This is a genomic window from Micromonospora sp. NPDC049282, assembly GCF_043197045.1.
Taxonomy (GTDB): domain Bacteria; phylum Actinomycetota; class Actinomycetes; order Mycobacteriales; family Micromonosporaceae; genus Micromonospora.
The window spans coordinates 230,687-287,930 of the sequence record NZ_JBICSL010000007.1 but is presented as its reverse complement, the minus strand read 5'-3'; the positions used below and the strand labels follow the sequence as shown (position 1 = coordinate 287,930).

Here is a 57,244-nt window from a genome sequence, read left to right as displayed (position 1 = left end):
AGAGTTCGATGTCGCAGGTACCGGCTGCCGCCGAGACGCAGGTCTGGATCCGCACGCCGTCACCCGGCACAGCCGTGGTGACGTCGCCGTTGCGCAGGTCGCGCACCGCGCCCTGGCGCAGCGGCACGACGCAGCCGTAACAGATCCCCATCCGGCAGCCCGAGGGCATGAGCACCCCCGCGTTCTCCCCCGCGTCGAGCAGTGTGGTGGCACCGTCAGCCTGAACTGTTACCCCGGCGACGGTGAAATTCACCTTCCCGCCCTCGCCCGGTGTGATCACCGTGGGGCGGAACCGCTCGGTGTGCAACAACTCGGCGGCCCCCCGCGCCGCCCAGTGCGTCTCGGCCGCGTCCAGCAGGCCGACCGGGCCGCAGGCCCAGGTGTGCCGCTGCGCGTGGTCGGGTACGAGTTCGTCCAGCTCGGTCACGTCGAGCAGGCCGGAGGTGGCGGTGTGCCGCTCGACCAGGCGTACCGCGCCGCGTTCGGCCAGCGCCCGCAGCTCCGCGCCGAAGATGACGTCGTCGCGGGTCGGCGCCGAGTGCACCAGCACCACGTCGGCTTCTTCGGTGAGCCCGGCGCGGAGCATCCCCATGACCGGGGTGATGCCGCTGCCGGCGGTCAGGAAGAGGACCCGCTCCGGCGTGGCCGCGGGGAGCACGAAGTCACCCTGCGCCTGGTCGAGCTGGACGATCGTGCCGGGCCGGATCCGGCGGACCAGGTGGTTGCTGACCTTGCCGTCCGGGATCGCCTTCACGGTGACGGCGATCCGGCCGTCCGCCGCGCCCGGCGCCGAGGTGACCGAGTACGCGCGCCACTGGCGCACCCCGTCGACGTCCACGCCGAGGCGCACGTACTGCCCCGGCAGGTGGCCCCGCCAGCCGCGACCCGGCTGGATCACCAGCGTCGCCGCGTCCCGGGTCTCCGGGCGGACGGCGACGATCCGGCCACGCAGCGGCGCGCCCGCGCGCAACGGCGCGACCATGTCGAGGTAGTCGCCCGGCAACAGTGGGGTGGTGACCGTGCCGGCCAGCCGCAGCAGCCTGTCCCGGAAGGAGACCTTCTGGGAGCGGCGGGGGGCAGTTGTGGTCATATGACCAGCGTGACCGCGCAATCGCATAACATCTTGACCGGCAAAGGTGAAACGGTCACAGGTTTTTGTTCGAAGGGAACAACGATGACGCAGGAGAGCGGGACCGGGCAGCGGGCCGCCCATCTCGATCTCGACGTCGAGGTGGCGGCGACGCTGCGGGGCCGGCTGCCGATGGTCGCCGAGCGGACGGTCACCGCGATCACCGCCGAGGTGCCGGACTACTCCGGCGCGCTCACCGGCGCCATGCGCGAGAAGATCGAGAACGCGGTACGCATCGCGCTGGGCACGTTCCTCCAGCTCATCGAGGGTACCCAGGCGTTCGACCCGAGCACTCCCCTGGCCCCCGCGCTGGAGGCCGCGTACGCGCTGGGCAGCGGCGAGGCCCGCTCCGGACGGAGCATGGACGCGCTGCTCGCCGCGTACCGGGTGGGCGCCCGGGTGGCCTGGCGGGAGGTCTCCACCACCACCGTGCGCAGCGGGCTGGCCGCCGAGACGGTGGCCGAGTTCGCCGAGCTGATGTTCGCGTACATCGACGAGCTGTCCGCGGCCAGCGTGGCCGGGCACGCAGACGAGCTGGCCAGTGCCGGCCGGGTGCGCCGCCGGGACGTGGAACGGCTCACCCGGCAGTTGCTCGCCGGCGAGCCGGAGGAGTCGCTGCGACGCAGCGCGGAGCGGGCCGACTGGCCGCCGCCGCAGACGCTGACCGTGGTGCTGCTGCCCCGCCGGCACCTGCGCGGGGTGCTCGCCCTGCTCGGCCCGCAGACGCTGGAGAGCGGGGAGGACCTGCCCGGCATGCGTCCGGCCGAGGAGCTGGCGGTGCTGCTGGTACCGGACGCGCACGGCGGCCGGCGCCGGCAACTGGTCCGGCTGCTGCACGGGCACCGGGCGGTGCTCGGCCCGGCCCGCCCCTGGCACCGGGTCGCCGCGTCCTACCAACGCGCCACCCGGGCCCTCGCGCTCGGCCTCGGCGAGCCGGACGCCGGGCCGGTCGACACCGAGCGTCACCTGGCAGCGCTGTTGCTCAGCATGGACCCGGAGGCGCTGGCCGACCTGCGTGCCCAGGCGCTGGCCCCGCTCGCCGCGCTGCCCCCGGCCACCGCGCACCGGCTCGCCGAGACGCTGCGGTCGTGGCTGCTGCACCAGGGACGCCGCGACGAGGTGGCGGCGGACCTGTTCGTGCACCCGCAGACCGTCCGCTACCGGATGGGCAAGCTTCGGGAGCTGTTCGGCGACCGGCTGCACGAGCCGGCCACCGTCCTCGACCTCACCATCGCCCTCGCCGTCCCACCCGAGCAAGGAGGGGCCCCCGCCCAACGCCTCCGGTAGAGCAGCGGCCCCCGCTTGACACCCGGGGCGCAGGGCTCGGCGGCACGGGTCCTCCGGCCCTGTCCGGTCGCGCCGGCGCGGGGCAGGCTCGGGAGGGGACGAGGAACGAGGAGGCGCCGCCATGGACCGCTCATCGACCCGCACGGAGCAGACCCAGACGGTACGGGTGCTGGAGACGGCGGCCCGACAGTCCCTGCACGCCCCCTCGGTGTTCAACACCCAGCCCTGGCGCTGGCGAGTCGACGCGGACACGCTGGAGCTGCGCGCCGACCCGGCCCGGCAGCTCGCCCACACCGACCCGGACGGCCGGCTGCTGATCCTGAGCTGCGGCGCGGCGCTGCACCACGCCCGGGTGTCGCTCGCCGCCACCGGCTGGGCGGTCACCGTCGAGCGGCTGCCCGACCCGGCCGACCCGACGCTGCTGGCCCGGCTGCGCGCCACCGGCCCGACCGCGTTGGACGTACCGGCGCTCCAGCTCGTCGACGCGATCCCGCGCCGTCGCACCGACCGACGCGCGTACGGCGACCGGCCGGTGCCCGAGCCGGTGCTGACCCGGCTCACCGACGCCGTCGAGGCGCAGGGCGCGCACCTGCACGTGGTCCGCCCGGACCAGATGCCGATGCTGGCCGTGTCCACCGGTCGCGCCGCCGACGCGGAGCTGGCCGACCCGGCGTACCGGGAGGAGCTGCGTCGGTGGACCAACCGCCCGGCGGGCAGCGGCGACGGCGTGCCCACGACCACCGCGGTCCGGCCCGCGCCACGGCGCGTCCCGCTGCGCGACCACGCCCCCGGCGGGGCGGCCGGGCTGACCGCCGGCGCGGACTTCGACCGCGGCGCGGCGTACCTGATCCTGTTCGGTGACCGCGACGAGCCGGCGGCCTGGCTGCGCGGCGGCGAGGCGCTGTCGGCGCTGCTGCTCACCGCGACCGCCGAGGGGTTGGCCGGCGCGCCGCTCAGCGACGCGATCGAGCTGGCCTGGCCGCGGCGGATGATGCGCGACCTGCTCTCCGGCATCGGCGACCCCTACCTGGTGGTGCGGGTCGGCTGGGGGCCGGACGCGGATCTGCCGCCGGCTCCGCGCCGCGCGCCCGCCGAGGTCATCGAGGTGGTCGCGCCGCAGTGAGCACAAGGACGATCGTGGCGACGGGCGTCGCACGCCCGCGCCCTGGCGCTAACCTCGGCGGGTGTTCGAGCTGAATCCGGCCGACGCGTTCGTGGTCTTCGGCGACCAGGACTCCGGCTGCGTCTCCTACGGCGTCGAGGCGGCGGGCCGGCGCTGGTTCGTCAAGCGGGGCCGGACGCCGCGGGCGCGGGCCTCGCTGACCCGGGCCCTCGGGCTGCACGCCGCCGTCCGGCACCCGGCAATCGTCCGACCGGAGCTGGTGCGCGACGGCACCGACGGGCCGACGCTGGTGTACCCGTGGTGCGATGGCACCGTTGTACGACGGCTGTTTCCTCTACGACTTCGACGCGCGCCGGATGCGGCTGATCGACCTGGACGAGTACCGGCCGGGACCGTTCACCCTGGACTCCGAGCGGTTGCCGGGGTCCCGCCGCTACCTCTCGCCGGAGGAACTGACCCGCGGCTCGGTGATTGACGAGCGCACCACCGTCCACGCGTTGGGCCGCACGCTGCGCCACCTGCTCGACGCGCCGTCCGGCTGGCGGGGCGACGCCCGCGCCGCGGCGGTCGTGGACCGGGCCACCCGAGCCGACCCGGGCGCGCGATACGCGTCCGTGCCCGATCTGGTCGAGGCCTGGCGGAACGCCTGACCGCCGATCGGCTGACCCTCGCTCGCGTGCGGGCCTTCGCAGGCCGGCGACGACGCCGGATCGATCACGCTCGGTGAAGGCTGACACGCCGCCAGGGCGGTCACTTCGAGTAGCGGCGATCCGCGGGCCCGGAGTGGCGACCACTTGACGTCAAGCCGCTCTGAGCAGGGAGTATGCGGTCAGCATCGCTGCTTCGGGGCGAGCCGGTCACCGCCTTTGCTCTGCAGCCTTCCGCGCAGCAGTAGCCATACGTCACCAATGCGTCGATGGCTGCAGAGCAAAGGCGGCGGGGTGCGGGATCGCGGGCCCGCCATCTCGCTCACCTTCGGTGACGATTAGACGCGGTCACGCGAGGGGTGGCGAGAACCCAGGCGGCACGAGCGGGTCGGCGGCCCGAGCAGCCCGCGCAGCCCGAGCGGCCGCGAGGACGCGAGGACGCGAGGACGCGACGGCAGACAGGGTACGGGCCGGGCTAGCCGCCGGCCAGGACCTCGCGGAGCCGGGCGGCGAACTCCGCCGGCTTGCCGGCGTAGCCGGAGTGCTCGCCGAGGAAGCCGCCGTGGTGGCTGGGGAACACCACCGCCTCCTGCCCGAGCAGCGCCGCCGTGCCCAGCGCGGTGCGCGCGGTGTAGGTGCCGGCGGACTCCTCGCCGACCGCGACCACGATGCGGGTCGGCGCGGCGGCGAGCCGGGCCGCGTCGGGGCGGTAGTCGGTGACCGCCCACGAGTTCCTCGACAGCAGCGGATCGTCGCGGGTGCCGTCGTCGTCGGCGGGCAGGCCGAAGGCCGCCGGGTCGGCGGCGGGCCGGTCGAAGTAGTCGTCGGTGAACTCGCCCTGCCAGGACGTCATGGCGATGAAGTCGGCCATCCCCGCGCCCGGGCCCTTCGCCTGGTAGGCCTCGTGGAAGCGGGCCCGGGCCCGCTCGGCGCCCGCCGCGTCGGGGAGCACCGCGTTGATCGGCGGCTCGTGCGCCACCAGCGTGACGACGTCGCCCGGGTGGGTGGCGACGAGCTCCAGCCCGGTCACCGCGCCGCCGCTGCTGCCGAGGATCTCGACCGGGCCGGCGCCGAGGGCCTCGATCAGCAGGTGCAGGTCGGCGGCCTGCTGCTGCGGCGCGTGGTCGGACCGGCCGTCGGTGCGCTCGCTGCGGCCCAGGCCGCGGGGGTCGTAGGTGACCACGGTGCGGTCGGCGAAGTGCTCGACGAGCGCCGAGAAGCCCTCCGCCGTCATCGGCTGACCGATCATCAGCAGCACCGGGCGGCCGTCCGACGGCGGGAGCGGCCCGCGCACGTCGTAGACCAGATCGGCGCCGGGCACGGCGAGCGTGTGGGTCCGTGTCGTCGTCATGGCCGCGACCCTACGACCCCGGTACGACGCCCGGCCGCCGATCCCGGGCCGGCGCGCCGGTGCCGGCAAAGCCGGTAGCCGGCCCGTCGGGATGCACCAGACTGGTCGGGTGAGCAGCCTGCCGCAGGTCCGACGGTCAGACCGGGGGGATGCCGGAACGGCCGATGGCGGACATGTCACCGCCGCCGATCTCGCTGGTCGCGGTCGGCGACGGCGCGGTGGCCTCGGTGTGGTCCTCGATGCACGCGTCAGCCAGCCCGTGCATCAGCTCCCCGATGGCGGCCAGTGCCGTCCCCTTGTCCGGGCAGGGTCGGCCGGTGGCGAGCACCTGCCCGTCGCCGCCCAGCACGGTGAAACCCACCCGGCCGTCGGTCTCGCTCTCGATGACGAACTTCACCGCGCTCCTTTCGCCGATCAGACGCCGTGGGACTGCAACCACAGCTCCAGCAGACCCAGTTGCCACAGTTTGTTGCTGCCGGCGGCCGCCTGCGCCCGGTCCGGCTCGGCGAGCAGCTCGTCGACGTACGCGCGGCGGAACAGGCCGCGCCGGCGTGCCTCGGGCGCGCCCAGGGCCTCCACCACCAACTCTCGCACCGGACCGTCGACGTTGCGCAGCGCCGGCACCGGGAAGTAGCCCTTGGGCCGGTCGATCACCTCGGCCGGCAGCACCTCCCGGGCCACGTCCTTGAGCACGCCCTTGCCGCCCTGGGCCAGCTTGTGCTCCGGCGGGCACGCCGCGGCCAGCATCACCAGGTCCTGGTCGAGGAACGGGGTCCGCACCTCCAGCCCCCAGGCCATGCTCATGCTGTCCACCCGCTTGACCGGGTCGTCCGGCAGCATCAGGTGCGTGTCCAGGCGCAGCACCGCGTCCACCGCGCTCTGCGCGCCCGGCGCGGCCAGCTCCGCGGCGACCAGCTCGCCGCTGACGTCACGGTCGCAGGCGTACGCCGGGTCGACCATCCGGTTCAGCCCGGCGTGGTCCCGGTCGAAGAACGCGGCGGTGAACTCGGCGGCCGCGTCCGGCCGGGCCGCCTCGGCGAGCCGATGGTGGTAGCCGTAGCCGGCGAAGACCTCGTCCGCGCCCTGACCGGACTGGGCCACCTTGACGTGCCGGGCGACCTGCTCGGAGAGCAGGTGGAACGCCACCACGTCGTGGCTGCCCATCGGCTCGGTCATGGCCGCCACGGTGGCGCGTACCGCCGGGCCGAGGTCGCCGTCGGCGAGGCGGATGCGGTGGTGGTCGGTGTCGAACGCGCGGGCGACCAGGTCGGAGTAGTGGAACTCGTCGCCGGTCTCGTCGCCGCGGCTGTCGAAGCCGATGCTGAACGTCTGCAGGTGGTGCTGCCCGGCCCCGTCGAGCAGCGCCACGATCATGCTGGAGTCGAGGCCGCCGGAGAGCAGCACCCCGACCGGCACGTCGGCGACCAGGCGCCGGCGTACCGCGGTGCGCAGCGCGTCGCCGATCGCGGTCTGCCAGTCGCGGGCGTCCATGCCGTCGTGGGCCGGGTCGCGCCGGTACCCGGGTCGCCAGTAGACGTGCTCGCGGGACCGTCCGTCGGCCTCCACCACCCGGACGGTGGCCGGGGGGAGCTTGCGCACCCCGCGCAGGATGGTGCGCGGCGCCGGCACGATCGAGTGCCAGGAGAGGTAGTGGTGCAGCGCCGCCGGGTCGATGCCGGTGTCCACGCCGCCGGCCGCGAGCAACGCCGGGAGGGTGGAGGCGAACCGCAGCCGACCGGGCGACTCGGCGAGGTAGAGCGGCTTGATGCCCAACCGGTCCCGGGCCAGCACGAGCCGGCGCCGCCGCCGGTCCACCAGTGCGACGGCGAACATGCCGACGAGGTGGTCGACGAACCGTTCACCCCACTGGGCGTACGCGACCAGGACGACCTCGGTGTCACTGGTGGAGCCGAAGGTGTGGCCGGCGGCCCGCAGCTCGTCGCGCAGCTCGGGATAGTTGTAGACGCAGCCGTTGAAGACCAGGGCGAGGCCGAGGTCGTCGCGGACCATCGGCTGGCCACCGGCCTCGGAGAGGTCGATGACGGTCAGCCGGCGGTGCCCGAGCGTCACCCAGCCGTCGCTCCACCGGCCTTCGCCGTCCGGGCCGCGGGAGCGCATGGCCTCGGTCATCCGGTCGACCGCGGCGGCGTCCGGGACCGCCCCGTCGAAGCGGGCCTCACCGCTGATCCCGCACATGTCGGCGACTACCCGGCGTGTGACGGAGGAAACCCGGGATGGGCGGTTGGCGAGCCGGGATCGGCGAGCCGTCGTACGGTGGCCGTACGGGCCATGTCCCCGGGCGGTCCGGCCACGGGACGTGGCCATGATCAACAACGCCTGCCAGGAGGACGTGTGTTCGCCAATCCCGAGGAACTCCTGCGTTACCTCAAGAACGAGGACGTGAAGTTCGTCGACGTACGTTTCTGTGACCTGCCCGGCGTGATGCAGCACTTCAACCTGCCGGTCGAGTCCTTCGACGACAGCGTCTTCACCGACGGCCTCGCGTTCGACGGCTCGTCGATCCGCGGCTTCCAGTCGATCCACGAGTCGGACATGCTCCTGCTCCCGGACGTGGCCACCGCGTTCATCGACCCGTTCCGGGCGCAGAAGACCCTCGCGCTGAACTTCTTCGTGCACGACCCGTTCACCCGCGAGGCCTACTCCCGTGACCCGCGCAACGTGGCCAGGAAGGCCGAGGCCTACCTCGCCGCCAGCGGCATCGCCGACACCGCCTACTTCGGCGCCGAGGCCGAGTTCTACATCTTCGACTCCATCCGCCACGAGACCTCGGCGCACCAGTCGTTCTACTACATCGACTCGATCGAGGGCGCCTGGAACACCGGCCGGGTCGAGGAGGGCGGCAACCGCGGCTACAAGACCGCCTACAAGGGCGGCTACTTCCCGGTCCCGCCCGTCGACCACCACGCCGACCTGCGCGACAGCATGGTCCGCCGGATGGTCGACGCCGGGTTCACGGTCGAGCGCTCGCACCACGAGGTGGGCACCGGCGGGCAGTCGGAGATCAACTACAGGTTCTCCACCCTGCTGCACTCCGCCGACCAGCTCCAGCTCTTCAAGTATCTGATCAAGAACGAGGCGTGGGCACACGGGAAGACGGCCACGTTCATGCCCAAGCCCTTGTTCGGTGACAACGGCTCCGGCATGCACACCCACCAGAGCCTGTGGCGCGGTGGCGAGCCGCTGTTCTACGACGAGACCGGCTACGCCGGCCTGTCCGACACCGCCCGCTGGTACATCGGCGGCCTGCTGCACCACGCGCCGTCGCTGCTCGCCTTCACCAACCCGACGATCAACTCCTACCGGCGCCTGGTGCCCGGCTTCGAGGCCCCGGTCAACCTGGTCTACTCCCAGCGCAACCGCTCCGCGTGCACCCGCATCCCGGTCACCGGCAGCAACCCCAAGGCCAAGCGCGTCGAGTTCCGCGTCCCGGACCCCTCGGCCAACGTCTACCTCGCCTTCTCCGCGATGATGATGGCCGGCCTGGACGGCATCAAGAGCAAGATCGAGCCGCCGGCCCCGATCGACAAGGACCTCTACGACCTCCCGCCGGAGGAGTGGGGCGACGTCAAGCAGGTCCCCGGCTCGCTCTCGCACGCGCTGGAGGCGCTTCAGGCCGACCACGACTACCTGCTCGACGGCGGCGTCTTCACCGACGACCTGATCTCCACCTGGATCGACTGGAAGAACGCCAACGAGGTCGACCCGGTGCGCCTGCGGCCCACCCCGCACGAGTTCGCCATGTACTACGACTGCTGACACCGGGGTCGCCGTCGACCACCGCTCCCGCGTGTCGCCCGCGGGGGCGGTGGTCGGCCGAAAACGGCAGCTCGACGGTCACCGGCCTCGTACCGTCGAGGCATGACCCCGCCGAGCGACGACGCACCGACCCGGCCCGGGCGACGCGGCGGTCGCCGGTGAGGCCGCGGCCCGCCACCGCCACCTCGACCCCGGCGATCCCCACCACTCTCACCCTCGGAGTGGAGGAGGAGTTCCTGCTGCTGGATCCGCTGACCGGGGAGAGCATGCCGGTCGCCGACCAGGTCCGCGACGCGCTCTCCGGGACCGCCCGCGTACAGAGCCGGCAGGAGTTCCGGCACAGCATGGTGGAGATGGTGACCCCGGTCAGCCCCGACCTCGCGGCGTTGCGGGACCATCTCGTCGCGCTGCGCCGCGCCGCCGCCCGTGCGGCCGACGCCGTCGGGGCACGGCTCGTCGCGGTCGGCGCCACCCCGGTCTGCGAGGCCCACCGCACCGTCCCCGACGAGCAGCGCTACCACGACATGTCCCGCCGGTTCGGGCCGGTGGCGCACGATCCGGCGGTCTGCGGCTGTCACGTCCACGTCGGGGTGCCCGACCGGGAACTCGCCGTGCAGGTCTGCAACCACCTGCGCCCGTGGCTGCCGGTGGTGCAGGCGCTCACCACCAACTCGCCGCTGCACGACGGCCGGGACACCGGGCACGCGAGCTGGCGCTCGATGCAGTTGGAGCGGTGGCCCAGCATCGGCCCGACGCCGCACTTCGACTCCGCCGCCGACTACGACGCCACCGTGCGCGACCTGATCACCGCCGGGATCATGCTCGACGCGGCGATGGTCTACTGGTATGCGCGGCCGTCAGCGGCCTACCCGACGGTGGAGGTCCGCGTCGGCGACGTCTGCCCCACCGTCGACGACACCGTGCTCGTCGCCGGGCTGGTCCGGGCCCTGGTCGCGACCGTGATCGACGAGATCGGCGCCGACGTCACCGCCCCGCGCATCCGCGACTGCCTGGTCGCCGCCGCGCACTGGCGGGCCGCCCACGACGGCGTCGCCGGCGACCTGGTCGACCTGCGCACCGGCCGGCCCAGGCCGGCCTGGGACCTCGTCGACGACCTGATCGTCACCGTCGCGCCCGCGCTGCGCCGGCACGGGGACCTGGACCTGGTGCTGCGCCAGGTGGACCGGCTGCGCCGCAGCGGCACCGGGGCCACCCGGCAACGCCGGATCATGGCCGACACCGGCGGCGACGTCCGCGCCGTGCTGGATCACCTGGCCGCGCAGACCGTCGCGGCCTGACCGGGCCGGCCGGTGCTCTCAGCGCAGACCGGCGAACAGGTCGTCCTCCGGCGTCGGCGCACCGGTGCTGTCGCGCACCCGGACGAACGTCTCCATCCCCATCAGCTCGGTGAACCGCTCCTGCCCCAGGCGCAGGAAGAAGATGTTCTCCGCCTGGCTGGCGTGCGCCGCCAGGGAGGCGAACTTCTGCCCACCGTGGGCACGGGTGTCCACCCAGGTGGTGATCTCGTCGTCCGGCAGGCCGAGCGGCGGCATCTCGTCGGCGGCGTCCGGCTCGGGAAACTCCACCCCGATCTCCTGCATGACCTTGCCGAACTCCAGGAACGCGCGCTGCGGCACCGTGGTCCAGTAGACCTTCGCCGGGATGCCCGTGCGCTCGACCGCGGCCATGGTGATGCGGTGCGCCTGGATGTGGTCCGGGTGGCCGTAGAAGCCGTTCTCGTCGTAGGTGACCACCACGTCGGGGCGGTAACGCCGGATCAGCTCGGCCAGCCGGTCGGCCGCCTCGGCCACCGGCGTGTTCCAGAACGCGCCGGGCGCGTCGTTTGTCGCCCAACCCATCATCCCGGAGTCGGCGTAGTCGAGCGTCTCCAGATGCGTGACCTTCAACGCCTCGCAACTGGCCGTCAGCTCCGCCTGGCGCATCGCCACCACGGACTGCGGGTCGTGCCCGTCATCGCCCGGCTTGACGCCGCCGGGCCCGTCGCCGCACCGGCCGTCCGTGCAGGTCACGAGCACCGTGGTGATGCCCTCGGCCGCATAGCGGGCGAGGATGCCGCCGGTGCTGGTCGCCTCGTCGTCGGGGTGCGCGTGCACCGCCATCAGGGTCAGGGATCGCTCAGCCACCCCGTCACCATACGAGCATCCACCGACGCACTAGCATTGCCCGGTCCGCAGACGGCGACGGAAGCGAGGCACGATGGGTTGGCTCCGGCGGTTGCTGGGCGGCGGTGGCGGTGGGGTCGAACTGGACCCGGGACGCCAGCAGGCGCTGCTGCGCGACGTCCGGCACTCCTACGGCGCGCACGCCCGGATCCGGTTCCCCGAGCAGGTCGACGCGATCAGCCGGCTGCTGTCCGACGACGACGGTCTGGTGGTGGCCGCCGGGATCGTGTGCGAGGCCGCCGAGGAGGCCCACGCCGACCTTCAGTACCAGGCCCAGGAGGTGTTCCGGCGCACCGGCCGGCGGCTGCTGGTGCACCGCCGCAACTACCGGCCCCTGTGGAAGGAGGCCGGGCCGTCGCTGCGCTGGCCGCTGGGCGCGCTGCCCAGCGGGCTGCACCCGTACGCTCAGGTGACCGCCGCCGCCACGGTGGTCGGCGGGCGGGCGAAGCGCCTCGACCGGGTGACCGACCCGCAGCCGTTCGTGGTCCGCCTGTTCGAGGTGCTCGACCTCACCACCGCCGGCTGGGAGTTCGGCCGGGTGCGGGTGGACACCGACGGCACCACCCTGGTCGAGCGGCTGACCCACGCCGGCGCGCAGGTCCTCGCCGCGATGGACGACCCGCCCCGGCTGCCGCCGCCGGTGCGGGAGCTGATGCGCCGCAACCACAGCATCGACGTGTACGACCCGGCCGGCCCCCGGGTGGTCGGCCGGATCAACCTGGGCGCGCGGCTGCGCGAGACGCTCCTGGCCTGACCGTCGGACCACTCCCTCCCACCGTGCCGGCCGGGCCGGTGCGGGGCTGCGCCCTCCGCACCGGCCCCGGTCGCGGCGGCAGGGAGTGGTCGGGTCGAACCTGCGTACTCGAGTCGGATCCGGTCAGGCGACGCCGCAGTTCTGGCCGTTCAGGGTGAACGCGGTCGGTCTGGTGTTGGCGCCGGACCATCTGGCGATGAATCCGAAGGTGACGGTGCCGCCCGGACCGATGGCGCCGTTGTAGGCGACGTTCGTGGCGGTGACCTGCGCGCCGCTCTGGGTGTAGGTGGCGCCCCAGGCCTGGTTGATCTGCTGGCCGTCGGCGAAGGACCACCGCAGGGTCCATCCGTTGACCGGGGTGGTCCCGGTGTTGCGCACCGTCACGTCACCCTGGAACCCGTCCGGCCACTGACCGCTGATCGCGTACGTGACCTGGCAGGCGCCGGTCGACGGCGGCGGGGTGGTCGCGGTCGGCGTCGGGGTGGGCGAGGGCGTGGCGGTCGGCGTGGGCGTCGGTGTGGGGTTGCCTTGTCCGTTGCTCACCCGGTAGACGACGGTGCCGTGTGCGGGCACGCTGGCGGAGATCGTGCCGGTGCTGGTGGAGGTGGTGTCGGTCCATGCGTCGCGCAGGGTGAACGAGGTGCCGCTCTTACCGACCGCGGTGGTGGTGGTGGTGATCGTGGTGGTGGTGTTGCCCTGGTTGAACAGGGTGACGGCGACGTCGCCGTTGGCCAGTGGTTTGGCCAGGACGCGGCGGGTGCCGTCGAAGGAGACCTGGGTGGCTTGCAGGGCGAGTGGGTCCTGGCTGATGGCGATGAGGTTGGCGTTCTTCAGGATCGTCTGGGTGGCGGTGTTCATGTTGCGCAGGTCGTTGCCGGCGATCAGTGGTGAGGCCAGCACCGCCCAGAGCGCGAAGTGGCTGCGCATCTCGGTGTCGGTCATGCCGCCGCGGCCGACTTCCAGCATGTCCATGTCGTTGAACGCGCCGGGCTTGGCCCGGGCGGCCAGCGGCACGGTGACGTCGACGATGTTCTGGATGCCCATCGGGTAGCCGTTGGTCTGCCCGCTGTTCCAGGTGTTGGTGATGTCCTCGGTGGTGCGCCACATGTTCGCCACGTCGCCCCAGTTGCGTTGCGGGCCGGTCTTGGAGTGCACGCTGTTGGAGTTGATGCTGTAGACGATGGGCCGGCCGGTCGCGGCGAGCGCGTCGCGCATGATGTTGAACACGCGTACCTGCTCGTCGATGCTGCCGCTGGGCGAGCACCAGTCGTACTTGAGGTAGTCCACGCCCCAGGCGGCGAACTGGCGGGCGTCCTGGGCCTCGTGTCCCTGGGCCCCGGTCGCGCCGGGATAACTGTTGAAGTACTGCGCGCACGTCTTGTCCAACGGGCCCTGGTAGATGCCGAACTTCAACCCCCGGGCGTGGATGTAGTCACCGAGCGCCTTCATGCCCGACGGGAAACGACTCGGGTCGCCCTGCAGGTTCCCCGCCGAGTCCCGGTTCGGGTTCATCCAACAGTCGTCCACGACGACGTACTGGTAACCGGCATCACGCATCCCCGAGCTGACCATCGCGTCGGTCATCTGCCGGATCAACGTCTCGTTGATGTTGCACCCGAACGTGTTCCAACTGTTCCAACCCACCGGCGGCGTACGGGCCGCGCCGTTGTCGAGCGCCATCGCCTCGGGCGGGCGCAACACGGCCGCGGCCCCGGCCACGACCAGCAGTCCCGCCGCCGTCGCGGTCAGGATCCGGCGCCTGCGAGCAGCCTGTCTCATGATCTTCATCCCTTCCCGGAAAGTGACGTCCTGCGGAGACGGCCGGCGGACGCGCCCCGGCCCGGCCGGGGCGCGTCCCGTCCCGGTCAGGTCGTCGTGCAGGTGATGTTCGTCGGCGGGTTGTTGGCGCCGTTCACCGTGCCGATGAAACCGAAGGTGGTGGAGCCGCCGGCCGGCACCGAACCGTTGTAGTCGACGTTGCGCACCACCACGTCGGCGCCGCTCTGGGTGTGCGAGCCGCCCCAGATCTGGCTGATGACCTGCCCGTTGGGGAACGTCCAGGACACCGTCCAGCCGCGGATCGCGGTCGCGCCGGCGGTCACCGTGACCTCGGCCTGGAAGCCGCCCGACCACGAGCCCGTCACCGCGTACGTCGCTCGTGCGCCCGACGGCGCGGGCGAGCTGATGGTCGGCGTCGGGCTCGGTGACGTGCTGGTCGGCGTCGTCGTGGGCGTGGGCGTCGCGGTCAGGGTCGGTGTCGGCGTCACGCCGGGCCGGGCCGCACGGTAGGTGTGGCCGGCGCGGACGGTGAGCTGGACGACGTCCGTCTCCGGTCGGGTGGTGCCCGGCGTGCTGCCGTCGGTGGAGTCGACGAGGGTGAAGCTGCCGGTGAACAGGCGGGACCGCACCCGCAGCGTGCCGTCGCGGTCGGCGCGGACGGCGATCTCGTCGACCTGACCGTTGGTCCAGGACAGGCCGACGGTGTATCCGCCGCGACCGCGCAGGCCGGCGACCTGCCCGGTCGGCCACGCGGTCGGCAGCGCGGGCAACACGTTCAGCTCGCCGGCGTGGCTGTGCAGCAGCATCTCGGCGATGCCGGAGGTGGCGCCGAAGTTGCCGTCGATCTGGAACGGCGGGTGCAGGTCGAACATGTTCGGCGCGAGCCGGTCGGTGCGCACCAGGTCGCGCAGGAGCTTGTGGGCCCGGGCGCCGTCCTCCAGCCGGGCCCAGAAGTTGATTTTCCAGGCCAGCGACCAGCCGGTGCCGTCGTCGCCGCGCAGCTCCAGGGTCTTGCGGGCGGCCTCGTACAGCGCCGGGGTGCCCCGCTTGGTGATCTGGTTGCTGGGGTGCAGGCCGTACAGGTGCGACACGTGCCGGTGGGTCCGCTCGGTCTCGACCCAGTCGGCGAGCCACTCCTGCACGTTGCCCCGCGAACCGACGCGACTCGGGGGCAGCCGGTCCCTGGCGGTACGCACCTGGGACCGGAACGTGGTGTCCACACCGAGGACCTCGCTGGCCCGGGCCGCGGCGTCGAACAGGTCACGCAGGATCTGGTTGTCCATCGTCGGCCCGGCGCAGACGCTGGCGTTCGCGTGATGCGGCAGCTCCGGGGAGTTCGACGGGTTCGTCACCAGGTAGTTGAGCGTCGGATGGACGACCAGGGTGTCGAGGAAGAACTGGGCGGCGCCCTTCAGGGCCGGGTAGTTCGCCTGGAGGAAGCCGAGGTCGCCGGTGAACTGGTAGTGGTCCCAGATGAGCGTGCTCAGCCAGGCCCCACCGGTCTGCCACATGCCCCACAACGCCCCGTCGACCACCGAGGCGCCCCGCCACGCGTCGGTGTTGTGGTGGGTGACCCAACCACCGGCGCCGTACTGCGCCTGGGCGACCCGCGCGCCGGTCACGGTCAGGTCCTTGACCATGTCGAAGACCGGCAGGAAGCACTCGGACAGGTTCGTGGTGTCGGCCGGCCAGTAGTTCATCGGCAGGTTGGCGTTGATCGTGTACTTCGAGTCCCAGGACGGCGCCAGTGAGTCGTTCCAGATGCCCTGGAGGTTCGCCGGTTGGGTGCCCGGGCGCGAGGAGGAGATCAGCAGGTACCGCCCGAACTGGAACAGCAGCGCGGCGAACTGCGGGTCGTTGCTGCTCGCGTGCTGCGCGATCCGCACGTCGGTCGGCTGGTCGGCCGCCGCCGTACGCCCCAGGTTGATCGTGACCCGGTTGAACAGCGCCTGGTAGTCGGCGAGATGGCGGCTGCGCAACTGGTCGAAGGCGACGCTCCTGGCGGCGCTGAGCCGATTGCGCGCGATGCCCTGGTAGTCGCCGTTGACGGTGCGGTAGTTGACGTAGCTGGACCCGATCGAGATCAGGACGGTCACGCTTGTGGCGCCGGACACCCGCAGCGTGCCGCCGGAGCTGCTGACCGTGCCACCGGTCACCGCGGCGTTGGCCAGGGCGAGGAAACGCACCGAGCCGTTGACCCCCTCCATGCTGCCGGAGATGCCGTCGAGCCCGATGGTCGCGCCGTCCGGGCTGGACACGGTGGTCCGTTGCGGGCTGTCGAAGGTGGCCGAGAACGTGATCGAGTTGGCCCGGTCGGCGGTCAGCCGCAGCACGATCACCTGGTCGGCCGCGCTGGCGAAGACCTCCCGCTGGTGGCGTATCCCGTTCAGCACGTAGGTCGTGGTGACCGTTGCGGTGGTCAGGTCGAGGGTCCGGTTGTACTGGGTCGCCCCGCTGGCGGAGCCGAGGGCGAGCCGGAGGTTGCCGACGGTCTGGTAGGCGAGCTGCCCGCCCGGTGTGCCCATCATGGTCTGGTTGATCAGGTCCTGCGCCGAGGTCCACTGGTCGGCGAAGACCCGGCGCCGGATCTCGGCCAGGTTGGCCGCGCCCCGGGTGTTCGCCGAGTCGTACGGGCCGCCGGCCCAGACGGTGTCCTCGTTGAGTTGCAGCCGTTCGGTGTCGATGTTGCCGAACACCATCGCGCCGAGACGCCCGTTGCCGATCGGCAGCGCGCGGAGCCAGTCGGTGCCCGCCTGCTCGTCGTACCAGAGCGCCAGGTCGTTGGCGGCCAGCGCCTGTGGTGGCGCGGTCGAGCCGGCCCGGGCGGCGGCGCTCCAGGCGACCGGCACCAGCGCGGCGCCGGCCCCCGCCGCCGATGCCTTGAGGATGTTCCTTCGGGTCACGTCAGACATGATTTCTCCAAGCCCGGATCAGACGCGGGTGCAGGTCAGGGACGGCGTGCTCGCCGAGCCGCCGGCGGTGAAGCCGAACGTGGTGGACGCGCCCGCCGCCAGGCTGCCGTTCCATGCCTCGTTGGACACGTTCTGGGTGCTGCCGGAGGGCGCGTTGCGCCCGCCCCAGAGCTGGGTGACGCTCTGCCCGTCGGCGAGCGTCCAGCTGACCCGCCATCCGCTGACGGCGGTGGCGCCGGCGGTCACCGTGACCTCACCCTGGAAGCCGCCCGGCCACTGGCTGACGGTCTGGTAGGTGGCGGCGCACCCGCCCGACGGCGGCGGGTTCGTCGGCGACGTGGTGGGTGACGCCGTGGGTGACACGGTCGGCGAGGCCGTGGGCGACGAGGTCGGCGTGGTGCCGGCGAACTGGGTGAAGAACTTCCACACCTCGCCCGGCACCCAGGTCCGCGTGCCGCTGTCGCCGCCCGCGCCGTCCTGGGGAGCGGCGATGTGGCCGCCGTCGAACGCCGCCCACACCACCGGGTAGCCGGATCGGCAACCGGAGTAGCTGTAGACCGTGTGGGTCAGGCTGCCGGATCTCGGCTCGGGCGGGCTCGCGGCCGTGCAGCCGTTGTTGCGGACGAAGCGGTCGCGCAGCGCGCGTCCGCTGGCGACGGTGTCGCCGACGCCGTGCACCCCGAGGTACGCGATCGGCTCGTTGCCGCCGCTGCATCCGCTCAACGTGCCGGGCGAGGACTGCACCGCGACCGCGCGGAAGACGTTCGGCCGGGCGCAGGCCAGCGCGTAGCTCATCCCGCCGCCGTAGCTGAAGCCGACGGAGAAGCGCTGGGTGGTGTCGACGCACAGGTCGCCCTCGATCCGGCGGAGCATGTCGTCGACGAAGGTGACGTCCTCGCCGCCGGAGTTGGCCCAGCCGTTGTCGATGCCCTGCGGCGCCACGAAGATCGTGCTGTTGTTCGCCAGCCGCAGCAGCCCGTAGTAGGCCCAGACGTCGCGCTGGACGGTCTGGCCGGTCGCCACGTCGACGGCGGTGCCGCCCCACCAGTGGAATCCGAAGACCAGTCGGTACGGGTGGTTCCGGTCGTATCCGTCGGGGAGCTTCAGGATGAAGCTACGGTTCTTCCCGCCGCTGGCGATGGTGTACGTGCCGTTGCCCAGCATGGGGGTCTTGCCGCATCCGGCCGTCGCGGCCATCGTCCCGACGTCCGCGGCCCGGGCGCTGCTGCCGAGCCCGCCGCCGGCCGTCGCGATGCCCATGCCCAGGGCCAGCAGGATCGCGGCCGCGACCGATCCGAGTCTCGTTCTGCGTTTCGACATCTGGTGTCTCCTCGGAAGGTGGTGGGTCCGGCCTAGCGGAACTGCCACCAGTTGACGTTCAACAGGTAGCCGCCTCCGCCGGCGAAGCGCAGGAACACGTCCTGGGTTCCGGTGGCGCCGCTGACCGGGCAGGTCACGGTGGTCCACGTCTGCCAGCCGCCGGTGGCCGCGACGGTGCAGGTGCCGACGACGGCGCCGGTGGCGCTGCCCAGCCGCACCTCGATCCGGCCCCCGCTGGACGCCGAGGCGACCCGGGCGGTGAACGAGGTCGCGCCGGCGCCGAACGCGACGCCCTTGACCTTGATGAAGTCGCCGTTCTCGAGCCAACCGACGTTCACCCCGCCCTCGCTGGACGGTTCCGTCTCCACCCCCGACGACCAGGCGATCGTCTCCGCCTCCTGGCGCACGTAGGGGTTGAGGGTGCCGACCTGCGGCGCGCCGCCGGTGGTCATGTTGATGGTCGGGATGGTGCCGTCGGACCGGTAGGTGAACTTCTCCACCGCCACCGACCGGGTGTAACCGCCGCCGCCCGGCAGGGCCCCGTTGTGGTAGAAGAAGTACGAGCCGCCGTTGAAGTCGATGATCGCGGAGTGGTTGGTGAAGCTGCCGCCCTGCCGGGGCATGATCGTCCCGCGGTAGGTCCACGGCCCGGTCGGGCCGGGGGCGGTGGAGTAGCCGATGAACTCCGAGCAGCACTCGGCCGCGAAGATGGTGTAGTAGGTGCCGTTGCGCTTGTAGACCCAGGGCCCCTCCTCGTAGAGGGTGGGGCGGCTGGCGTTCCCACTGCGGGCGCCGAACCCCGCGGTGGTCAACGGAATCTGGGTCGGGCTGCCGGAGAACGACACCATGTCGGTGTTCAGCCGCACGTACCAGAGGTTCGGGTTCCCCCAGTAGAGGTACGCCTGCCCGGTGTCGTCCACGAACGCGTGCGGGTCGATCTCGCCGTTCTCCACCAGCGGACGGCCGATGGCGTCCCGGAACGGGCCGGTGGGGCTGTCGGCGACCGCGACGCCGATCGCCATCCGCCCGGTGGACCGGTTCTTGACCGGGACGTACCAGTAGAAACGGCCGTTGCGGTAGACGGTCTGGCCGGCCCAGGCGTCGGCGCTGGCCCAACTGAAGGTGGCCAGGTTCATCGGTGAGCCGTGGTCGGTCCAGTTGACCATGTCCGCCGACGAGTAGACCCGCCACTCCTTCATGGTGAAGTAGGTCGAGCCGTCCTCGTCGTGGCCGGTGTAGAGGTAGACCCGGCCGTTGTGCACCAGCGCCGCCGGGTCCGCCGTGTAGATGGTCTGGACGATGGGGTTGTCCGCGTGGGCGGCGGCCGGCGTCAGCACGACGACGCAGAGCAGGCTGGCGAACAGCGCGACACCGCGTCGCAGGAGAGTTCGGGTCACGACGGGCCTCCTGGGTCAGGGGGTGATGCGGAAGGTGGCGTCCTGCCGCCGTGCGGGTACGCGTGGTTGGTCGGAGGTGCGGTTGGTCGGGTTGGCGGGAGCAATGTGTGGACAGCGCGCGAGGTCGACCGTCGCCGGCGTCGCGAGGAACGACGGCGGGTCTGCTGTTAGCGTTAACAGAACGCAGCCCACGCGTCCCGACGCCACCTGCGGAGATAACGGCTGGCGCCCGGGCTCCCGACCGTGCGCCGCATCTGCCTATATGGACTCTCATAGATGGGAGGCCGCCCGTCAAGATGTGACGATCAGGTTTCGCGAAAGTTCTCGACGGCTGCCCCGAACACGCGCCATCACCGCGAAGGCGCGAAATGTTATCGATAACCTTTCGCACCCGGGCGCATGGCACCAGAGCTGGCCCTGGGCGCCCGCCCATAGACTTCCCTCGTGATCGAAGAAGGACCGCGGCCGCACCCTCGCAAGCCCCGGCGCGGTGACCTGCCCATCGCCACGATCGCCGAACTCGCCGGGGTGTCCCCGCCCACCGTCTCGAAGGTCCTCAACGGTCGGCGCGGGGTGGGCGAACAGACCCGGCAGCGGGTGGAGGCGCTGCTCCGCGACCACGGCTACCGGCGGCGACAGACCACCGACGCGACGCTCTGCCTCGAGGTGGTCTTCCACCAGATGCTGTCCTCCATCGCCCTGCAGGTTCTGCGCGGCGTCCAGGAGGTCGCCGGCGCCCACGACCACACGGTCGGCTTCACCGCCGTGCACCGGCTCGTGGCGGCGGGACAACCCTGGGCGGAGCAACTGCTGGCGCGGCAGCCGACCGCCGTCATCACCGTGTTCTCCCCGGTCACCGCCGAGGACGGCGAACGGTTCGCGGCCGACGGGATCCCGCTGGTCGCCATCGACCCGCTCGGCGACCTGTTCCCCACGCCCGCCGTCGGGTCGAACAACTGGAGCGGCGCGCTCGCCGCCACCCGACATCTCCTCGACCTCGGCCATCGCCGGATCGGCCTGCTCACCGGACCGGTCCGGGACCTGTCCGCGCGCGCCCGCGTGGACGGCTTCCGCGCCGCGCTGGACTACGCCGGTGTCCCGTTCGACCCGGACCTCGAACGGCGGGGTGTGTTCACCTTCGAGGACGGCCGGGACCTCGGCGCCCAACTGCTCGCCCGGCCCGACCCGCCGACGGCGGTCGTCTGCGGCGACGACCTCCAGGCGATGGGCGTCTACGCCGCGGCGCGCGACGCCGACCTGCGGATACCGGACGACCTCAGCGTGGTCGGCTTCGACGACGTCGAACAGGCGGCCTGGCTGGCGCCGCCGCTGACCACCGTGCGGCAACCGTTCGCCGAGATCGGCGCCACGGCCGCGCGACTCGCCCTGGCCATGGCCGACGGCCGCGCCCCGGACCAGGAGCGGTACGAACTCGGCACCACCCTCGTCGTCCGGGGCAGCACCGCGCCGCCGTCGCCCCGCTGATCCGCGACGGTCCTACGCCACCCGCGCCGCCACCGGCCGCCGCTGCGCTCCCCCGCCGGCGGGCTCGACCCGACGGGCCGAACGCGGGGCCGGCGCGACCGGCCGACCCACCCGGGTCACGTGCACGATCCGCCCCGACGCCACGTCCAGCAACGCGCCGATCGCGTCGCGGGTGGCGTCGACGTCGACGAGCTGGCTCAACGGGTGCGCCGCCAGACCGGCCGCCTGCAGGGTCAGCCACATCCGCATCAGCACCCGTCCGAACTCGACCTGCCCGGCCGCGTCCAGGTCGGGCGGCGCCACCAGCGCCAGCACCGCGCCGCCGCGCGCCAGCGGGTCGTCGCCGGCGGCGAGCAGGCGCGGCAACCCCAGCGGGCGCAGCACCGGGTAGGCGGCCAGCGCCGCCCGCAGCCCCGCGGCGGCCGGCCGGGACAGTCCCAGGCAACGGTCGCTGAGCCCGTCCGTCCGGTACTCCGGCCGCGCCGGATCCAGGCGCAGCCAACGACGCAGCTCGGCCGCGACCGCCGGATCCGCGTACACCTGGCGGTCGGCGGCGCGCAGCAGCGCGCCGAGACGACCGGTCGCCGGCACCACGCGTACCGCGCCGCCGCCCCGCCCGGCCACGTCGTCGACGGCGGCGAGCACGCGCGCGTCCGGGCCGCCGGTGAACCGGCCCCGGTGGGTACGCCGGTCCCACACGTCGTCGGTGCGGAACGGCGTCCGGTACGGCTGCCGCGCCGGTCGCAGCCGACCCACCCGGCGATCCGACTCGTCGTGGTCGGCGACCCAGTCCAGTCGCAACCCCGCGCCGGCGGCCACGACCAGGCAGGTCTCCACGAACGCGCCGAGGGACAGCCGCAGGTCCCGGCCGGTCGGGTCGCCGGCCGGCAGCGCGTCGGCCGGGTCCCAGCCGACCGTGATCGCCCAGCGTTCGTAGCGCAGTCGCCACGGCTGGGTGTTGTGCGCGCTCGGGGCCCGCCAGCACAGCGGCTCCAGCTCGCGGAACGCGGCGAGGTCCATGTCAGCGCTCCTTCGCGTAGAACGTGTAGCCGTGCAGCGGCCGGCCGCCGAGCCGCCGGTACGACGCCGCCGAGGCCGGGTTGTCCCGCCCGACGTACGTGCTGCGCAGCGTCGTGTAGCCGCCGGCGTGCAGGTTGTGGTGCAGTTGCGCGGAGAGCAGCCGTTGGTAGCCGCGCCCCTGGAACTCCGGCCGCACGCCCTTGACGATCAGCACCGCCTCCCGACGGTGCCGGCGACGGGTGGCCAGCAGCCGTAGCTGGTTGACCGGGTTCAGGTCGCCGCGCACCCGGACCAGGAACTCGCTGATGTCCGGCACGCAGAGCACGAACGCTACCGGCTGCCCGTCCCGGGTCAGGTAGAGCAGCAACGACTCGTCCAGCAGGTGGGCCAGCCCGTCGGTCTGGCGGCGCAACTGCGCCGCCGAGATCGGGGTGTAGTAGCCGAGTTGGGCCAAGGAGTCGTTCAACATGCCGCGCAGCAGGTCGAGCTGCTGGTCGAGGCGCCGCACGTTGCCCCGGTGCAGCTCCAGGCGCGCGCCGTCGGGCTGCGCGCCGAACGCGGGCGGGGGCCCGTCCGGGTCCGGCACCGGGCAGATCCAGGTGTCCGAGACGAACCGCCTGGTGAACCCGTACGCCTCGTAGGCGGCCGGGTAGCGCGCGGGGTTCCACGCGCTGTCCACGAAGCCCCGGTCCTGGTAGCCGTCGGTGATCACCCCGCCGGCCTGGTTGGGCAGCAGCGCCACCGGCCCGAACAGCAGGTCCCGGTCGGCGGCGGCGTGCGCGTCGATCGCGTCGAACAACGGCCGGGCGGCCGGCGCGGTGAACTCGGTGAGCCCGAACAGCTGGCACCGGCGGCCCAGCTTCGCGTCGAGGTCCGCGTCGGTGTGCAGGGTGGTCCGCCCGACCACCGCGCCGGTGGCGTCGCGCAGCACGTACAGCGGCACGCCGTCGCGCCACCAGCGGCGGATCTGCTGCCGGGGCGTCGGCACGTGGCGCGGCTCGTCCGCGTACAGCCGGTCGGTGAGCGCGAGGAACTCCGCCAGGGCGCGCCGGCCGGTGACCCGCTCGAACCGGTGGCCGCTCACCGGCGTACCGCCGGTCCGGTCGTCTCCACGCCCAGCGGGGTGAACGTGTCGATGTGACCCATCGCGCCGTCCTCGGCCCGCCACGCGCCGTTGGAGTAGCCGTCCGGCGATGCGGTGTAGAGCCGGATGAACCCGGCGGTGGCGTTGCGGTTGCCGTCGGTCAGCCACGCCATCAGCCTGCGGTGGTGCCGGGTGCGGGCGAAGCGCAGCATCGCGTCCCGGTCGGCGAAGAACGCGATCGTGCCCAACGTCAGCGGGAACTGCCAGTAGACGGTGTGCCAGCGGTAGCCGGACATCCGGCGCATGTCGCGCACCATCCGGAACCAGTCCGGGGCCAGCCGCAGCAGCACCAGCGGGTTCGCGTACCGGGTGCCGCCGATGAACATCGCACCGGCGCGGGCCTGCGCCGGGGCACGGGAGAAATCTCGGGTACGCATGGTCACCTCACCAGATAGGCGTTCTTGATCTTCTGCGGGCCGGCGAACGGGCCGGTGCCCGGATCGTGCAGCTCCACCCGCAGGTCACCGGCGGTCGGGTCCTCCACCAGGGACTGCGCGTAGTCGCGCGACACCGAGGTGAGGTGCCGGCGTACCCCGTCCCGGCACGCCGCGGCGAGCGCCGCGCGGTCGGCGGCGGCCAACGGACCGCGCAGCTCGACGTGGATCACCGGCCGGGTCTCCAGCGCCGCGTCCTCGACCAGCGCCAGGCGGAACCGGCTGATCGCGGCCGCGTGCGGGTTGCCGGTGTAGAGGCCGTACTCGACGTCCTGCGGGTAGAGGTTCGCCCCCAGGTAGGACACCGTGGAGTCGCGCCGGCCGAACAGCAGCAGCACCGGCAGGGTCATCCGCTCGTCGGCCGCCGCGGCGCGGAACTCCGCCGCCCGCACCGGGTCGGCCGCGGCCAGCTCGACGATCCGCCGGTACGGCACCAGCAGCGCCTCGTCGCCGACGTTGTAGCGCAGCCGGGGCTGGAGCACGTCCCGGCTGCCGACCGTGCAGACCAGTTCCCGCCGCTCGTTGGTCTCCAGCCAGGTGGTGAACGGGTTGTACTGGAACACCATCGGCAGCCGCTGCTCACCGGCGCCGAGCAGCTCCGCCCGCAGCGCCGCGTCGGTGCGCAGCCGCCGCCGCAGCCACACCGTGAACCGGGTCTCCGCGCCGACGCCGATGGTCAGGTCCGACGCCCCGTAGGCCGAGCGCACCCGGGTGAACCGCTGCTCCAGGTAGTCGCGCAGCGCCTCGGTCATCCCCTCCCCGCCGCAGCTGCCGAAGATCCGGTAGCGCGACCAGGGGAAGTCCTCGGCGTCCAGCCGGTCCCGCAGGTGCTTGAGGAACGGCGGGTACGCGGTCACCAGATAGTCGAACTCCGGCCCGAACTCCCGCAACGTGTCGATGATCTTGTCGAGGTCCGGGCCGGTGTTCTTCACCACCGCGACCCGGGCCATCGCCGCGCCGGTCGTGGTCCCGGTCGCCCAGGCGCCCATCGAGTACGCGTTGATCACGAACGGCCGGCGCATCGGGAAGACCAGTCCGGTGTAGCCGGCGATGTCCCGGTGCACCGCCCGCAGCTCCCGCTCGCTTCGCGGCCAGTTGAACGGCCGCCCCGACGAGCCGGCCGACTCGTCGACCACCACCCCCCGCTGCGGCAGCCGCCCCCGCCAGCACCGCGCGGCGGCGTCGTGACCCACCACGTACCCGAGCTTGTCGGTCTCCGGAAAGTCCCGCAGCCGGCGGCGGACGCCTGCCGGGCGGGCCCGCAGGAACGCCCGGTAGGCCGGCACCTGCCGGGCCGCCCGCACGCAGAGCGCCCGCGCGTTCGCCTCGGCCAGCCGGTCCAGGACCGGGTGGTGCCGTCGGGCCAGCCACCGCCACCCGGCCGGGTGCCGGCCGACGAGCCGGACCAACGCGGCCATCGCCCGGCCGGCGGCCTCCTCCCCCGGCAACGGCATCTCGACGGTACGCAGGACGGCGGGTCGGTGCAGTGTCTCGGCCATGACAAGGATCCTGCCGACGCGGCGACGCCGGCACCTGAGCCGTGAGACGGGACTACGGCTGAGTACGGGTACCCAGCGGTCGCCGCGGGGCGTCGCCGACGCTGCCCGGCATCCGCCGGGCCACGCCGGCCAACAGGTCGGCGACCTGCACCCGCGGGTCGTCGCGCGAGTCGGTCATCACCAGCCCGGCCAGCGGCGACTCCCCCGCCGGCAGTCCGCCGCCCTCGGCCAGCGCCCGCTGGAGCCGGCGCAACCGGTCGGCGGTGAGCGCGCTCTGCTCGTCGTGCGTCACCAGCACCCGCCGCCGACCGCCGCTCCAGAACAGGACGGTCTCGGCCAGCGCCGGCAGCAACGGCTCCAACGGCGGCGGGATCGACCGGTCCTCGGCGTACAGCCGGGCCTGGACGTCGGCCACCCGGACGCGGTCGAGCGCGTGGAGCATCGCGTCGGTCGGGACGTGGCGCAGCAGCGCGTCGCGCGCCGCGAAGAACCGGTCCACGCTGCCGCCACCGGAGCGATCCCGCCGCTTGGTCCGCAGCATCTCCACGAACGCCGCCAGGAAGGCGTCCCAGGCCGGACCGGCGGCGCGCCCGGCCCGGTGCAGCGCGAGGGCGTCGGCTCGGCGCGCCCCGGCCAGGCGGGTGCCGGCCGCGTAGGACGGCTCGTCCAGCAGCAGGTCGACCACGCGGGTGACGAGGAAGACCTGTTTGTCGACCAGGTGCACGTGCGCCCGGCCGCGCAACGCCGCGAGGAACCACTCCCGCGCGTCGGCCGCCTCCGGCCGGCGGAGGAACTGCCGGGACTTGAACTCGTGCGCCGACCACGGGAAACCGGAGCGCAGGGACGCGAGCAGCCGGGTGGCCTCCTCGACGGTCAGGTCGACGCTCGCGTGGCTGACCAGCGGGGTGGCCGGGTCGAGCAGGTTGGTGCCGGAGAACCCCGACTCGTCGCAGGCGATCTCCACGACGTCGCCGGTGGGCGCCGCCGCCGGCGGCAGGCCGCCCTGGAGCGGCAGCCTCACGCCCGGTCCCTCGCCATGCCGACCATGGTCGCCCACCCGGCGCGATCAGACCATCCGGTTACCGGCGGGTCGTCCTACGGAGCTCATCGCCGTCGCGACTGGTTGACTGGGGTACCGGAGGCAGGACACCCGGAGGTGACGAGATGGACATGCCCACCACCGAACGGTTCGACAGTTCCCGCGGCGATCCGGTGGCGGAGGCGACGCTCTGGGGCGTCGCGCATCTGGAGATGGTCTTCGTCCGGCACGCACAGCCGGTGCCACCGGCCGAGCGCGCACCCGAGGCGACGAACGATCCACCGTTGACAACCCTCGGTCTGCGACAGGCCGACGCTGCCGCGGAGACGTTGGCCGGCGCGCCGGTGCAGGCGGTCTACTCCAGCCCGCTCGTCCGTGCCCGGATGACCGCCGAGGCGCTGGCCCGACCGCATGGTCTCGACGTGTGCCAGGTGGACGACCTCCGGGAGATCGACCTCCCCGACACCGCGGAGCGTCCGGCCGGGACCGACCCCGGCCGGTGGCGGCGGGCCGGCCGGCAGTTCGTCAGCGACGGCCGGTGGAGCGCCTTTCCGTCGGCGGAGCCCGCCCACCTGTTCCGGGAGAGACTGTCGCTGGCCATCGAGGGCATCGCCCGTCGACACCTCGCCGACCGACGCGTGCTGGTCATCTGCCACAACGGCATCCTGAACGCCCACATCGCCGGCCTCCTCGCCATCGACCGCGACTACTTCTTCCGCCCCGCGCACGGCTCCCTCACCCGCATCTGGCACACCGCCGGGCGAACGGTGATCTGGAGCATGAACGAGACCGCCCACCTGCCGGGTGCCCTCCTGACCGCCTGAGCGCCGGTCAACCCCCGTCGGTGAGGCCCAGCCCGGCCGGCGCGATCTCGACGGCAGCCCGGAACCGGTCCCCGCAGACGACCACCCGCACTCCGCCGCGCGGGGACACCACGATCGCATGCACCTCACTCGGGGTCGGCAGCACGTCCCCCACGGGCCAGCCGGTGAGGACGTCCCACACCCGGACCGTCCGGTCGTCCCCGCCGGTTATCGCCAGTCTCCTGCCGTCGGAAAGGATGGTCGTCGCCACCGCCCGCACCTGCCCGGCGTGCCCGCGCAGCGGAACTCCGACGGGTTCCCTGGTGGACAGGTCGAAGATGCGCACGGTCCGATCCGCGCTGGCGGTCACCGCCACGGCCCGGCCGTCCGGCAGCACTGTCGTGGCGATGCTCCGCACCGAGTTGGTGTGGCCCGTCCGCAGCCGGGCGATGAACGCGCCACCCTCGGGATCCCACATCCTCAGGTCACCGTCGTCGTAGCAGCCGGTGATGACGATCGCGCGTCCGTCGATCAGCCGGGTGGCCGCCACCGAGACCACCGGGCTGTCGTGCTGCAGTGGATCGCCGATCGGCTCGCCCGTCTCCACCTCCCAGAGCCTGGCCTGGTAGTCCCAACTGCCGGTGACGGCCACCAGCCGCCCGTGCGGTAGGGCGGCGACGGCCAACGCACCGATCATGCTCCGGTGAGCCAGGGTGGGCTCCCGGACCGCCCGGCCGGTCGAGAGGTCCCAGACGCGCAGCGTCCGGTCCGCGCCCGCGGTCAGCACCAGCCGCCGGCCGCTCCGGGAGGTCGCCGGGGCGACGGCGCCGATCAGTCCGGTATGGCCGGTCATCGGAGCACGCACCGGGTCGCCCGTCTCCAGATCCCAGACACGCACCGTCCGGTCGGCGCCGCCGGCCACGACGAGCGCCCGACCCGCCCGGGTCAGGACGGCCGCGGCCGAGTAGACGGTGTCGGCCTCGCCGGTCGAGGTGTCCCCGGAGCCGCCGTCCTGGGCGAGGTCCCACAGCCGGACGGTACGGTCGTCGCTGCCCGTCACGGCCACCACGTGCCGGTTGGGGAGTTCGGCGGTGGCCACGGCGTGGATCCGGTCGGTGTGGCCACTTCGCGGCTCACCCAGAGCGACACCGTAGGCGAGGTCCCACAGCCGCACCGACTTCCCGTCGCCGCCGCTGACCGCTATCACCCGGCGGTCGGGAAGCGTGGCCACCGCGACCGCCCCGATCGCCCCGGTGTGCCCGGTGAGCGGAGCGGCGTACGGCTGGCGGTCCGCCAGGTCCCACAGCCGGAGGATCTTGTCCGCGCCGCCCGTCACCGCGACCGTCCGGTTGCCCGGCAGGCTGGCCACCGCGACCGCGAAGACGCTCGCGGTGTGACCGACGAGCGGGTCCCCCACCGCCTCCTGGCGGGCCAGGTCCCAGAGCCGCACGGTCCGGTCGCCGCTGACCGAGACGACCAGGGCCCGACCGTCGTGGTAGGCGGTGGTCACCGCGTTCACGCGATCCGTGTGTCCGGACAGGGGCGGGCCGATCGGTGTGCCGTCCATCAGGTTCCACACCCGCAACGTGCGGTCGTAGCTGCCGGTGACCGCGACCGGCGTGCCGTCCGAGAGGTCCGCGGTGGCCACCGCGCGGACCGCGCCCGTGTGCCCCCGTAGCGGTCGCGTGGCCGGCAGCCCGGTGTCGAGGTCCCAGACCCGAACCGTGTGGTCGTCACTGCCGGTCACCGCGATCACCCGGCCGTCGGGCAACTCCCGGCTGGCCAGGCAGCCCACCCAGTCGCTGTGCCCGGTCAGCGGCTCGCCGACAGTCGCCCCGGTGCCCAGGTCCCACATCCGCACGATGCCGTCCGACCCGCCCGCGACCGCGACGAATCGACCGGTGGCGAGCCGCGCCGTGCCGACGGCCGTGGTGGGACCCGGATGCCGGCCGACGATCTCGCTGCGGTCGGTGGAACGGGTGGACCAGGCCACCCGCCACGTGCCGCCGAAGCCGCCGTCGCGCGTCAACTCCGTCATCGAGGCCCAGAGGTTCAACGCCGCGGCGTTCGACCCGGGCCGCTCCCAGTCCCAGAGGTGGCTGACCTTGCGCATGACGGGCAGCAGCGCCATGAACTCCGGGCCGAGGCCGACACCGGCGGCCGCACCGGCGCCGGTCGCCACCTCCCGGAGCCGACTGACGTCCACGAACGGCAGGAATCTCGGCGGCACCACGTCCAGGTTGAGCACGTCGCCGGCGTGGGCGTGCTCGACGAGGTGCCGCCGCACGTACGGCGGCACCAGTCCGCCCGCCTCCCGCACACCGGTCAGGCTGCTCAGCGCGACGGCGATCCGCCGCTCCGCCGCACGCACCGCCGCCGCGGTGTCGGACGAACCGGCGGATCCGTCGTCCCGGCCGCTCATCGGGCCTCCTATTCGAGCAGTTCGCGCCAGTGCTCCCGCAACGTGCCGCGCAGGCTGTCGTGGAAGAGTCGGTAGACGGTGGTCTCGTCCTCCTGGTCGGTCACCAGATATCCGCCCAGGCGAGAATTGAGCAGCCAGGCGATGTCGCCGTCCCCGTACTCGACCGGCGACCCCTCGCTGATGGCGTTCGCCACCAGCGGCCAGACCCGGTGCCACGGCAGTCCCCGGCCGTATCCGAAGGCGACCGCCCGCAGCAGGTGGACGGCGCGCTCGCGGTCGAGCGGGTTGCTGCTGGTGTTCGCGTGCAGGTCGTCGCGGAAGACACCGATGACCCCCGCGTCGAGGGTCGCCAGCCACGCCGGGTCGGAGAGACTCACCCGTCGTTCACGATGGCTGAGCGACTTCGCCGCGAGCTGCGCGATCAGATAGGACGTGCCGGCCTTGTCCCCGACGACCCGGGCCACCGCCGCGGCCGCCTGACGGTCCGCCCGGTACGGCGAGTCAGGCGCGGAACACAGGATCTCGGTGGCATAGTCCTCGAGGTCCGACGGCACCCAGAGCGGATCCTGGTCGACCCGCAGCCGGTCGGCACCGAGCAGATCCTCCGCCCGGTCGGCGAGGGCGACCCGAACGCGTTCCTGCGCGCCGTCCTGGTCGCCGGGCGACCGGACCCCGACGAGCAGACGGACCCGGCCGCCACGGCCACCGGGCCGCTCGAGCCGGGAGAGCACGTCGACCAGGAGGCTGTTCGGGTAGGCGGCCTCGTCGAGCGCGTCGACCACGATCGTCACCGGCCCGGGCCGGTCGTCGAGCAGGGTCCACCATGCCTGCCGCAGCGTCTCCAGACTCCGTCCGCCGAGTTCACGGCTCGCCATCCGGATGCCGAAAGCGGCACAGATCTGCTGAAAGACCTCCTGGGGAAGCTTGCCCGTCGCACGGACCGCGACGTCGACCGCGCCGATCGCCGGCCGCAGATCGGGCTTGATCGTGTCGACGTTGGCGGCGTACTTCCGCACGAAGTCGGGATCGCTGAGCGTCACCAGGCGAGCCAACGCCGCCGACTTGCCGCATCCGGCGGAGCCGGTCACCAACACGGTGCCCGGCCCGGCGCCGGTGAACTGCACCAGGCGTCGCATCAGGGCCACCCGACCGGTGAACAGCCAGCCGGGCTCGGCCGCCTCAGCCACGCCGCGGGCCTTGGGATCCCAGTGGGCGCCGAGGTCGTCCGCGCGGATCGCGAGGTCGCGGCGCGGCCGTTGGACCGACTCGACCGTCGGTGGGCGCCACCGCGGGTTCGGTAGGCACGGCGTGTACTGGTTGAGGGCAGGCATCTCGGGGCGGATGTACGACAGCGTCTGGCCGGATGCCTTCAGTTTGGCCTGCACCTCGCTGAGGAAGTCGCCGATCCGTAGGTACCTCCCGTGGTCGAAGCGTTCCCCCTCGGGCGCGTCCAGTTCCTGGAGGAATTCCTCGACGGCAGCGGTGAGCGCCCCCGGTCGAGCCTTCTGCTCGATCCCGGTCGAGGCCAGGACGATCCAGTCGGACGGGAACGGGGCGTCCAGCCGAAGCGAGTCGTACGCGGTGGCGCCGGCGTCACAGAGATCGAAGACGACAAGCAGGTGCTGGACCCGGGTGCGGGCCAGCCAGCGCAGGATGTCGGCCGTCCTGATCTCGACGTCGCCGGGACCCGCCGTGTCCCGCAGCACCATCCAGTGCGTGCCGTGCATGGTGTGCCCGTGGCCGGTGACGAACACGAACGCGGCGTCGGACTCGTTCCACCCGAGCGCCTGCTCCTCGATCGCCCGGCGTACCTGCGCCTTGGTCGGGCTCCGGGTCAGCTCCGGGTGCAGCGGCGTGAAGCGGCGGTCGCCCAGCTTCGGCGCGCAGAGCCATCCGCGCAGCGTGGCCACCTCCTCGTCGACTCCGGGCAGGTCGGGCCAGCGCGGGTCGTCGTACTGCGCGGTGGCGATGGCGAGGAAGTGCCGGCGCATGATCGCGTCGCCGTCGAGATGATCGGTCACCGGGCGAGCTCCGGCAGGGCCGCCACGACCGCCTCGCCCACCTGCCGCTTGCCCAGGTACCGCTCTGCCGCGTGGGCGTCCGACTGGTTGTTCACGGTGACGTCCTGCACGCCGGACCACCTGCCCTCCAGAGGGACGCCGGCGACCGGATCGCGAGGATCTCGGACGTTGACCCAGCGCCCGACGTTTCCCGGCCGCACGGCCGGTCCGCCTGCCGGCGTCAGGCGGTCGCGGACGAACCGCAGGCCGAGTGGGGAACCGAGGGTGAGAAGCAGGTCGTAGCGCCGGTCGGGCCGGCGCATCAGGTGATCCAGGGCGACGACCGAGCCGAGCGAGTGCCCGATGAGCACGCGGCCGTGACGGTCGGCCGTGGTCAACCGGTCGGCCACCTCCTGACGGAGGACCGGCTCACGCAGGTAGCGCCGCACCTGCCGCAGCTCACCGACGCAGAGCAGGACCTCCGGCCGGTCGAACCGCCGGTCGAGAAGTCGGATAGCGGACTGCACGAGGGCCGGAGCCCGGGTATATCCCTTGTTGGGTAGTTCGGTCCCCGGCTCCTCGACGGCCATCTCCCGCACCGCCGCAGCCAGCTCCACGCTTTCGTCATCGGAGAGGTCGTCGAGCCATGACCCACCGGTCTCCACACCTGCCTTGGCGCCGTCGGCCGGCGCCAGGAACAGATCACCGAAATAGGCGACGTCCAACGGCGGCGGCGTCGAGCGACCGGCGATCGCACGTTCGATCCCGTCCGCCAGTGCCCGACTCCAGGAGGCGAGCAACTGGTGCCGCCCCAGTTGCTGCTGGGCGATGCCGTGGATGCCGACGATCGAGCCGTCCGCCAGGGGCATGGCAGTCTCCCGTCGCCTTCACTCGTCGTCGGTCGATGTCGCCGCAGAAGCCGACCCCCGCAGCTTGTCGGAGTCCGACGCCGTGGGCGTTTGGTGCGGATGGTGAAGCAGCGCAGTTCATCGGAACCGTATCGAACTGCGGATGCACTATCATGGCATTTCCATATTTGGATGGCAACGACGGTGACGACAACCGGGCAGAAGCATTGCGCCAGATCGGCTCGGCCATCGCGCCATGAATGAAGTCGGTCTTGGCCGGCCCGGCCGGTCATCGGATCCGAGGACTCCCAGTGGCCGCTCCACCAAGCACGCCTGAGGCTGGACCTACCTTCGCGGTCGGCATCGAGATACTTCCGTACCAATTGGTCGCCGTCCTCCTGGACAGCAGCGGCGGGAAACTCGGGATGCGGCGCTGGCCGATCGTCGACATGGAGACCGCGACCGTCATCGATCAGGTCGCCACGGCCACCGTCGAACTCGTCGGTACCACCCTGGGAATACCACTCCCCGACCCGCGGATCACCATCGGCGTGCAGATCGGCGGCCCGGTCAGCACGAAGGACGGGGTGGTGCTCGCCTATGCCAACCACCCGACCGACTCGCTCTACGCCGGTCGCGACTACCACTGGCGGGAGCCCGTTCCGCTCGCCGACCTGATCCGCCGCGAAACAGGATGTCCGACCGTGGTCGAAAATGACGGCGCTGCTTTCGCCACGCTGGAGAAGCATTACGGCGTCGGGCAGGAGACATCGTCGTTCGCGGTGGTCCTGGTCCGCGACGGAGTCGGCGGAGGAATCTTCCTCAACAACCGACTGATGACGATTCCGTTTGAATTCGGGCACATCAAGGTTCAGCCCGAGGGCAGGTGGTGCGTCAGCGGCGACCGAGGATGCATAGACGCCTACGCCGGGCGGAGAGCGGTTCGCGCCATCGCCGGCGAGGTGATCGGCGCCGAGTCCGACCTCGAGTCCATCGAGGCGGCGATCGCGGTGTGCGAGGAGGGCGACATCGAGGCACGTCAGGTGATCGCCGCCTTCCGTCAGGCCGGGGCGGCCGTGGGGCACGGCATCGCCACCGTGCTCAGCCTCTTCGGCCTCAGCCACATGGTGATCTACGGACTACGGGAGATGGTGGACCCGCGCAGCGGCCGCAAGGCGGCGGAAGCGTTCGCCGCCGGGCTCAACTCCTTCCCCTCCCTCACCTATCCGCTGTATCGCAGCGCCCAGGTGATCACACGCGCGATGGACGTCGCCGACGGCGCGCAGGCGGCCGGGCTGGTCGCGGTCGACCGACTGATCAGGACATGCAACTGACCCATGGAGGAAGAGATGGCGTACGCGGATGCGCCCGGGCACCTGGCCATCGGGCTGGATGTCGGAGGGACGAAGGTCGCGGGCGGTGTGGTCAACGGGGCCGGGGAGGTGGTGGAGAAACTACCGCCTCGCCCCGCACCGACGCTCGGCCGGGACGCGGTGGTGTCGACCGTGCTCGATGCCATCACCCACCTGACGCGCCGGTACCGCGTCGAGGCGATCGGCGTCGGCGCGGCCGGCCTGATCGACTGGCCGGAGGGGCACATCCGATGGTCGCCGAACAACGGGTACCACGACCTGGACCTGCGTCGCCTGATCGAGTCCACGACCGGCGTACCGACCGTCGTCGACAACGACGCGAACGCCGCGGCCTGGGCCGAGGCCCACTACTTCCGCGACGACCCCGACAAGCGACACATAGCGATGCTGACCGTGGGAACCGGGCTGGGCGGTGGCCTGGTCCTGGACGGGGAGATGTATCGCGGCGCCTCCGGCGTGGCCGCGGAGGTGGGCCACCTGCTGGTGGACAGCAGCAGCCAGGAGGTGTGCAGCTGCGGTCAGACCGGCTGCCTCGAGTCGCTGGCCTCGGGAACGGCGCTGGCCAGAGCCGGACGCCGTGCGGCCGCCGCCGATCCCGACGGTCTGCTCGCCCGGCTGGGCGCGGGTCGGGGCGGAGTCACGGGGCTGACCATCCGTGAGGCGGCCTGCCTGGGGGACCCCACCGCGCTGGCTCTCTTCGAACGCCTCGGACACTGGCTCGGCGTCGGCGCCGCCATGCTGGTCACCCTGCTGGACGTACGGCTGATCATCATCGGCGGTGGCCTCGTCACGGCCGCCGACCTCTACCTGGACCACATGCGCGCGGCCATGCAGCGGCACACCTTCGCCCGCGAGCACCGGGTGCTCCCGCCGATCGCCCTCGCCCGGCTGGGCGCCGACGCCGGCTGGATCGGTGCGGCGATGCTCTCCCTCCACCAATGTGCCAGCAGAGAGGTGAACGGGGCCGGCGTCGGCGGTTGATCCTCCGCCGCCCGCGTCGTCTCCCGGCCGGGCCGTACGCTCAGCGCAGCTCGATCGTCCGGCCCCGCGCGACCGACTCCTCGATGGCGAGGAGAAGCCGAGAGGTGGTCACCGCCTCCGACATGGTCGTGCCGACCGCCGGCGCGCCCTGGAGCCACCTGCAGAAGTCCTCCACCATGGCGCGGTAGAGGTCGGTCGCCGGATAGTCACGCCGGCCGCCTCGCGGACCGCCTTCGACCAGCAACGTCCGTAGGGACCGCTCGCCGAGCATTCCGGGTGCCCGCACCACGGCGGTCGAGCCGGTGACGACCAGGTCGTTCCCGCCGCCGACACCCGCCTGGGAGGTGGTCACGGTCACCGTGTGCGTTCCGAAGTCGAGGATCGCGGTGACCGCGTCCACCAGTTCCGGCGTCCGCCGCCGCTGACCGACGGCGCAGACCGCCCGGGGCACGCCGAACAGCAGGACGACCAGATCCAGCGCGTGCACACCGGAGTCCCACATGCTGCTGCTGCCCGCGAGGTGCGGGCGCACCTTCCAGGACGCGTTCGGGGCGGCCAGGTCCATGACGAAGTTCCAGCGCAGGTGCGAATCCTGGAGCGCGCCCAGGCTCCCGTCCCGCAGCAGTTCGGCGAGGTCGGTGACCGCGGGCTGGTGCCGGAGATGGTGCGCCACCCCGAACGGCATCCCCGCCTCGGCAACCACGCGACAGACCTCCGTCAGGTGCGCCTCGCTGATCGCCAGCGGCTTCTCGCACAGCACCGGCTTGCCGGCGGCGGCCGCCAGAGCCAGGTGCTCGCCCCGGAGAAAGGGCGGCGACGCGAGGTAGACCACGTCGAACAAGTCACGTGAACGGATGAACTCGACCGGGTCGGTCACCAGCCGTATGGACGCGTCCTGCCGGGCGACCTCACGGAGCCGACCAGGGTCCCGTCCCTGCACGACGGTGACCCGGCACATGGTCGATTCCCGCAACGCCGGGAGGAGCCGTTTGCGTCCGGTACCGGTACCGGCCAGCATGCCGATCCGCCACATCTCGGACGCGCCCGTCAGGAGTCGTGTTCCGAGGCGATCAACCCGTCGCCCCGACCCGCGTCGTCCTCGATGCGGACGACGTCGTCGAGCTCCGGCGTCGAGACCTCCAGCAGGAGGGTGGTCCGGACTGCCTCGATGCGATGCACCACCCCGGCCGCCAGGTGCGCCACGTGACCCGGCAGGAGATGCGTCGTGCCGAGCGGCTCACCGGCACGCGTGGCGAAGCTCAACCGGGCCTCGCCCTCGACGACGAGGTTTGCCTCCTGCTTGCGACGGTGGAACTGGAGACTCGTCCGGCAACCGGCGTTGATCCTGATCAGCTTCAACGCGAAGGGACCTTCCGCCACCAACCACCTCTCCTCGCCCCAGGGCTTCCGTACCACCTTGGCCCGGCCGACGTCGTGCACGGGCGCGCCGGCCACGGTCCCGCCCGCGTCCAGGGACGCGGTCAACCATCGGCGCATCAGGTCCTCAACGGAGTCCAACCGACTCACGCTCCCTCACTGCCGGATCGAGCACTCGCACATAGCGGCCCATCGCACGCTCCAGGGCGCTCCGCAGCCAGCCGTCCACCGTCAGCCCCCGGGCGGCGCACACCGACTCGACCTCCGCCTTCAGCTCCCTGAACCGGTCCGTGCCGAAGACGTAGTGGCCCGCCAGCACCGCGCGTTGCAGGTCGTCCGCCGCAGACGGACTGCCGAGCCACTTACGCCAGGCCCCGGATCCGTACGCCAGTTCCAGGAACGCCTCCCGCTGCCGGGTCAACCCGAGGATGTCGAGCAGGTCCAGATACGCCCGGGTCTCCGTCACGCCGAACTCCGGCGCGACGTTGAGGGCGGTCACCCCGTTGTCGAGCATCGTGCGCAGCGCGGCGTCGCGGAGGTAGTCGACGTTGTGGGCCTTCAGCCCCACCCCCGCCTGGCGGCACACCTCCGCGAGCCCTCTGATGGCCTGGCCGACGGCGCGCGGATCGTCGACCAGGGCGCCCCGATTCTCCGTCTCCACCACCCGGGTGCCGGTCTGCGCGACGGCGAAGAGCGGGCGGGGCAGCGAGAGGGCCGTCAGACGATCCGTCAGCTCGGTGAGCACGGCCCGAAACCCCGAGACGTCGCCGACGGCCGTCGACTGCTCCTCCACGCCGACCTCGAAGTGGACGGTCCGTCCGCGCGAGCGCGCGAACTCATGACACTGCTGGTAGAGCGTGACCAGCCGACGGACCGCCGCTCCCCGGGCGGCCGGGGGGTGGTGATCCCGCGACGTGTCGATGTGCAGAACCTCGAAGCCGGCGGCGATGTCGCGCTGAAACGACCGCAGACTGCTGGCCATGGCCTCGGACTCGTCGGGACCGGCGGCCGACTCCGCCACGTGTTGCCACGGTCCGCCGTGATCGCGGCAGACCGTCACCCGCCCCGGCGCGTCCCTGCTGCGCACGTACTCGACCAGATCCTCGCTGGTCCAACCCTCGACGTAGCCGCCACCGAACTCGGGTCCGTCGATCTGCGCCCGGCTGGCGATCAGCATGAGCCGCTGACGGTGGCGAGCCGCCGACGCGATCGTCGCGTCGACGGCGTTGCGAGACGTGACGCCGATCGCGAGGCGTGGCGGCGATGCCGCCCCGGTGACATGTGACACGCGCACTCCTTCGTCTTCACCCGGCGAGTGGGGCGTAGCCGTCGTCAGCCGTCCGTCTCCCCCAGCAGTCGCCGCAACCATTCCGCCGCGCTCTCCTGGCGGAGCGCCGCGCGGCGACCACCGGCGTCGTCGACGGCATCACCGGCGACGGCGGTCGACAGCGCGTCGGCGGTCGCCTCGACGTCGAAGGGATGAATGGGCGTCACCCCGTCCCGGAGTTGTTCGTAGGCACCGGCGTTGACCGAGAGCAGTACCGGCGCGGAGCCCACCACGAGGGCTTCCTTCGCCACCATGTTGAGCCCGTCGAAGGTGGGGTTGACCAGGGTGACGGCGCTGACCTCCAAGGCCGCCACGGCCCGGTGGCGCGTGTTGTCGCCAGCCTGTGGGTAGATGAGGCTGACCGGTTCGGTCGCCGCCCCGGAACCCGGGTTGAACCGGTCGTTGATCCGAGCCACCGTCTCCTCGCAGCGGTCCCGGTAGCGGCCACTGCGCTCGGACGGCCGGCGGGGCGGCGTCACGACCGCGCAGAACCAGAGTTCGTCGGCAAGCGCCGGGTCGCGGCTCAACATCAGCTCGAACGCCTCGAACCCGCGGATCACGTTCTTCCACAGGTCGAGTCGGTCCACCCGGACGACGGGACGGCGGTGCCGCGCCCGTGCCAGCAGGCGCTCCCGCCACGCCGCCGTCGACGGATCCTCCCGGAGTTCCAGCAGGGCTCCGCCGTCGATGGGCCCGGGCGCCACGGCGACCGTACTGCGGTGGCCCGCGTACTCCACCCGGTTGCCGTCGACCTTCACCGCCGGGAGGAACCGCTCGCAGCAGGCGAGGAACGCGTTGGCCCACCGCCGGCTGTGGAAGCCGACGACGTCGCAGCGAAGCAGGCTCTCCAGGACCCGCGTCCGGAGCCACTCGGGCAGCAATGAGAAATAGTCGGGCTCACACCACGGGACGTGATGGAAATAGATCAGCCGGCTCTGCCGCCCCGGCGTGTCATCGGTAAAGAACAGGGGCACCATCATGAGGTGGAAGTCGTGCACCAGCACAATCTCGTCCGACGAATTCTGGTGGGCCAGGGAGATCTCCCGGGCGAAACGCCGGTTCACTTCCTCGTATCCCGCCCACTGTTCCACGACTCGATAGTCGAAGGTGGGCTCGTACGTCGTGTCGAAGACGTAGTGGTGCAGCCAAAGAAACGTCTGGATCGAGATTCCCGCATAGTGCTGGGCGCTGAGCCGGGCGTCGAAGACCAGCGGGTGAAGCGTTATCGGACCCGGTCGGGCGGGTGGCGGAACCCCCTCGGTGGGCGAGGTGTAGATCCAGTGGCCGCCGACCTCTTCCAGCAGCGACACCATGATCGGCAGGAGGCCACCAGGAGAGCCGGGCGACGTTCGCAGTTCCCCCGTTTCCTCATCGCATTGCGGAGCGCTGTTGCTGCACGTGATGAGCCGCACCGAGTTCGTTCCTCCTGGGAAGGTCGGCGGAATAGCTGCGTACGCGCGTTTACGCTAGTCGATACATTTAGCTGCGTCAAGATAAGCCGGAACGCGCCCGCCGCAAATCGATGATCAGACCCGGCCCACCCGGAAAGTGACGTGGTATACGCGCTCCTCCCCCGGGCCCAGGAAGATCATCGAGCCGTCCTCGTACGCCGCCTCCGCGCCCTGCACATGATGCGTGGACGGTTCAATGCCGACCACGTACGCACCCTCCCGCAGATGCAGCCACTGCAGATAGACGGGAAACTCGGCCGGGTCGTACTCCACCTCGAAGAAGCAGCCGAGACGATCATTGACGACACGGGCCCGCACCTTTCCGTCCGGATCGGGTGTCACCTCGTGCTCGTAGACCTGCTCCACGAAACCCGGCAGCGGTCCGGGCATCACCTCACGCGAGACCCCCTGCCGAGTCACACTCTCCGACTGCCAGACGGTGCGGGCGACCGGCGCCTCGTAGCGGGCGCCCTCGTCGAGGAGCGGCCAACCGACGTTGACGTGATAGAGGTACATGTGGGGGGTCGGATCGAAGCCGTGGTTGCGCACCGTGTCCACCAGGCGGATCTCCACACCGTTGAGGTCGCCTTCGATCCGCCGGGTCATCCTCAGGTGCTCTCCGAAGATCGCCGCCTGACGAACCTCCCCCTCGGCCCACAAGACACATCGATCGCCGCGCCACTGCTCCCCGTAGCCGTGCAGCCGGGCCGGGAGATTCGCGGCCCGGCCGTGCTGGGCATTCCACGTCGTGGCGCGGCGCGGATAGCCGTACCGGTTCGCATCGACCTCGGCAGCGCCCAAGGCGTGATCGAGTCCGGCCGTCAGCAGCAGCCCCGAGAAGCTGCGCAACATGGACAGGCCGTTCTCGTCACCGTACTCGTGCAGGGAAGGGTGACGCAGGCCGGTCGCCGACGTCCAGCCGAAGCGGCACCCGCGGAACTCGGCCGCCCCGATGTCCATCGCCCGATCCACCAGGACGTCGAAGGACAGGCCCGACCCCGTGCGGAACTCCAGCACCCGCAGGCCACGTTCGGCGCCGTCGGTCAACTGCACCGCGCGGACACCGCCGAGCGCGCTCGGATCACCCGCGTAGCGGGCCAACGCCGCCCGGTCGACATGCTGTTCTCCGTCGAGCATGGGCACTCCCGTCACGACTCGGCCGGCCGGCTCGGCAACCAGCATGCCAAGACGAGACACGGAAGACCACCGTCCGACCCGTCGGGGCGCCCCGGCCACGAGGTCACCGCCCTCGCCGGCGGGGGCGGTGAGTCACCATCTCGACACACTCCTGGCCCATCCGCACCCGCCCGGGTGAAACTGCGCCCATGACAGACAGTGAGCGTGAGCGCACGAACGAGCGCTTCGAGAAGGTGGCCGAGGAGACCTCCGAGACGGTGACCCACGCGGCCACGGTGCTGGAGGAGGAACTCGCGGCAGGGCTGGCCGGCGCCCGGCGCCTCGAGGAGAAGCTGAGCGAGAGCCGCCGGGTGGACCCGGAGGCGTTCGACGAGCTCGTCGCGCGGGTCCGCACCGACGGGCACTCCCTGATCGACACCGTGGTCGGGCAGTTGAAGATGGCCGACGACCAGCGCGGCGAGGTGATCCGCCGGTACACCTCGGACGCGCACGACGCGCTGGACACCGTACTCAACCTCGCCCGGCTGGCACCCGACGTGGCCAACGGGCTCGCGGACCGGCTGACGTCGCCGCCCCCGGACGGCCCGACCCGGACGAACCGGTAGGCGCGCGATGGCGCCGACCACCGGGGTGGCCGGCGGGTCCGTGGAGGCCATGCTGGAGCGCTATCGCGGGCTCGCCCTCGACGCCCTGCTCGACGACGTGCCCGACGGCGGCCCGCGATACCTCTACGACCTGGTCGCGGAGTATCCGCGACGGTGGGGCAAGGGGCTGCGCGCCGCGATGTGCCTCGCCACGTGCCGGGCGTTCGGCGGGACACAGGCGGTGGGGCTCAACGCCGCCGTGACCGTGGAGTTGTTCCACAACGCCTTCCTCATCCACGACGACATCCAGGACGAGAGCGAACAGCGACGCGGCGCGGCGACCCTGCACGCCGAGTACGGGGTCGGCGTGGCGCTCAACGTGGGCAACATGACGAACCTGCTGGCGTTGCGGCGGCTCGCCGCGAACCGGGCGGCGCTCGGCTCCGGGATCGCCTGGCGGCTGTTCGCCGAGACCGAGCTGATGATGCGCCACTCGCTGGAGGGACAGGCCATCGAGATCGGCTGGATCCGCGACAACGTGTGCGACCTGGACGCCGACGACTACTACCGGATGTGCCTGAAGAAGACCTCCTGGTACACCTGCATCTACCCGTGCCGGACCGGCGTCCTGGCCGCCACCGGACGGGAGAACGCGGTCGACGTCCTGGACCGCTACGGCTGGTACCTGGGCGCCGCGTTCCAGATCCAGGACGACGCGCTCAACCTGACCGGTGACTACGCCCGGTACGGCAAGGAGATCGCGGGTGACCTCTGGGAGGGCAAGCGGACGCTCATCCTCATCGACTTCATGCGACGGTGCACGCCGGACGAACGCGAACGGCTCATGGTCTTCCTGAGCCGGACCCGGGCGCAACGCACCGCGACCGAGGTGCGTTGGCTGCACGGGCGTCTCCTCGCGTACGACTGCGTGGAGTCCGCGCGTCGGAGCGCCCGGGAACTCGCGCGGGCGGCCCGACACGAGGCGGAGCGGGCGCTCGGCGCCGCGGTCGACACCGACGACGGCCGCTTCCTGCTGGACCTGACCGGGTACGTGGTGGAGCGCAACCGCTAGGCGCGGGGCGTCGCCGGCCTCCCCGAGCACCGCCTCGGGCGGGGTTGCCGCCGGCGCCGGGCCGGCGGCCTACCCTGGTCGGAGTGGGTCGGTGGTGGGCGCCGCCCCCGCACGGGGGGACGACGATGACCGAGAACGCGCGCCGGCCGGGGCCGGCCGGGGCCCGCGGCGACGACCAGTGGCTGACCGAGGTGGCCCGCGAGGCGAGCGCCGACGCCGGTGGCGTACCGGTGGAGTTGCTCGGCGACTATCTCCGCCTGCTCCGGGACGCGGCGGTGACCGGTCGCGAGCCACGCCGCGGTGAACTCGACGCGGTGGGACTCCTCGGCCGGCGCGCGGCCGAGCAGGGTGTGTCGGCCGGCCGGGCGGTCCGGCTCTACCTGTCCGCGGCGCGGCGGCTCTGGCGACACCTGCCGCACCTGGACCGGTCCACCGACAGTGAGACGGTCCGGGCCGCGGCGGACGCCGTCCTCCACGTGGTCGACGCCGCCGTCGCCACTCTCGCCGAGGGCTACGCGGTGGCCCGCCGGGAACTGGTCCGCCGCGAGGAGTCGCTACGCCGCGAACTCGTCGACGACCTGCTGCGCGGCGACTCCGACCTCGGCGGGTTGGTGGAGCGGGCGGAGCCGTTCGGGCTGGACCTCGCCCGCGTGCACCAGGTGGCGCTCGCCGCGCCGGGTCGCCGGCTGCCGGACACCGAGGCGGCGATCAGCACGCTGGAGCGGGTCATCTTCGACCGGCTGGATGACCGGGACGTGCTGGTGGCCACGAAGGAGGGGCTGCTCGTGGTGATCGCGCCGGCGGACACGGTGACGCCCGGCCGGGGCCGGGGCGGCGGGCCGGCGGGCGATCTGGGGAGGCTGATGCACGGCGAGTTGGACCGCCTGGTGCGGGGCCGGCCGTGGCAGGTGGTGGTGGGCCGGCCGCACCCGGGTCTCTACGGCATCGCGCGCTCCTACGAGGAGGCCCGCGAGGCCCTCGCCACGGCTCGGCGGCTGCATGCCGACACGTCCGTGATCGACGCCCACGACCTGCTCATCTACCGCGTCCTGCTGCGGGACCAGCCGGCGATGGTGGACCTCGTGCAGGCGGCGCTGACACCGCTGAGCCAAGCCCGGGGCGGCGCCCAGCCGCTGCTGGACACCTTGGCCGAGTACTTCGCGTGCGGGGAGGTCGCCACCGACGCGGCCCGCCGCCTGCACGTCTCCGTCCGCACCGTCACCTACCGGCTGGGCCGGATCCGGGCGTTGAGCGGCTACGACCCCGCCGATCCTCGGGACCGGTTCACCCTGCACGCCGCCGTGCTCGGCGCGCGGGCCCTGGACTGGCCGCGTCGGCCGCTCCCGGCCTAGGGCTCACGCGGCAACGGCGACCAGTTCCGGGAAGCCCAGCAGGGTGGCCAGCGCGGACGCCTCGACCGGGGTGAGGGTGACCCCGATCGTGCCGTCGGGGTCGTGCGGGTCATCGTGGACGACGTCGCGGCGACCACCCGCCCGGTACTCGACGACGGTGATCCGGCGGCCCTGTTCCGTGGTGAAGGCGTGCCGTACCCCGACGCCGGGCAGGATCGTGCGTTCGATGATCACAGCAGAGCTCCTTCGGTGACGGCTGCCGAGAGCCGGCCGGGAGCAGGTCGGCGCTACGGCAACGCGGTGGACGGTCGAGCGGGCGGCGTCAGCTCGGGCGGGGTGCGCTCGGCCGGCCAGGCGGGGACGACCGTCGGCGTCGACGGCGCGAGCGGACGCCCGGTGGCCGCGTGGTAGCGCTGGTTCCGCATGCGTCCCACCGTAGCTCCGGTACGCCGACGTCACGGAGCTGCGACCCGGCGCCGGCCGCCTCCGCCGATCATGTCCCTGAACAGGGCCGATGACGGCGAATGGTGAGCGGTGAACGCCCCTCTTCTCCCACCGCCGGCAATCAGGCGAGCCGTTGTTGGCCGGCCGCGCGCAGTGCCGGTCCCCACTTTCCCGGCGAGGCTGGAGGTCCGACGCGTACCCCGGCAGATGAGGAGGCGGTGATCATGAGCGGTCCATCCGTGGCGCTCCCCGATTCCGCGCCGCTGCCCCCGCCCCGGACGGCTCCGCCGCCGGGTGCCGCCAAAGGCGGACGCGTCCGCCTCAGGGCCGCCGACACCCGCCGGCGGCCCTGAGCCCGGACCCGACGGCCGGCCACCACCCCGGGCAGAGGTCCGCGCCCCGCCACCGTCCGCCGGGCGGTCGCCCGGCCCACCCCGGAGAGGCCGGAACGTCCGGCCCCGCCGCTCCGCCCGTCCCCCGGCCCGCACCCGGACGCGCCGGTCCGGCCGGCCCGGCGGCACCGCGACACCCCGCACCCGAGAATCTCCCGGAAGGAGCCCCGACGATGACGCACACCCTCGACGAGCGCACCGAGACGCTGCGCGCGCTGCTGGAACGGCAGTTCGACGAGTACACCGACCAACTCACGGAGCTGACGCTGCATGTACGGCAGCCGGGCCACGGCGGCCACGACCCGGACACCCTGCGCCGCCTGGTGGAGGCCGCCAAGCAGGGGGTGACGGACACCACCCAGGCGTTGACGCGGATGTCCGAGGGCACGTACGGCGTCTGCGAGCGCTGCGGTCAGGACATTCCCACCGCCCGGCTGGAGATCCGGCCCTCGGCGCGCTTCTGCGTCCCGTGCCAGCAACGTCGCTGACCGCCGGAGACGTGACCGACGAGCACCACCCGGGTCAGGGCGTGCGACCGGCCGGCGCCGTCTCGGACCGGTCCGCCCGGACCCGGTCGAGGTCGCCGGCGAGTTCGTCGGCGACCAGCAGGTCCCGCCGGATGTCGTCGTGCGGGTAGGCCGCCCGCCCGATCATGTGCGCCGCGACCGGCGCGGTGGCCAGCTGGAACACACCCACCAGCACGAGCGTGGTGACGTCCACGCCGGTACGCAGCCGCAACGCGCACCCCAGCAGGACCAGCAGCAGCCCGAGCACCTGCGGCTTGGTCGCGGCGTGCATCCGGGACAGCACGTCCGGGAAGCGGAGCAGGGCGATGCCGGCGGCGAGGCTGAGCAGCGCGCCGGCGACGAGACAGACGCCGGCGACGGTGTCGAGGACGACGTCGACCATCACTTCGGGTTTCTCCGCGCCGCGAACCGCGCGACGCTGACCGAGCCGACGAAGCCGACGACGGCGAGGACCACCAGCACCGGCAGCGCGGTGGCGTCCCGGCTGTACGCCGCCTCGGTGGCGATGGCCGCGACCGTGACCGCGAGCAGCACGTCGACGGCGACGGCCCGGTCGAGGATCGACGGGCCGCGGATGATGCGGACGAGGGTCAGTCCACCGGCCACGGTCAGCAGCGCGGTGACGATCACGGCGACGACGGTCACGTCGGTGCCCCTTCCAGGTCGACCGGCTCGGGCGGGCCGGTGGGGTCGGGTTGGCGGAGCCGGCTCAGCTCCTCGGCCGAGCCGACAGCGGTGACGATGCGCTCCTCCAGCTCCAGCGCGCCCCGCCGGAACCGCTCCACCTCGTCGAGCGTGCGGATGCCGATGACGTGCACGTAGAGCGTGCCGGTCTCCCGGTCGGCCTCCAGGATGAGGCTGCCGGGCACCAGCGACAGCGCCTCGGCGGTCAGGGTGAGGTTGAGGTCGGTGTTCACCCGCAGCGGCACCGCGATGATCGCGCCCCGCGGGGTGTGCCCGAACCGGACCGCCAGCCAGGCGACCTGTGCGGACGCGACCACGAGGTCCCACAGGAAACGCGCCAGGAAGCGCAGCAGCGGGACCGGCCGGATCCGCCCGGCGAACGTCACCGGCGGCAGCGGGAAGACCACCAGCAGCACGGCCGCGACCACCAGACCGCCGATCACGTTCGCCCAGGTGAAGCTGCCCCACAACAGTACCCAGACGGTGACCAGGGCGGTCGCGGCGACGGCCCGGTTACGCCACCGGACGCGGCGGGTCAGCGGGTCACGCGGATGAGTGGTCACGGCGCACCGCCCGGGAACACGGCCTCGACGTAGGGGGCGCGGCGCAACAGGTCGTCGGCCGCGTCGGTGCTGATGTCGAAGAGCGGCCCGGCCACCACCGTGAGGCCGAGACCGAGGACCACCAGGGCGGCGGTGGACGCGGTCATCAGCCGGGGCAGCGCCGCGCCGGCGGGCGACGGATCGTCGTCGTGCGGCTGCGCGGCGCCGTCGGCGCGCGCCGCCCGGACGCCGTCGTCGGGCTCCGGCATGTCCGGGTGCGGGGCCCGCCAGAACGCGAGGTTCCACACCCGGGCGATGGCGTAGAGGGTGAGCAGGCTGGTGAGAAGCCCGCCGGCGACGAGCGCCCAGGCCAGGACGCCGCCGTCGGACACGCCGGCCTGGACGAGACCGACCTTGCCGAGGAACCCGGAGAACGGCGGGATGCCGGCCAGGTTGAGGGCGGGCACGAAGAAGAGCACCGCCAGCACCGGCGACAGCCGGGCCAGCCCGCCGAGACGGTCCAGCGCGGTGCTGCCGCCACGGCGCTCGACCAGGCCGGCGGCGAGGAACAGGGTGGTCTGGATGGTGATGTGGTGCACCACGTAGAAGATCGCGGCGGACAGGCCGACGGCGGTGGTCAGGCCGACCCCGAACAGCATGTAGCCGATGTGGCTGACCAGCGTGAACGACAACAGCCGTTTGATGTCCGACTGGGCGACCGCGCCGAGGATCCCGACCACCATGGTCAGCGCCGCGATCACCAGCAGCAGATCGGCGGTGCGGCCGCCGGGGAACAGCAGCGTCTCGGTGCGGATGATCGCGTACACGCCGACCTTGGTCAGCAGGCCGGCGAAGACCGCGGTGACCGGCGCGGGCGCGGTGGGGTAGCTGTCCGGCAGCCAGGCCGACAGCGGGAACACCGCGGCCTTGATGCCGAACGCCAGCAGCAGCATGCCCTGCAGGACCAGCCGCAGGTCATCCGGCAGCGCGTCCAGCCGGTCGACGAGCTGGGCCAGGTTGAGCGTGCCGGTGGCGGCGTAGATCAGGCCGATCGCCACCAGGAAGATCAACGACGACAGCAGGCTGACCACGACGTACGTGGTGCCGGCCCGGATCCGGTTCTCCGTGCTGCCCAGCGTCAGCAGCACGTAGCTCGCCACCAGCAGGATCTCGAAGCCGACGTAGAGGTTGAACAGGTCTCCGGAGAGGAACGCGTTGCACACGCCGGCGGTCAGCACGAGGTAGGTCGGGTGGTAGACCGCCAGCGGCGTCTCCTCGTTGCCGTCGGCCATGCCCTGCCCGATGGAGTAGACCAGCACGCACAGAGTGACCGCGGCGGAGACCACCAGCATCAGCGCGGCGAGCTGGTCGGCGACGAGCACGATGCCCATCGGCGCGGCCCAGCCACCCACCTCGACCACCAGCGGGCCGCCGACCGTGGAGCGGACCAGCAGCATCGCCGCGACCGCCACGGTGGCGGCGAGGACGGTGATGCTGACCCACCGTTGGGCGCGGGCCCGGCCGACGAGCAGCAGCGTCAGGGCGGCGCCGAACAGCGGCATCACCACCGGCAGCGGGACGAGCCAGCTCATCGGGTCCTCCCCGGCTCCCCGGCGGCCACCCGCCGGTCGTCCGCCACGGCCGGCGGGACGCGATCGGTGGTCTCCGGGTCGGCGGTGCCCGGACCCTCGGCCCGGTCCGCCAACTCCATGATCCGGCGGTCCTCGACGTCGTCCTGCACCTCGTCGTGCCCGTTGAGGTGCCAGCTGCGGTAGGCCAGGGCGAGCAGGAAGGCGGTCATGCCGAGCGTGATGACGATGGCGGTCAGCACCATCGCCTGCGGCAGCGGGTCGGCCATCTCCTCCTCGGCCGTGGTGCCGACGATCGGCGGACCGCCGGCCCGCCCGCCGGTGAGCAGCAGCAGGTTCGCGCCGTTGCCGAGCAGGATGACCCCCATCAGCACCCGGGTCAGGCTGCGCTCCAGCAGCAGCGTGACCCCGGCGGCGAAGAGGACCCCGACCACCACGACGTAGATCAGGTTCGGACTCACACCAACTCCCCTTCGCGTACGTCGCCCGGCGCGCTCTCCCCCTGGTCGACCTCCTGCTGGCGGTCCATCTCGGCGCCCAGGCTGCGCAGGATGTCCAGCACCAGACCGACCACGATGAGGTAGACGCCGACGTCGAAGAAGACCGACGTGACGAAGTGGACGTGACCCAGCACCGGCAGGTGGAAGTCGAGCGCCGCGCTCTGCAGGAAGTCGCCGCCCAGCAGCATCGCGGTGACGCCGGTGCCGACCGCGACGAACAGCCCCGCGCCGAGCACCCGGCCGGCGTCCACCGGCGCCGCGCCGTTGAGTTCGGTACGCCCACCCGCCAGGTAGCGCACGGCCAGCCCGAGGCCGGCGACCAGGCCGGCGGCGAACCCGCCACCGGGCTGGTTGTGGCCGGAGAAGAGCAGGTAGATCGAGAAGAGCAGGATGGCGTGGAACAGCAGCCGGGTGATGACCTGGAGGATCACCGACTGGGCCCGGGTGGTGGCGCCGCTGGTGAGCCAGCGCGGACGCACCGAGCTCTGCCGGCCGGCGCCGGGGATGCCGCTGCGCATGTTCAGGGCGCGGGAGCGGCGGAAGATCAGGCTGGCCACGCCGGTGGCCGCCACCACCAGCACGGCGATCTCGCCCATCGTGTCCCAGGCCCGGATGTCGACGAGGGTCACGTTGACCACGTTGTTGCCGCCGCCGTAGGACACCGCCTCCTCGGGGAAGCCGACCGAGATCGGCGTCGCCACCCGGGCCCCCGCCGACACGTACGCCATGCCGGCGGTGACCACGCCCACGGCCACGCCGAGCGCGACGCGTATCCGGCGGCTGGAGCGCACCGGGCGGGCGGAGAACTTCGTCGGCAACCGGCGCAGCACGAGCACGAACATCACGATCGTGACGGTCTCCACCAGGAACTGGGTGAGCGCCAGGTCGGGCGCACCGTGCAGGATGAACAGCAGCGCCGTGCCGTAACCGGTCACCCCGACGAGGATCATCGCGGTCAACCGGCGCCGGGCGCGTGCGGCCGCCACGGCCGCCACCACGACGGCCGCGCCGGCGGCGGCCTGCAACGGGGTGTCCCACAGTTGGTAGCGCTGCGGCCACGGCACGCCGACCAGCAGCGCGCCGCCCGGCAAGACGACAAGCACCAGCAGGATGACGCCCAGGTAGAACGGCAGGGAGCCACGCTGGGTGGCGCCGGTCAGCTCCACCGCCGCGCGGTCCACGGCGCCGACCAGCCGGTCGTAGCCGGTGGCGCCGTCGAAGGGCAGCCGCAGCAGGTACGGCCGGCGCCGGTGCAGCAGCAGGAACAGCCCGACGCCGGCGGCGACGGCCAGCACGGACAGGCCGAGGGCCGGGGTCAGCCCGTGCCAGAGCGCCAGGTGGTAGCCGGGATCGGTGCTCGGGTACTGATCCGCGTACGGCGCGAGCACCCGGTCCACCGCCGGGGCGAGGACGCCGACGGCGAGGCCGGCGGCCGCCAGCACCGCCGCCGGGGCGACGAACGCCCGGTCGAGCGGCTCGGGTCGGGTGTCGTCCACGCCGGGCTTGCCGGCGAACGCCCCCCAGAGGAAGCGCAGCGTGTAGGCGACGGTCAGTGCCGAGCCGGTCACCAGCCCGGCGAGCACCACCAGATCGGCGGCGCCGCCGTGCAGGAACGCCTCCAGCGCCGCCTCCTTGGCGACGAAGCCGACCAGCGGCGGCAGCCCGGCCATCGAGGCCGCCGCGAGCCCGGCGACCACCGCCAGCGCCGGCGCCCGCCGGCCCAGTCCGCTCAGCTCGCGCAGGTCACGGGTGCCGGCGACCTGGTCGACGACGCCGACGACCAGGAACAGGGTGGCTTTGAACAGGGCGTGGGCCAGCAGCATCGCGGCACCGGCCAGCGCGGTGTCCCGGGTGCCGGCGCCGAGGATCACCATCAGCAGGCCGAGCTGGCTCACCGTGCCGTAGGCCAGCAGCAGCTTCAGGTCGACCTGCCGCAGCGCCGCCCAGCCGCCGAGGAACATCGTGACCAGGCCACCGGCCAGCAGGACCGTCCGCCACGCCGTGACCTGGCCCACCGCCGGCCCCATCAAGGCGACCAGGAACACGCCGGCCTTCACCATGGCGGCGGCGTGCAGGTAGGCGCTGACCGGCGTGGGCGCGGCCATCGCGCGCGGCAGCCAGAAGCTGAACGGGAAGATCGCCGACTTGCTCGTCACGCCGAGGAGGACCAGCACCAGGGCCACGGTGAGGTAGCCGCCGTCGGGCAGGTTCCGGGCGATCTCCGACCACCGGTAGGAGCCGGCGTGCTGCCCGAGCATCACGAAACCGGCGAGCATCGCCAGGCCACCCAGGGTGGTCACCAGCAGCGCCTGCATGGCGGCCTGCCGGCTGGCCCGGCGGGTGGGGTCGCTGCCGATCAACAGGTAGGAGAAGACGGTCGTCAGTTCCCAGAACACGTAGAGCAGCAGCAGGTCGTCGGAGACCACCAGGCCCAGCATCGCGCCGGCGAACGCCACGAAGACCGCGGCGAAGCGGCCGAGACCGGGGTCGTCGGACCGGAAGTAGCGGGCGCTGTAGGCGAGCACGAGGGCGCCGACCCCACCGACCAGCAGCACCATCAGCCAGGAGAGCGTGCCCATCCGCAGGGCGAGGTCCAGGCCGAGCTGCGGCACCCAGCTGACCGTCTCGACGACCGGCGTCCCCGAGCGGACCGGGCCGGTGCGGGTCACGGCCCAGATTCCGGCCGCGGCGGGAACGGTCGCCAGGAGGTAGAGCGCCCGCCGCCCCCAGATGCGTACCAGCGCCGGGGCGGCCACGGCTGCGAGCGCATGAACCGCCACCAGAACCAGCACACATCCTCCTCAAGATCGACAGTCGGTTAGTCAACCCTAACCGGCGCCGGTGGGATCGGCCATATCGAGAACGTCACCCCGGCCCTGACGCATCGGCACCGGTCGGGCGGGGTACGGACGCGAGTTGCCTCCCGGTGGAACCGGACAGGCCCGCCGACCCGGACGACGAGGACGACGAGGGGAAGACGACGTGCACCCCGATCGGCTGGGTGCTGCTGCCCGGGCTGCTCGGTGTGTCGGCCCGTCCCCGGGCCGCGGCGCTGGTGTCGGCCTGGGCCGGTGTGCTGGTGCTGGCGTCCGTCGTCGTACCGTTCGTTCCCGGTCACCGCGGCGACCCGTCCGCGCTGATCGCATCCGCGACCGCCCTGGCCGTGGCGCCCGCCCTGGCCTGGGCCCGGCGCCACCGGCGGTCCACCGCGGTCGTGCGCGCCGCCGCGCCGCCCGACGTGGCGGTGTTCACCATGCCGGCGGGTCCCGGGCGGGCCGCGCTCGCCGTCTGCGGCACGCCCGGTGAGGTCGGCGCCGCCGTCCCGCTGCGCGACGGCGGCCTGCGCGTCCTGGTCGGCACGGTCACCGGCCCGGCACTGAGCACGCCCGCCGGCCGGCGGGCGATCGAGCTGGCGTTCCGCCGCCACGCCGGCCAGGCCCGGCAGTCGCTGCCGCAGCTGGTCGAGGCGCTCGACCAGGTGGTACGCGCACTCGCGTCGGCCGGCGACCTGCGCGCCACCGTCGTGCAGGTGGACCGGGCCGGTCTGCTCGACGCGGTGCGCTGCGGCTCACCGGATCTCGCCGTCGCGACCGGACACCGGGCGACCCTCGCCGGAGTGCCGGCCGGCCCGGCGATCGGGTCGACCGCCCCGGCCGGGCCCGCGGTGTCCGGCCGGGTCACCTCCCACCACGTCGCCGTCGTCGGCGCCGACGTCACCGAGGCGCACGGGCACCGGTGGACGGGCGTACTCGACCAGGTGGCCGGCGACGAGGACCCGGCACGGACGGCGCAACGGCTGACCCGCGGGCCAGGCGGCGTGCGGCGCATCGGCCCGGTGCTCGTCGTCGACCTGAGGACGCCGTCCGGCGGGTGACGGATCGGTGTCGCCGGCGCCGCCTGCCCAGGCGGGGACACGGTGTCGAGCGAAGCCGCCTCGATCGGTACGCTTGCCGCTCCACGAACGAGCCGGAACACCGGATCTCATCCTGGTCGGCACGCATCGGCAGAGAGGCGGACCACACCATGACGTCGGTTGCGGACGGGCAGCCCCATGCGGTGGACGCCGAGCGGGGCGGAGAGGAGGACATGCGGTCGTTGTTCGGGCAGTCCACCGCGGTCTTCGCGTCGCTCGCCGGGCCGGCACACCTGGTGGAGAGCGCGAACCAGGCGTTCTTCGCCGCCATCGGCAAGGAACGGGCTCGCACCGGGGTCACGCTCACGGACCTGATGCCCGAACTGGCCGGTCAAGGCTTCATCGCGCTGCTGGACCAGGTCTACCGCACGGGCGAGCCCTACACCGGCCGTGACGCCCGGGTGATGCTGGGCATCGGGGCGCACGCGCGGGAGGCGTTCTTCGACTTCACCTACGAGCCGCGGCGAGACGCCGGCGGTGAGGTCATCGGGATCCGGGTGATCGGCCTGGAGACCACCCAGGTGAAGCATGCCCAACGCCTGATGGCCGAACACCGTGCCCTGGTGGAGCAGATCGCGCGCCAGGCGCCGCTGACCGACGTGCTCGACGGGATGGCCCGCTGCATCGAGGAGCTGGCACCGCAGGAGCTGCTGGTCTCCGTCCTGCTCGCCGATCCCGACGGCCGGCGCCTGCGCCACGGCGCCGCACCCAGCCTGCCCGACTTCTACAACCAGGCCATCGACGGGATCGCCACCGGTGAAGGCGTCGGCTCCTGCGGCACCGCCGCGCACCGGCGGGAGGCGGTCATCGTCACCGACATCGCCACCGACCCGTTCTGGACCGACTTCCGCGACCTGGCCGAGCGGGCCGAACTGGGGGCCTGCTGGTCGACGCCGATCCTCGGCCGCGACGGCAGCCTGCTGGGCACCTTCGCCATGTACCACCGCTCCCCGCGCGTCCCGCGGGACACCGACCTCGCGCTCGCCCGGATCTTCACCGGCACCGCCGCGCTGGCCATCGAACGGCACCACATCGAGCAGGCCAAGGCGGCCGCCGACGCCCGGGCCAGAGCAGCCCATGACGAACTGGCCAAGGTGGTGCGGGCGGAGCGGGAACTGCGCGCCGAGGCCGAGCAGCGCGCCGAGGCCGCCGCGGAACTCACCGCGCGGGTGCGGGCCGCGGCCGCCGCGCAGGCCGCCACGCCGCACCCCGAGCGGTGTCAGCTCGGCGGCACCGGCGGGTGCACGGCAGCGGCCGAGATCAAGCTCGCCGATTCCTGGGGCGACTCCGCGTGGGGCTGCCCCATCCACGTGGAGGAAGCCATCCTCAACGTGCGGTCGGTCTTCATCGCCAGTGCGGAGCTCGGCGGCCTGGCCGCCTATCTCAACCGGTGACCGGCAGGCCCGGACCGAGGAGCTGTCCGGCGCGCAGATCTCGGGGGCGCATCCGGGTCATCGCCGATGGGTTTCGGGTGCGGCGCCGGTCGTGACCGTTCTCACCGCGTCACCGCGGCAGGTCGACGGCGTTGACCGGGTACCAGCGGTACCATGACGTCGTCTCCCGAGGTAGCCATGAGCAGCGTTTCCGGCCCCGTCGACCCGGCCCACCTGCGAGCCGTGCTCGACGGCCCGTGGGCCCGGGTCCGCGACGCGCACCGCGAGCACCTCGACGAGCGTTTCCTGCCGGTCTATGGCGAGACCGGCGACCAGGCGCGCGAGCGGATCAGCCGCCTGCTCCGCGAACTTCCGGTCGAGCTGGGGATCGGCGGTGGCTTCCCCAGCGAGTACGGCGGCGACTCCGACGTCGGCGCCTCCATCGTCGCCATCGAGATGCTGGCGCAGGTCGACCTGTCGCTGATGGTGAAGGCGGGCGTGCAGTGGGGCCTGTTCGGCGGCGCGGTCGCGGCCCTCGGCACCCGGCGGCACCACGACGCCTACCTGCGGGACATCATCGCCGGCGAGCTCCTCGGCTGCTTCGCGATGACCGAGACCGGGCACGGCTCGGACGTCCAGCAACTGCGCACCACCTGCGTGTACGACCCACGGACGGGGACGTTCGACCTGCACACCCCGCACGAGGCGGCACGCAAGGACTACATCGGCAACGCCGCCCGGGACGGCCGGATGGCAGTGGTCTTCGCCCAGCTGATCACCGGCGGACGGCGGCACGGCGTGCACGCGTGGCTGGTCCCGATCCGCGACGAGCAGGGCAACCCGTTGCCCGGCGTGACCATCGGCGACGCCGGGCCCAAGGCCGGCCTGCTCGGCGTGGACAACGGGCGCCTCAGCTTCGAGCACGTGACGGTGCCGCGCGACATGCTGCTCGACCGCTACGCCCAGGTCGCGCAGGACGGCACCTACTCCAGCCCGATCGAGAACGACTCCCGGCGCTTCTTCACCATGCTCGGCACCCTGGTCCGTGGCCGGGTGAGCGTCGGCGGCGCCGCCTCGGCGGCCACCAAGGCGGCGCTGGCCATCGCGGTGCGCTACGGCGACATCCGCCGCCAGTTCGGCACGCCCGACGCCGAGCGGGAGGTGCTGCTCAACGACTACCTGGCCCACCAACGCAAGCTGCTGCCCGCGCTGGCCACCACGTACGCGCTGACCTTCGCCCAGACCGAGTTGGTCGCCGCGCTCGGCGACGTGCAGGGCGGCGACGGGCCGGTCGACGAGCACCGGCAGCGGGAGCTGGAATCCCGGGCCGCCGGCCTCAAGGCGGCGCAGACCTGGCACGCGACCCGCACCATCCAGATGTGCCGGGAGGCGTGCGGCGGCGCCGGCTACCTGGCCGAGAACCGGCTGCCCAGCCTCAAGGCCGACACCGACGTCTTCACCACGTTCGAGGGCGACAACACGGTGCTGCTGCAGTTGGTGGCCAAGGGGCTGCTCACCGGCCACCGCGACGAGTTCGGCTCGCTGGACGGCTGGGGACGTGCGTCCTTCGTCGCCGACCAGGTCCGCGACATGGTGCTCGAACGCACCGCGGCGCGTTCGCTCATCGAGCGGCTGGTCAGCGCCGTGCCCGGCCGCGACGAGGAGGTCGCCGTCACCGACCGCGGCTGGCAGCTCAAGGTCTTCGAGGACCGCGAGCGGCACCGCCTCGACGGCGCGGTCCGCCGCCTGCGCAACGGCGCCGCCACGAAGAGGGACCGCCCCTTCGACATCTTCAACGACGTGCAGGACCACGTCCTCGGCGTCGCCGCCGCGCACGTCGACCGGGTGACGCTGGAGGCGTTCGTCGCCGGCATCGACGCCACCACGGACCCGGCCGTGCGGGCGCTGCTGTCCCGGGTCTGCGACCTCTACGCGCTCAGCGTCATCGAGGCCGACAAGGGTTGGCTGCTGGAGCACGGCCGACTCACCCCGGCCCGCGCCAAGGCGATCACCGCGGTGGTGAACGGCCTGCTGAAGGAGCTGCGCCCGCACATGCGGACGCTCGTGGACGGCTTCGCCATCCCGGACGCCTGGCTGCACTGTGCGGTCCTGCGCGAGGAGCCCGACCGGCAGGAGACGATGGCTGCCCACGACGCCGCCGCGAGCTGACCGGCCCGCGCCGTCACCGGCCCAGCGCGAGGCTGACGGCCCGGACCACGGCGAGGCAGGCCACGCCGGCCAGCGCGGCCCAGAGCGCACACCCCGTGCCGTACCGGCGATCGGCGGCGAGTTCCCGTTCGGTCGCCGCGGGCTCCCGGCTCACCGCGAGGTAGCGGCCGGTCCGGGGCAGCGTGAGCGCGACGACTCCGCCGTCGAGGACCGCGGGTTCGCCGATCACGTGCAGCGGGACGCCGGGCCGCACGACCTGTTCGACCACCCGCACCGCGTCCACGCGCCTCGCCGCGTCCGCCGGAACCTCTCCCCGATCGACGAACTGCTGGAGCCACCGGCCGTTGCGGCGATGGCTCGTGGTCTCCTCGTCGACGACCGTCCGTACCGGCGTGGGACCGGCGTGTGCCACCGGCAGCCGGGTGCGCGCCCACACCGACAGGCGCGGGTCGACGGTGGACGCCTGGAGGATGTCCGCCGACACGACGGCCGTGCCGGTGCGGTCGGCCACCCCGAACGGATCGCCCGCGGACTGTTCCCAGAGGACGGCCGTGCGGGTGAGGCCCGGATCGCCGACGGTGTCGACGGAGTAGACCGTCGTGCGGATCCAGACCGCCTCGACGCCGGACAGCGGCGCGACGACCGGCCCGTCGGGACCCGGCGCTGTCTCGCCGTACACGGCGAACCGCCGGGGCATGCCCGCGCCGGGGCGCAGCGCGGCGCACGGCGAGACGGCGTGCCGGCGAACCCACCGGTGCTGACGGCCGCCCGACACGGCCAGGGCCAGCAGGACCGGCGCCAGCACCAGCATCGCGAAGCCGAGGAACCCGGCGAGCGCGACGACGACCGTCAGGAAGTCCACACGGCCACGGTAGACATCGAACGCCACGGATAGTGGGAGCGCCGAGGGAAGCTCGACCGCGATCACCCACTGTAAGGAATTTGTCTTGCTGCGTGACATGCCGCAGGGCATTCTCGGTCCATGAACAGAGCCACCGCGGTGGGCCGAAGCGTCGTCGCAGTGGGACGGGAATCTGTTGCGGTCCTGCTTGCCTCGTTGCTACTGCTGTCCGCCTGCACCTCTGGCGGTGACCACGAGTCACCACCGACCACGGACGCACCACCCTCGATAGAGGAACGCGCCACGGTGGCGCTCACCAGCGCCATCGACCGGCTCGCCGCCTCACCCGGCCTGCACTACAAGGGAAGATTCGACAGTCCGGCCGGAGCGGCGGACGTCGACATGCGCATCTCCCACAGTGGTGTGGCACTCGGTTCGATGAGCGACTCCGGCACGGCGTTCCGGATCCTCGCCCTGCCGGACCGCACGTTCGTCCGCGCCGGTGAGGCGTTCTGGAGATCCACCACGTCGGCGCAGACCACGAGCGACCCGAAGCCCCGGGCCGAGCTGGTCAAGCGCTACTCCCGAAGCTGGGTCGCCGTTGATGCGCGGTCGATCGGCGACCCGGGTGTCACCCTACGGCCGGCCGAGGTAGCCAGGCAGTTCAGCGAGCAGCTACGCCAGACCGGCGTCACCCGGGTGGACCGCGGCGCCGTCGGCGAGCAGCAGAGCACGATCATCACGGTCGGACCCACCACCTACCACGTCACGGCGGACAGTCCGTACCGATTGCTGCGGGTCGAGAGCCCTCGCATCAAGGCCGCCCGTGCCGCGATGAGGGGTGCGGTGCGCGGCGCGGCGCTACGCACCGAGCAGCGACTCGCCCCGTCGGACGACGGCCTCGACTTCGGCGAGATGGACCCGTCGGAGCTCGACGGCTTCTACGACACGGTCGAAACGAGGCGAAACGCGAACTCGGCAAGGCGGTCGACTCACGGGTGGCGTTCAACGCCACGCTGACGGGCGGCATCACCTGTCCGTTCGGGAGCGGCGCCTGCACGGTCCGCGTCACCGTCACCAACAGGCTGACGACCGACGCCGCCGCCAGCGGCACGGTCAGAGCCGACATGACCGCATTCGTCACCGGCCCGTCCAACGCGACGACCTGCACCGACTCGAAGTCCGTGGCGATCAACTCCTCGACCGCCATGGCGTGCGTCGCGCACATCGTGTTGCCGCGGTGCAACAGACGCGGCGTCTGCA

At 72.6% G+C, this 57,244-nt stretch carries 50 protein-coding genes (2 of these 50 cut by a window edge); 19 read left to right on the top strand and 31 right to left on the bottom strand.

What is annotated here, in order from left to right; all coding sequences use genetic code 11:
• A protein-coding gene (locus ACGFI2_RS14725) for a ferredoxin reductase (protein ID WP_393516202.1) crosses the window boundary here: on the bottom strand, positions 1-1,090 show its 5' portion. The gene continues 2 nt to the left of window position 1, outside the view; the window shows 1,090 of its 1,092 coding nt (coding positions 1-1,090); it begins with the start codon at positions 1,088-1,090; only part of the stop codon is in view: it crosses the left edge, with 1 base visible at position 1.
• Positions 1,091-1,174: 84 nt separating this feature from the next.
• Here ACGFI2_RS14725 and ACGFI2_RS14720 point away from each other — a divergent pair, with 84 nt between their 5' ends.
• From ACGFI2_RS14720 to ACGFI2_RS14710, 3 genes are all read left to right on the top strand, one after another.
• The gene (locus ACGFI2_RS14720; protein WP_393516199.1) at positions 1,175-2,416 is read left to right on the top strand and encodes a PucR family transcriptional regulator; all 1,242 of its coding nucleotides are present in this window, start codon (positions 1,175-1,177) and stop codon (positions 2,414-2,416) included.
• Between the two features lie 121 nt (positions 2,417-2,537).
• Positions 2,538-3,539 (top strand): Acg family FMN-binding oxidoreductase, encoded by a 1,002-nt coding sequence (locus ACGFI2_RS14715; RefSeq protein WP_393516196.1) that lies wholly within the window; start codon positions 2,538-2,540, stop codon positions 3,537-3,539.
• Between the two features lie 305 nt (positions 3,540-3,844).
• Positions 3,845-4,189: a hypothetical protein gene (locus ACGFI2_RS14710; RefSeq protein WP_393516193.1), complete on the top strand. Its 345-nt coding sequence runs from the start codon at positions 3,845-3,847 to the stop codon at positions 4,187-4,189.
• A 472-nt stretch (positions 4,190-4,661) separates the two neighbouring features.
• Here ACGFI2_RS14710 and ACGFI2_RS14705 read toward each other — a convergent pair whose 3' ends face one another.
• From ACGFI2_RS14705 to ACGFI2_RS14695, 3 genes are all read right to left on the bottom strand, one after another.
• Positions 4,662-5,537, bottom strand: coding sequence for an alpha/beta fold hydrolase (locus ACGFI2_RS14705; protein ID WP_393516190.1), 876 nt, complete (start codon positions 5,535-5,537; stop codon positions 4,662-4,664).
• 136 nt (positions 5,538-5,673) lie between these two features.
• Positions 5,674-5,934: a hypothetical protein gene (locus ACGFI2_RS14700; protein ID WP_393516187.1), complete on the bottom strand. Its 261-nt coding sequence runs from the start codon at positions 5,932-5,934 to the stop codon at positions 5,674-5,676.
• Positions 5,935-5,951: 17 nt separating this feature from the next.
• Positions 5,952-7,733, bottom strand: a complete 1,782-nt coding sequence (locus tag ACGFI2_RS14695; protein WP_393516184.1) for an N-acetylglutaminylglutamine amidotransferase — start codon at positions 7,731-7,733, stop codon at positions 5,952-5,954.
• Positions 7,734-7,889: 156 nt separating this feature from the next.
• On the opposite strand from ACGFI2_RS14695, the gene glnA reads away from it, so the two are divergent.
• Together glnA and ACGFI2_RS14685 are read left to right on the top strand one after the other, a co-directional pair.
• On the top strand, positions 7,890-9,314 hold the full coding sequence (glnA, locus tag ACGFI2_RS14690) for a type I glutamate--ammonia ligase (protein WP_393516181.1): 1,425 nt from the start codon (positions 7,890-7,892) through the stop codon (positions 9,312-9,314).
• A 266-nt stretch (positions 9,315-9,580) separates the two neighbouring features.
• Positions 9,581-10,612, top strand: coding sequence for a glutamate--cysteine ligase (locus ACGFI2_RS14685; RefSeq protein ID WP_393516226.1), 1,032 nt, complete (start codon positions 9,581-9,583; stop codon positions 10,610-10,612).
• A gap of 18 nt (positions 10,613-10,630) precedes the next feature.
• On the opposite strand, the gene ACGFI2_RS14680 is transcribed toward ACGFI2_RS14685, so the two are convergent.
• Entirely contained in the window at positions 10,631-11,458 is an 828-nt protein-coding gene (locus tag ACGFI2_RS14680) for a PIG-L family deacetylase (RefSeq protein WP_393516178.1), read from the bottom strand.
• Positions 11,459-11,531: 73 nt separating this feature from the next.
• Here ACGFI2_RS14680 and ACGFI2_RS14675 point away from each other — a divergent pair, with 73 nt between their 5' ends.
• Positions 11,532-12,251 (top strand): hypothetical protein, encoded by a 720-nt coding sequence (locus ACGFI2_RS14675; RefSeq protein ID WP_393516175.1) that lies wholly within the window; start codon positions 11,532-11,534, stop codon positions 12,249-12,251.
• 123 nt (positions 12,252-12,374) lie between these two features.
• On the opposite strand, the gene ACGFI2_RS14670 is transcribed toward ACGFI2_RS14675, so the two are convergent.
• The 4 genes from ACGFI2_RS14670 to ACGFI2_RS14655 all read right to left on the bottom strand — a co-directional run bounded on the left by ACGFI2_RS14670 (position 12,375) and on the right by ACGFI2_RS14655 (position 19,659).
• The gene (locus tag ACGFI2_RS14670) at positions 12,375-14,030 is read right to left on the bottom strand and encodes a cellulose binding domain-containing protein (protein ID WP_393516172.1); all 1,656 of its coding nucleotides are present in this window, start codon (positions 14,028-14,030) and stop codon (positions 12,375-12,377) included.
• Positions 14,031-14,116: 86 nt separating this feature from the next.
• A complete protein-coding gene (locus ACGFI2_RS14665; protein ID WP_393516169.1) occupies positions 14,117-16,942 on the bottom strand; it encodes a glycoside hydrolase N-terminal domain-containing protein in 2,826 nt (941 codons plus the stop codon).
• 18 nt (positions 16,943-16,960) lie between these two features.
• A complete protein-coding gene (locus tag ACGFI2_RS14660) occupies positions 16,961-18,262 on the bottom strand; it encodes a cellulose binding domain-containing protein (protein WP_393516166.1) in 1,302 nt (433 codons plus the stop codon).
• Between the two features lie 32 nt (positions 18,263-18,294).
• Positions 18,295-19,659 carry a glycoside hydrolase family 43 protein gene (locus ACGFI2_RS14655; protein ID WP_393516163.1) on the bottom strand — a complete coding sequence of 455 codons (1,365 nt, stop codon included), beginning with the start codon at positions 19,657-19,659 and terminating at the stop codon, positions 18,295-18,297.
• Between the two features lie 444 nt (positions 19,660-20,103).
• On the opposite strand from ACGFI2_RS14655, the gene ACGFI2_RS14650 reads away from it, so the two are divergent.
• A complete protein-coding gene (locus tag ACGFI2_RS14650; RefSeq protein ID WP_393516160.1) occupies positions 20,104-21,144 on the top strand; it encodes a LacI family DNA-binding transcriptional regulator in 1,041 nt (346 codons plus the stop codon).
• Positions 21,145-21,156: 12 nt separating this feature from the next.
• On the opposite strand, the gene ACGFI2_RS14645 is transcribed toward ACGFI2_RS14650, so the two are convergent.
• Genes ACGFI2_RS14645 through ACGFI2_RS14625 form a run of 5 tightly spaced genes read right to left on the bottom strand, consistent with a single transcriptional unit; the run spans position 21,157 to position 26,262 of the window.
• Positions 21,157-22,164 carry a nitroreductase gene (locus ACGFI2_RS14645; RefSeq protein WP_393516157.1) on the bottom strand — a complete coding sequence of 336 codons (1,008 nt, stop codon included), beginning with the start codon at positions 22,162-22,164 and terminating at the stop codon, positions 21,157-21,159.
• Position 22,165: 1 nt separating this feature from the next.
• The gene (locus ACGFI2_RS14640) at positions 22,166-23,248 is read right to left on the bottom strand and encodes a GNAT family N-acetyltransferase (protein ID WP_393516154.1); all 1,083 of its coding nucleotides are present in this window, start codon (positions 23,246-23,248) and stop codon (positions 22,166-22,168) included.
• Positions 23,245-23,685: a DUF4188 domain-containing protein gene (locus ACGFI2_RS14635; RefSeq protein WP_393516151.1), complete on the bottom strand. Its 441-nt coding sequence runs from the start codon at positions 23,683-23,685 to the stop codon at positions 23,245-23,247. Before ACGFI2_RS14635 ends, ACGFI2_RS14640 begins: the two co-directional genes overlap by 4 nt.
• Before the next feature lie 2 nt (positions 23,686-23,687).
• Positions 23,688-25,241 (bottom strand): phenylacetate--CoA ligase family protein, encoded by a 1,554-nt coding sequence (locus tag ACGFI2_RS14630; RefSeq protein WP_393516148.1) that lies wholly within the window; start codon positions 25,239-25,241, stop codon positions 23,688-23,690.
• 52 nt (positions 25,242-25,293) lie between these two features.
• On the bottom strand, positions 25,294-26,262 hold the full coding sequence (locus ACGFI2_RS14625; protein WP_393516145.1) for a hypothetical protein: 969 nt from the start codon (positions 26,260-26,262) through the stop codon (positions 25,294-25,296).
• A 143-nt stretch (positions 26,263-26,405) separates the two neighbouring features.
• Here ACGFI2_RS14625 and ACGFI2_RS14620 point away from each other — a divergent pair, with 143 nt between their 5' ends.
• Positions 26,406-27,104, top strand: a complete 699-nt coding sequence (locus ACGFI2_RS14620) for a histidine phosphatase family protein (RefSeq protein WP_393516142.1) — start codon at positions 26,406-26,408, stop codon at positions 27,102-27,104.
• Positions 27,105-27,111: 7 nt separating this feature from the next.
• On the opposite strand, the gene ACGFI2_RS14615 is transcribed toward ACGFI2_RS14620, so the two are convergent.
• The 3 genes from ACGFI2_RS14615 to ACGFI2_RS14605 are packed head-to-tail and all read right to left on the bottom strand — an operon-like array spanning position 27,112 to position 32,374.
• Complete coding sequence (locus ACGFI2_RS14615) at positions 27,112-29,505, bottom strand: WD40 repeat domain-containing protein (RefSeq protein ID WP_393516139.1); 2,394 nt, start codon at positions 29,503-29,505, stop codon at positions 27,112-27,114.
• An 8-nt stretch (positions 29,506-29,513) separates the two neighbouring features.
• A complete protein-coding gene (locus tag ACGFI2_RS14610) occupies positions 29,514-31,526 on the bottom strand; it encodes a hypothetical protein (RefSeq protein ID WP_393516136.1) in 2,013 nt (670 codons plus the stop codon).
• Positions 31,523-32,374, bottom strand: coding sequence for a hypothetical protein (locus ACGFI2_RS14605; protein ID WP_393516133.1), 852 nt, complete (start codon positions 32,372-32,374; stop codon positions 31,523-31,525). The genes ACGFI2_RS14610 and ACGFI2_RS14605 overlap by 4 nt, the downstream gene beginning before the upstream one ends.
• A 290-nt stretch (positions 32,375-32,664) precedes the next feature.
• Between ACGFI2_RS14605 and ACGFI2_RS14600 the strand changes: the two genes are divergently transcribed.
• A complete protein-coding gene (locus tag ACGFI2_RS14600; RefSeq protein ID WP_393516130.1) occupies positions 32,665-33,687 on the top strand; it encodes an ROK family protein in 1,023 nt (340 codons plus the stop codon).
• A 15-nt stretch (positions 33,688-33,702) separates the two neighbouring features.
• A complete protein-coding gene (locus ACGFI2_RS14595; protein WP_393516127.1) occupies positions 33,703-34,707 on the top strand; it encodes an ROK family protein in 1,005 nt (334 codons plus the stop codon).
• Between the two features lie 40 nt (positions 34,708-34,747).
• On the opposite strand, the gene ACGFI2_RS14590 is transcribed toward ACGFI2_RS14595, so the two are convergent.
• The 5 genes from ACGFI2_RS14590 to ACGFI2_RS14570 all read right to left on the bottom strand — a co-directional run bounded on the left by ACGFI2_RS14590 (position 34,748) and on the right by ACGFI2_RS14570 (position 40,044).
• Positions 34,748-35,725 carry a Gfo/Idh/MocA family protein gene (locus ACGFI2_RS14590; protein ID WP_393516124.1) on the bottom strand — a complete coding sequence of 326 codons (978 nt, stop codon included), beginning with the start codon at positions 35,723-35,725 and terminating at the stop codon, positions 34,748-34,750.
• 29 nt (positions 35,726-35,754) lie between these two features.
• A complete protein-coding gene (locus ACGFI2_RS14585) occupies positions 35,755-36,225 on the bottom strand; it encodes a hypothetical protein (protein ID WP_393516121.1) in 471 nt (156 codons plus the stop codon).
• Positions 36,212-37,372, bottom strand: coding sequence for a hypothetical protein (locus ACGFI2_RS14580; RefSeq protein WP_393516118.1), 1,161 nt, complete (start codon positions 37,370-37,372; stop codon positions 36,212-36,214). The genes ACGFI2_RS14585 and ACGFI2_RS14580 overlap by 14 nt, the downstream gene beginning before the upstream one ends.
• A gap of 44 nt (positions 37,373-37,416) precedes the next feature.
• Complete coding sequence (locus ACGFI2_RS14575; RefSeq protein ID WP_393516115.1) at positions 37,417-38,724, bottom strand: trehalose-6-phosphate synthase; 1,308 nt, start codon at positions 38,722-38,724, stop codon at positions 37,417-37,419.
• Between the two features lie 213 nt (positions 38,725-38,937).
• Complete coding sequence (locus tag ACGFI2_RS14570) at positions 38,938-40,044, bottom strand: aldose 1-epimerase family protein (protein ID WP_393516112.1); 1,107 nt, start codon at positions 40,042-40,044, stop codon at positions 38,938-38,940.
• Positions 40,045-40,187: 143 nt separating this feature from the next.
• Here ACGFI2_RS14570 and ACGFI2_RS14565 point away from each other — a divergent pair, with 143 nt between their 5' ends.
• The 3 genes from ACGFI2_RS14565 to ACGFI2_RS14555 all read left to right on the top strand — a co-directional run bounded on the left by ACGFI2_RS14565 (position 40,188) and on the right by ACGFI2_RS14555 (position 43,007).
• On the top strand, positions 40,188-40,604 hold the full coding sequence (locus tag ACGFI2_RS14565; protein WP_393516110.1) for a hypothetical protein: 417 nt from the start codon (positions 40,188-40,190) through the stop codon (positions 40,602-40,604).
• Between the two features lie 7 nt (positions 40,605-40,611).
• Complete coding sequence (locus ACGFI2_RS14560; protein WP_393516107.1) at positions 40,612-41,655, top strand: polyprenyl synthetase family protein; 1,044 nt, start codon at positions 40,612-40,614, stop codon at positions 41,653-41,655.
• A gap of 125 nt (positions 41,656-41,780) precedes the next feature.
• Positions 41,781-43,007, top strand: a complete 1,227-nt coding sequence (locus ACGFI2_RS14555; RefSeq protein ID WP_393516104.1) for a PucR family transcriptional regulator — start codon at positions 41,781-41,783, stop codon at positions 43,005-43,007.
• Positions 43,008-43,010: 3 nt separating this feature from the next.
• On the opposite strand, the gene ACGFI2_RS14550 is transcribed toward ACGFI2_RS14555, so the two are convergent.
• Positions 43,011-43,241, bottom strand: coding sequence for a potassium transporter TrkA (locus tag ACGFI2_RS14550; RefSeq protein WP_393516101.1), 231 nt, complete (start codon positions 43,239-43,241; stop codon positions 43,011-43,013).
• A gap of 53 nt (positions 43,242-43,294) precedes the next feature.
• Positions 43,295-43,432 (bottom strand): hypothetical protein, encoded by a 138-nt coding sequence (locus ACGFI2_RS14545; protein ID WP_393516098.1) that lies wholly within the window; start codon positions 43,430-43,432, stop codon positions 43,295-43,297.
• 584 nt (positions 43,433-44,016) lie between these two features.
• Between ACGFI2_RS14545 and ACGFI2_RS14540 the strand changes: the two genes are divergently transcribed.
• Entirely contained in the window at positions 44,017-44,331 is a 315-nt protein-coding gene (locus ACGFI2_RS14540; protein WP_393516095.1) for a TraR/DksA family transcriptional regulator, read from the top strand.
• 34 nt (positions 44,332-44,365) lie between these two features.
• On the opposite strand, the gene mnhG is transcribed toward ACGFI2_RS14540, so the two are convergent.
• Genes mnhG through ACGFI2_RS14510 form a run of 6 tightly spaced genes read right to left on the bottom strand, consistent with a single transcriptional unit; the run spans position 44,366 to position 50,477 of the window.
• Complete coding sequence (gene mnhG / locus ACGFI2_RS14535; RefSeq protein ID WP_393516092.1) at positions 44,366-44,755, bottom strand: monovalent cation/H(+) antiporter subunit G; 390 nt, start codon at positions 44,753-44,755, stop codon at positions 44,366-44,368.
• Positions 44,752-45,015 (bottom strand): monovalent cation/H+ antiporter complex subunit F, encoded by a 264-nt coding sequence (locus ACGFI2_RS14530; RefSeq protein ID WP_393516089.1) that lies wholly within the window; start codon positions 45,013-45,015, stop codon positions 44,752-44,754. Before ACGFI2_RS14530 ends, mnhG begins: the two co-directional genes overlap by 4 nt.
• Positions 45,012-45,617 (bottom strand): Na+/H+ antiporter subunit E, encoded by a 606-nt coding sequence (locus ACGFI2_RS14525; protein WP_393516086.1) that lies wholly within the window; start codon positions 45,615-45,617, stop codon positions 45,012-45,014. Before ACGFI2_RS14525 ends, ACGFI2_RS14530 begins: the two co-directional genes overlap by 4 nt.
• Positions 45,614-47,188: a Na+/H+ antiporter subunit D gene (locus ACGFI2_RS14520; RefSeq protein ID WP_393516083.1), complete on the bottom strand. Its 1,575-nt coding sequence runs from the start codon at positions 47,186-47,188 to the stop codon at positions 45,614-45,616. The genes ACGFI2_RS14525 and ACGFI2_RS14520 overlap by 4 nt, the downstream gene beginning before the upstream one ends.
• Complete coding sequence (locus ACGFI2_RS14515) at positions 47,185-47,646, bottom strand: Na(+)/H(+) antiporter subunit C (protein ID WP_393516080.1); 462 nt, start codon at positions 47,644-47,646, stop codon at positions 47,185-47,187. Before ACGFI2_RS14515 ends, ACGFI2_RS14520 begins: the two co-directional genes overlap by 4 nt.
• Entirely contained in the window at positions 47,643-50,477 is a 2,835-nt protein-coding gene (locus ACGFI2_RS14510) for a Na+/H+ antiporter subunit A (RefSeq protein ID WP_393516077.1), read from the bottom strand. Before ACGFI2_RS14510 ends, ACGFI2_RS14515 begins: the two co-directional genes overlap by 4 nt.
• A 134-nt stretch (positions 50,478-50,611) precedes the next feature.
• Here ACGFI2_RS14510 and ACGFI2_RS14505 point away from each other — a divergent pair, with 134 nt between their 5' ends.
• From ACGFI2_RS14505 to ACGFI2_RS14495, 3 genes are all read left to right on the top strand, one after another.
• Complete coding sequence (locus ACGFI2_RS14505; protein WP_393516074.1) at positions 50,612-51,559, top strand: hypothetical protein; 948 nt, start codon at positions 50,612-50,614, stop codon at positions 51,557-51,559.
• A gap of 149 nt (positions 51,560-51,708) precedes the next feature.
• The gene (locus ACGFI2_RS14500) at positions 51,709-52,992 is read left to right on the top strand and encodes a GAF domain-containing protein (protein WP_393516071.1); all 1,284 of its coding nucleotides are present in this window, start codon (positions 51,709-51,711) and stop codon (positions 52,990-52,992) included.
• A gap of 177 nt (positions 52,993-53,169) precedes the next feature.
• Positions 53,170-55,140, top strand: coding sequence for an acyl-CoA dehydrogenase (locus tag ACGFI2_RS14495; RefSeq protein WP_393516068.1), 1,971 nt, complete (start codon positions 53,170-53,172; stop codon positions 55,138-55,140).
• 13 nt (positions 55,141-55,153) lie between these two features.
• Here ACGFI2_RS14495 and ACGFI2_RS14490 read toward each other — a convergent pair whose 3' ends face one another.
• A complete protein-coding gene (locus tag ACGFI2_RS14490; protein WP_393516065.1) occupies positions 55,154-56,002 on the bottom strand; it encodes a hypothetical protein in 849 nt (282 codons plus the stop codon).
• Between the two features lie 285 nt (positions 56,003-56,287).
• Here ACGFI2_RS14490 and ACGFI2_RS14485 point away from each other — a divergent pair, with 285 nt between their 5' ends.
• Positions 56,288-57,001, top strand: a complete 714-nt coding sequence (locus tag ACGFI2_RS14485) for a hypothetical protein (protein ID WP_393516062.1) — start codon at positions 56,288-56,290, stop codon at positions 56,999-57,001.
• A gap of 107 nt (positions 57,002-57,108) precedes the next feature.
• Positions 57,109-57,244: the beginning of a hypothetical protein gene (locus ACGFI2_RS14480; protein ID WP_393516060.1), read on the top strand. 320 nt of this gene lie beyond the right edge of the window; only the first 136 of its 456 coding nucleotides appear in the window; the start codon lies at positions 57,109-57,111; its stop codon lies beyond the right edge, outside the window.

Coding starts and splice junctions, on each gene's coding strand:
- ACGFI2_RS14720 (WP_393516199.1), top strand. CDS start 1,175: ATGACGCAGGAGAGCGGGACCGGGCAGCGGGCCGCCCATCTCGATCTC.
- ACGFI2_RS14715 (WP_393516196.1), top strand. CDS start 2,538: ATGGACCGCTCATCGACCCGCACGGAGCAGACCCAGACGGTACGGGTG.
- ACGFI2_RS14710 (WP_393516193.1), top strand. CDS start 3,845: ATGGCACCGTTGTACGACGGCTGTTTCCTCTACGACTTCGACGCGCGC.
- ACGFI2_RS14705 (WP_393516190.1), bottom strand. CDS start 5,537: ATGACGACGACACGGACCCACACGCTCGCCGTGCCCGGCGCCGATCTG.
- ACGFI2_RS14695 (WP_393516184.1), bottom strand. CDS start 7,733: ATGTGCGGGATCAGCGGTGAGGCCCGCTTCGACGGGGCGGTCCCGGAC.
- ACGFI2_RS14685 (WP_393516226.1), top strand. CDS start 9,581: ATGCCGGTCGCCGACCAGGTCCGCGACGCGCTCTCCGGGACCGCCCGC.
- ACGFI2_RS14675 (WP_393516175.1), top strand. CDS start 11,532: ATGGGTTGGCTCCGGCGGTTGCTGGGCGGCGGTGGCGGTGGGGTCGAA.
- ACGFI2_RS14670 (WP_393516172.1), bottom strand. CDS start 14,030: ATGAGACAGGCTGCTCGCAGGCGCCGGATCCTGACCGCGACGGCGGCG.
- ACGFI2_RS14665 (WP_393516169.1), bottom strand. CDS start 16,942: ATGTCTGACGTGACCCGAAGGAACATCCTCAAGGCATCGGCGGCGGGG.
- ACGFI2_RS14660 (WP_393516166.1), bottom strand. CDS start 18,262: ATGTCGAAACGCAGAACGAGACTCGGATCGGTCGCGGCCGCGATCCTG.
- ACGFI2_RS14645 (WP_393516157.1), bottom strand. CDS start 22,164: ATGGACCTCGCCGCGTTCCGCGAGCTGGAGCCGCTGTGCTGGCGGGCC.
- ACGFI2_RS14635 (WP_393516151.1), bottom strand. CDS start 23,685: ATGCGTACCCGAGATTTCTCCCGTGCCCCGGCGCAGGCCCGCGCCGGT.
- ACGFI2_RS14630 (WP_393516148.1), bottom strand. CDS start 25,241: ATGGCCGAGACACTGCACCGACCCGCCGTCCTGCGTACCGTCGAGATG.
- ACGFI2_RS14620 (WP_393516142.1), top strand. CDS start 26,406: ATGGACATGCCCACCACCGAACGGTTCGACAGTTCCCGCGGCGATCCG.
- ACGFI2_RS14615 (WP_393516139.1), bottom strand. CDS start 29,505: ATGAGCGGCCGGGACGACGGATCCGCCGGTTCGTCCGACACCGCGGCG.
- ACGFI2_RS14605 (WP_393516133.1), bottom strand. CDS start 32,374: ATGCCCCTGGCGGACGGCTCGATCGTCGGCATCCACGGCATCGCCCAG.
- ACGFI2_RS14595 (WP_393516127.1), top strand. CDS start 33,703: ATGGCGTACGCGGATGCGCCCGGGCACCTGGCCATCGGGCTGGATGTC.
- ACGFI2_RS14590 (WP_393516124.1), bottom strand. CDS start 35,725: ATGCTGGCCGGTACCGGTACCGGACGCAAACGGCTCCTCCCGGCGTTG.
- ACGFI2_RS14575 (WP_393516115.1), bottom strand. CDS start 38,724: ATGGTGTCGCTGCTGGAAGAGGTCGGCGGCCACTGGATCTACACCTCG.
- ACGFI2_RS14570 (WP_393516112.1), bottom strand. CDS start 40,044: ATGCTGGTTGCCGAGCCGGCCGGCCGAGTCGTGACGGGAGTGCCCATG.
- ACGFI2_RS14565 (WP_393516110.1), top strand. CDS start 40,188: ATGACAGACAGTGAGCGTGAGCGCACGAACGAGCGCTTCGAGAAGGTG.
- ACGFI2_RS14560 (WP_393516107.1), top strand. CDS start 40,612: ATGGCGCCGACCACCGGGGTGGCCGGCGGGTCCGTGGAGGCCATGCTG.
- ACGFI2_RS14555 (WP_393516104.1), top strand. CDS start 41,781: ATGACCGAGAACGCGCGCCGGCCGGGGCCGGCCGGGGCCCGCGGCGAC.
- ACGFI2_RS14545 (WP_393516098.1), bottom strand. CDS start 43,432: ATGCGGAACCAGCGCTACCACGCGGCCACCGGGCGTCCGCTCGCGCCG.
- ACGFI2_RS14540 (WP_393516095.1), top strand. CDS start 44,017: ATGACGCACACCCTCGACGAGCGCACCGAGACGCTGCGCGCGCTGCTG.
- ACGFI2_RS14520 (WP_393516083.1), bottom strand. CDS start 47,188: ATGAGCTGGCTCGTCCCGCTGCCGGTGGTGATGCCGCTGTTCGGCGCC.
- ACGFI2_RS14500 (WP_393516071.1), top strand. CDS start 51,709: ATGACGTCGGTTGCGGACGGGCAGCCCCATGCGGTGGACGCCGAGCGG.
- ACGFI2_RS14495 (WP_393516068.1), top strand. CDS start 53,170: ATGAGCAGCGTTTCCGGCCCCGTCGACCCGGCCCACCTGCGAGCCGTG.